Origin of the sequence: Streptomyces aculeolatus (assembly GCF_020400605.1) — a bacterium.
Lineage (GTDB): Bacteria > Actinomycetota > Actinomycetes > Streptomycetales > Streptomycetaceae > Streptomyces > Streptomyces aculeolatus.
Genome location: NZ_JAINRD010000030.1, coordinates 1 through 57,132 on the forward strand (window position 1 = coordinate 1; position 57,132 = coordinate 57,132).

Here is a 57,132-nt window from a genome sequence, read left to right on the forward strand (position 1 = left end):
CTGGCCACGGCGACTCCTCACACAACGGGGCGTTGTCAGGAGCGTCATCAAATCCCCGAGCCGGCCATCGCTTCAAACAACAATGACGCCCCGATGGACAACCCGTCGTTGTACCGGAGGACTTGCTTCGGCCCGGAGGTCGGCCTGCGGAACCGCGGCACGGGCCGCCGCGCACGATCCCGGCCCCGCTCCCCCGCCGCGACCGATGACGACGGCGCCGCACCTGCGGGACAATGGCCTTTCGTTCACGTCGCAGCCTGCTTCGACCACAGTCGCTCGGATTCGGCCACGCCCGGCGGGAAACCGAGCACCCCGTGGCCCGTTTACAGGTATTTTGTCCAGACCGTACGGGAGCGGATGCGCCGATCCCGGTGCCGGACAGGCAACGATTCGGACGCATCGGTCCCGGATGGGCCGATCCTTGCCTAGCCTCACGGGGTGGGGGCCGGCCGCGACGGGGGCCGTATCTCCGCGCCGTCCGAGGTGCAGAGCCGAACAGCGGCTGGAGTAGCGAGTAGCGCATGACCGACCGGAAGTTGCCGCATCACCGCACGCTCAATGCGCTGCCGTACGCCGTCATGGGCTGCGTCGCCGTCGTGGACGTCACCGCCGGACCCGACGTCGGGTTCCTGCCCCTGGTCTCGCTCGGGCCGGCCTTCGCCGGCCTGGTCGGCAACTGGCAGCGCACGGTGTTCGTCGGCGGCATCGCGCTGGTGCTGTGCGTACTGCTCGGCATCTCGGACGTGATGTTCGAGTCGCGGCGCGGCTATGTGGCCCTGCTGTCCGTCGTCGGCGTCACCGTCGCCGCGCTGCTCGCGGTGCGGATGCGGCATCGCCGCGAGGAGGAGCTGGCCAGCGTGCGCTCGATCGCCGAGGTGGCGCAGCGCGTGCTGCTGCGCCCGGTGCCGCGCAGCGCGGGGCGGCTGCGGGCGGCGGTCTCGTACACCTCCGCCGTGGCGGAGGCGCGGATCGGCGGCGACCTGTACGAGGTGGTGACCTCGCCGGCCGGCGTCCGGCTGATCGTCGGGGACGTACAGGGCAAGGGGCTCGAGGCGGTGGAGACGGCGGCGGTGGTGCTCAGCGCCTTCCGCGAGGCCGCGTACGACGAACCGGACCTGACGGCCGTCGGGGAGCGGCTGGAGCGGGCGCTCGACCGGCAGCTCGACGGCGAGAAGTTCGTCACCGCCATCCTCGCCGAGGTGGGCTCCGGCCAGGAGGTGACGCTGCTCAACTTCGGGCACCCGGCGCCGCTGGCCGTGCGCCAGGACGGCGACGTGCGCTATCTCGCGCCGCCGCAGCGGGCTTTACCGCTCGGTCTCGGGGAGCACGGCGTCGCCCAGCCGGAGCCGCACACGGCGGGATTCACCCCCGGAGACCAGTTGCTGTTCTACACCGACGGCGTCACCGAGGCCCGCGACCGTGCCGGGGCCTTCTACCCGCTGGAGCAGCGCGCCGGGCTGCTCAAGGACCCCGATCCGGAAGGGGCGCTGACCGCGCTGCGCCAGGACGTGATCGAGCACGTCCGGGCACCGCTGCACGACGACGCGGCGATGCTGCTGCTGCGCTACCGGGACGGCTGACGGCACGTCACCCGGTGCGGCGGACGAGCCGCAGCTCGGTCAGGTAGCGCTTGGCGATGCGCCCGCCGTGGCGTCCGTCGATCAGGCCCGCGAGGCAGGCCAGCAGCGCGTCGCGGGCCCCGGCGGGCAGCGCCCGGTGGCCGGAGTAGGTGCGCAGCAGGTTGAGGTACTCGGCGGTGGAGTACGCCGCCTCCCACTCGTAGCGGTGGAAGACCGGGGGCCCGAAGCGCTCCTCGCCGCGGAGGTCGTCGCGGTCCTCGGGGACGGCGTAGCCGGGCCGCAGGCGCAGGCCCGGCGGGGTGGCGGGGTCGAAGCGCTCGTAGCAGCCCTGCGCCGCGGCGAAGAACTCCTCGGTGCCGCCCGCCACATGGTGGGTGCGCACGGTGGCCAGCACCCCGCCGGGGCGCAGCGCGTCCGCCGACTTCGGCACCCGGACCGCGGGGTCGACCCAGGCGAACGCGGTGGCGGCGAGCACCACGTCGAACGGCTCCGGCGGCAGCGGCCACTGCTCGAACGCCGCGTTCACGACGTCCACGCCCGGGTACCCGGCGAGGTTGCGGCGCGCCACCCGCGCCATCTCCGCGCCCAGTTCCACCGCCGTCACCCGGCAGCCGCGCCCGGCCAGCGGCACGGTCGCCTGCCCGGTGCCGCAGCCGATCTCCAGCACCCGGCAGTTGGGCCCGAGTCCGGTGGGAGCGGCGGCGGCGAGGTCGTCGTACATCGCCGGCGGGTAGCCGGGACGGGCCCGGTCGTACAGCTCGGGCGCCTCGGTGAAAGTCTTGCGCAGCCGTTCGCGTTCGTCCTCTGTCACCGGCCCACCTTATGATCGGCTTCCTGCCCGGGCACCGTCATTTTCCCGGCACCCGCCACCGAGAGGAACGCCCCTTGATCCGACGCGAGAGCTACTGCGGCGGCCGGCTGGTGAAGGAGGTCGAGCAGGTGGGCGATGGCGGCGCGCCCTCCGGCTTAGCGGCGCCCGGCGCCGACGTGGCCGCGCTGTGGCTGCTGGACGGGGAGCGCGTGGAGCCCGCGGAGGCCGAGGCGTTCTGGGTGGTGTGGACGTCGGTGCGCCGGCGGCACCCGCTGGGCGAGACGGCGCGGAGCTGGCCGGTGGTCACGATCGCGTGCGCCATCGTGCTGTGGCTGGTGACGATGGTGCTGACGCAGTTCGAATGAGGAGTGCGGTCCGGGGCGCCGGCCCGTGCCGCGGGCGGGGCCGGCCCGTCCGTCCGGGCCCGGTTCAGTCGTCCTCGTCGCCTTCGTCGTCACGGTCGTCCTCCCCGTGCCGGTCGTGGTCGCCGCTGCCGGCGCCGCCCTCGCCCCGGGCGCCGTCGCCGAAGTGCTTCTCGCAGTAGGCGGCGACGGCCTTCTCGCCGCCGGCCTCGTGGACGAGGCGGTTCCAGGACCTCTCGTCACCGGGCTTCTCCTCGCCGTCGCGTACGGCGAGGAACCTCTCGCACAGCCGCTCCACCGCCTTGCCGTGCGTGCCCTGTTGCCCGTCCCGGTCGGGGCCGCCCTGGCCGGCGTCCTCGTCCCCGGTGCCGTCGGGCTGCCCGGCGCCGTCGGCTCCCCCGCCGGGCGCCGTGCCGGTGTCCGGCTCGTCGCGCCTGCCCTCGGGTCTGTCGTCCACCCGGCTGCCGCCGGCGGAGGCGGCGCCTTCGTCGGCGGTGTCGCCGGTGCGGTCCGGGTCGGTGGTGGCGGTCGGCGAGACGGCGGGTCCCGCGGACGGCTCCGGAGTTGCGGGGGACGAACGCAGCACCGCCCCGGCCGCGAGGGCGACGCCGCCGAGCACGCAGCCGGCGGCGGCGACCGCCGCGGCGGTGCGCAGGCGCCGCAGCCGCCGGGGTGTACGGCGTACGGGGGCGGGGCCCGCGGCGGCGGGCGACAGCCGCACCACGGGCTCGGCGGCCACCCGCCGCCCGGGCGGGCGCGCCTCGCGGCCGGAGCGGGCGCCTTCGGCGCCGCGGCCGTTCGCCGCCCGGCCGTTCACGGCGCGGCCGTTCACCCGGTGGCCGTTCGCGGCGTGCCCGTTCGGCGTCCGGCCGCCGACCGCATCGCCGGGCCCCGGAGCCTCCTCGGTCCCGGTGGGCTTCCCGCGCTCCGCGGCGCGGGCGGCGCGGAAGGCGGCCAGCGCCGCCTGCTCCCCCGGCAGTTCGGTGTCGAGCGCGGGGCGGCCGGCCCGGGCCGCGGTGTCGAGCAGTTCGGCCAGCCGTTCGGCGGTGTCCCGGTCGACGGGCGGCAGCGCGGCCCCGGCGTCCTCGTGCCCGCCGGCGAGCAGCCGCTCGGCCGCGCGCTGGTCGAGCCAGGTGTTCCGGTCGTCGTCGCCCATCACATACCCCTGAGCATCCACGTGGCCGAGCAGGTCGCGTCACCCGCGGGTGCGCCGGGCGGACAGTCGTCGGCCGCGGCCTCGCCGAGCTGGTCCGCCAGCAGGCGCAGGCCGCGCAGGGCGGCGGAGCGGGCCGCGGCGGGGCTCGTGCCGAGCACGTAGGCTGCTTGCTCGTCGTCCAGCCCCACGATCGCCCGCAGTGCGACGGCGTCGGCTTCCGCGCGGGGCAGCCAGGCGATCAGGGCAAGGCTACGCCCGCCGTCCGGCCGCTCCCGGCCGCCCTCGGGGTGGCGCGCGGGAGGCCGGCCCCGGCCGCGGCGGCGGGCCCTCCTGCCGGGGCGGTCGTGCAGCCGGGCCAGTGCGCGGGTGCGGGCGCTGCGGGCGCACCAGGCGCGAAAGCACATGGCGTCGCCGTCGAACGCGCGCAGGTCCCGGGCGATGTCCTGCCAGGCGCCCGCGGCGACCTCCTCCGCGTCGCCGTCTCCCGAGGCGTCGCCGACGAGCGTGCCGACGTAGCGGACGAGGCAGGGGTGCACCGTCCTGTACAGGTGCACGAACGCGGTCTCGTCGCCGGCCTGTGCGGCGCGTATCGCCTCCGGGAACCCTGCGTCAGCCTCTGCCATGCCGGGTCAGCCCGCCCGCGGCCGCTCGGCCGGGCGCATACAAAGCGGGTCCATTCGGTATGCACCCCCCAGGTGCCGGTTTATCGGGAGGCCGACCACACGCCTTCGCTGTCCGCCCGTGCGGAAGAGCACGCTACGGCCCGCCGCGGGATCGCGTCCAGTCCGCGGACACGGGCCCACACGCCTTGGGACGTAAGGGAGTTCTTGCACCGAATGGGTCGGGTCCGCGGCTGTCGCCCGGATGATCACCGATCTTCGTCCGGGCGTCCGCGGCCGGCGCCGAGGCCGTCGAGGAGCTGGCGTACGAGGGTGGGCGCGAGGCCGTCGGCGAGCGCGGCGTGGCCGAAGAGCAGCCGGTGGTAGACGGGCGCGAAGAGCTGGTCGACGGCGGCGGGTACGTCGGTGTCCGGCCGCAGCACGCCGCGCGCCACGGCGTCGTCGAGCAGCCGGGCGCAGGCGGCCCGGCGCGGGCGCACCCACCGCTCGTCGAGCGCCGCACGGACGTCGGGGTCGGCCTGGGCGGCGGCGACGATGTCGGCGACCAGAGGGCCGGCGGCCGTGTCGCGGAAGGCCCGGACGAGCGCGCCGACCTCGGCGGCGAGGTCGCCGGCGAGGCTCCCGTCGCCCGCGGGTGCGGCGAGGGCGTCGCCGGCGGCGTGCGCCAGACTGTCGAGCATCACGTGCCCGCGCGTGGGCCACCACTTGTAGACCGTCGACTTGCTGACCCGGGCACGGGCGGCGATCGCCTCCATGGTGACCGCCTGCACCCCGCCGGAGACCAGCAGCCCGGTCGCGGCGTCGAGCACCGCGGCCCTGGCCCGCTCGCTGCGCGGACGGCCCCGCGCGCGCGGCCCACCCGTTTCGCCCATGGCAGCCTCCGGCCTCCGCCTTATACTGAACGCACCGTACGATAAAGGGAAGGAGCACGTGTGACCACCGTCCCGGTCCGCAGGCTCAACGACGGTACGAAGCTCCCCGCCCTCGGCCTCGGCACGTATCCGATGGACGACGCGCAGGCCGAGCGGGCGGTCGCCACCGCCCTGGAGACCGGCTACCGGCTGGTCGACACCGCGCTCAACTACGGCAACGAGACGGGCACCGGCCGCGGCATCGTCCGCAGCGGGGTGCCGCGCCAGGACGTCGTCGTCACCACCAAGCTCCCCGGCCGCCACCACGGCTACGAACAGACGCTCGCCTCCTTCGAGGAGTCCCGCAAGCGGCTGGGCGTGGGCTATGTCGACCTGTACCTGATCCACTGGCCGCTGCCGCGCGTGGACCTGTACACCGACTCCTGGCGGGCGATGATCAGGCTGCGCGAGGAGGACCTCGTGCGCTCCATCGGGGTCTCCAACTTCACCGTCGCCCAACTGGACCGGCTGGAGCACGAGACCGGCGTGCTGCCGGCGGTCAACCAGATCGAGCTGCACCCCCACTTCCCGCAGGAGGAGCTGCGCTCGTACCACGCCGAGAAGGGCATCGCCACGGAGAGCTGGAGCCCGCTGGGCCGCGGCACCGACGTGCTGGCCGACCCGGCGATCGCCCGGGTGGCCGAGGCGCACGGTGTGACGCCTGCCCAGGCGGTGCTGCGCTGGCACACGCAGCTCGACGCCGTGCCCATCCCCAAGTCCGCGGACCCCGAACGGCAGCGCGAGAACCTCGACGTCTTCGGCTTCGAGCTGTCGGCCGCCGAGATGGCCACGGTCGCCGGCCGCCCGCAGCGGCGGGTGGGCGGCGACCCGGACGTGCACGAGGAGTTGTGAACCGCGGCGCGCCGGATGCGGCGCCGCGCTGCCGAGCGACAACAGAGGAGTCCGCAGGGTGAGAGCAGCAGTGCTGGGAACGGGCGTGATGGGCGCGGGCATGGCGCGCTCCCTGCTTCGCGGCGGCGTCGAGGTGACGGTGTGGAACCGCACGCCGGAGCGTGCGCAACCGCTCGCCGCAGACGGCGCGCGGGTCGCACCGAGCGCGGCGGAGGCCGTGCGGGACGCGGACGCGGTGCTGATCGCGCTGTACGACGCGGCGGCGGTGCTCGGCGTCCTCGGCGACGCGCTGCCGGAGTCGGCGGAGGACGCCGTATGGGTGCAGTCGGCGACGATCGGCACCGACGCGACGCGCCGGGCCGCCGAGCTGGCCGCCGTGGCGGGCCGCACGCTGGTGGAGGCCATGCTGCTGGGCACGAAGCAGCCCGCGGAGACGGGCCGGCTGACGCTGCTGACCGCGGGCGACCCGGCGGTCTTCACCCGGATCGAGCCGGTGACCGCGGCCATCTCGGTGAAGTCGGTGTGGGCCGGGCCTGAGGTCGGCGCGGGCACGGCGCTGAAGCTGGCGTGCAACGCCTGGATCACCTCGATCACGGCGGCGTCGGCACAGTCGCTGGCCCTGGCCGGGGCGCTCGGGCTGGACCCGACGCTGTTCCTCGCGGCCATCGACGGCTCGCCGTCGGACTGCCGGTACGCGCACGCGAAGGGCGCGGGGATGCTCGCGGGAGCGTTCGAGCCGCAGTTCGCGCTCGATGGCGCCCTGAAGGACATCGACCTGATCGACACGGCGGCCCGGGGCGCGGGCGTCGACGTCACCCTCCTGGGCGCGCTGCGCAGGCTGTACGGGGAGGCGTCACTTGCGGGGCACGGCGGCGACGACATGAGCGCGGTGTACACGAGCTTCGCGGACGCGGGCGGCGGTACGCCCCCGGGCGGCACGGCCTGAGACGGCGGTGGCGGCGGGCGGTACGGAGCCGGGCGGCCGGCCCCGTACCGCCGGACGGGCGTGCCGCGCTCAGTGCCTCCCGGGGGCACCGCCGCCGTAGACGGTGGCCTCCTTCGCGGTGTCGGCGACACCGTTCTCGCCGTTGAAGAAGCGCTGCCCCCAGTCCGTCAGCGCGGCCGGGTCGAAGTTCACCGTCATGTCGAGGTACTCGACCCCGCCGCCGTTGCCGCTGTACGACCAGCCCAGGTAGCCGAGGCCCAGCTCCTCGGCGAGGCGCATGACGGCGTCCTCGTCGGGGTTGCCGTCGGAGTGGTCGTGCCCGAACTCGCCGACGGCGATGGGCAGTCCGGCATCGGTGAAGGACGTCAGGTAGTCCTCGATCTCCGCGGCGGTGTCGTAGACGCCGTACATGTGGATCGAGAAGAGGGTGTCGCCCTGCGGGTCGGAGCCGGCGACTGCCTGCGCGTTGGTGCGCATCGTGTGCGTCCAGTCCTGGCCCCAGTTGGGGGCGTCCACCATCAGGGTGTGCTGGAGGCCCGCGCCGCGCAGCTTGCCGATGGCGCCCTGGGTGTCGGCGGTCCACCGCTCGTAGCCCTGGTTGCCGTGCGGCTCGTTGCCGAGGTTGACGATGACGTAGTCCTCCTGGCCGACGAGGGCGTCGCGGACGCTGATCCAGTAGTCGGCGGCGCGGTCGAGCGAGACGGCGGCGCCCTCCTCGCCGTAGCCGGTGGTGTCGTGGACCTCCAGCACGCAGATGAGGCGGTTCGCCTTGCACTGACTGACAACGTTGTCGACGTCAGCGGTCTCGCTGCGCGGCCAGCGGTCGCCCGTGGACAGCACCACGCGCACGCTGTTCGCGCCCAGTTGCTTGATCTCGCGCAGGGAGTCCAGCTCGCCGGTGTACCAGGCGTGCGGGTGGTTCACGCCGCGCAGGACGAAGTCGTTGCCGTTGCCCTCCAGGAGCCGGCCGCCCTCGGTGTGCAGCCCGGTGGCCGCGGCGGGCTCGGCCCCGGCGCCCGGGCCGAACCCGGCGACGGCGGCGGCGAGCCCGAGCAGGGCGGCGAGCAGGACGCGGCCGGCCCGCGGCCGGCCGCGCCGGCGGCGTCCGCGAGCGGTGGGGGGTGTGGTTCTCGGTGCGCTCATGTGCGGCTCCTCGCAAGTCGGTTGACGTATACATGGGAGCGCTCCCATATATCCAGTCCCGGCGGGTCCGCGTCAAGGCCCGCGGCAGGGGCGGTTGCCGGCGGCAGAACCTGTGAACCCGTACGGGCCGAACGCACGGCGCGCTGTCGGTGGCGGCCGGTAGCGTTCTCGTCGAGGTCCCCGGGGCGATCGAGGAGTCGACCATGGCGCAGCCGGAGCACACCGCGGATGCCGGGCCGGGCGCGGAGCCCGCCGGCCTGGTGATCGAGGGCTGCGCCGCGCTGGTCCACGGGCCCGGCGGCGAGGTCGCCTTCGCCGAGGACGCCGGGATCGTGATCCGCGGCGGCGCGATCGCGGAGGTGACGTCCGCCGCCGCGGCGGCGCGGGTGCCGGCCGTCGAGCGCATCGACGCCCGCGGCCAGGTCGCGATGCCCGGCCTGATCAACTGCCATACGCACGCGCCGATGGTCTTCCTGCGCGGCTTCGCCGAGGACGTGCCGGTCGAGGAGTGGTTCAACGACTGGATCTGGCCGGTGGAGAGCAACCTCACCGACCGGGACGTCGAGTTGGGCGCGCTGCTGGCCTGCGCCGAGATGATCCGCGGCGGCGTGACGACCTTCGCCGACCACTACTTCGCCATGGACCGGGTGGCCGACGCGGTCACGGACACCGGGCTGCGCGCGGTGCTGGGGCTCGCGTACTTCTCCTCCCAGGGCGCCGAGGGCCGCGAGCGGTCGCTGGAGTTCGCGCTGAGCCGCGCCGGGGACGCGGACGGGCGGATCACGACGTGCCTGGCGCCCCACGCGCCGTACACCGTGACGGACGCCGACCTCGCGGCGACGGCCCGGCTCGCACGGGAGCACGGGCTGCTGGTCCATCTGCACGCCGCGGAGAACCGGGAGCAGACCGAGACCAGCCTCGCCAGGCACGGCCGCACGCCCATCGAGGTGCTGGAGCGCTGCGGGCTGCTCGACACCGACGTGCTGATCGCCCACGGCACGGGACTGACCGGCGCCGACATCGCGCTGCTGGGCCGGGCGCCGGCCGCCGGGGTGGCGACCGCGCCGCGGGGCTATCTGAAGTTCGGCTGGGACCCCACGCCGGTGCGCGCGCTCAAGGAGGCCGGCGTGCCGGTGGGCCTGGCGACCGACGGGGCCGCGTCGAACAACACGCTGGACGTGTGGGAGAGCATGGCGCTCACCGCGCTGGTGCAGAAGTCGGCCGAGCGGGACGCCACCTGGGCCACCGCCCGCCAGGTGCTGCACCACGCGACGGCCCAGAGCGCGCGGGTCGTCGGCCTCGGCGACCGGGTGGGCTCGCTGGCACCCGGCCGCCGGGCCGACGTGATCCTGGTCGACCTGACGGGCCCGCACACGCAGCCCGTGCACGACCTCGCCGCCACCCTGGTGCACAGCGCCCGCGCGGGCGACGTGCGCACGACCGTCGTCGACGGCCGGGTCCTCATGCGCGACCGGCAGTTGCTGACCGTCGACGTGCCGGCGGTCGCCGCCGAGCTGGCCCCGCGCCTCGCGGCGCTGACCGAGCGCGGCCACGGCCGCCGGATCCAGAGCTACGACACGTAGGGGGCTCAGACCCTACGGCGCAGAAGCGTGCCGGGTCACTGGGCGGCGTCGGGCGTGGTGACGCGGACGTAGTCGACGACGAGCTGCTGCGGGAAGGTCGTGCTGCCGTCCGGGTCGCCGGGCCAGTAGCCGCCGACCGCCAGGTTGAGGATCAGGAAGAACGGCTTGTCGAAGACCCACTGCTTGCCGCCGAGGTCCGCGGGCGTCCGCGTCTGGTAGACGTTGCCGTCCACGGACCAGGTGATCTCGTTCGGCGACCAGTCGACGGCGAAGGTGTGGAAGCCGTCGGCGAACGCCTCGCCGCCCGGCAGCGAGTAGCCGGCCCCGATGCCGCCGGAGCCGGAGTAGTCCGGCCCGTGGATGGTGCCGTGCACGGTGTTCGGCTCGAAGCCGACGTTCTCCATCACGTCGATCTCGCCGCTGGCCGGCCAGCCGACCTGGCCGATGTCGTCGCCGAGCATCCAGAACGCCGGCCACATGCCCTGCCCGCGCGGCACCTTCATCCGCGCCTCCACGTGCCCGTACGTGGTGGTGAAGCGGCCGGAGGTGTTGAGCCGGGCGGAGGTGTACTCGCACCGGCCGTACCAGCACTGGTAGTCGCCGGGGTTCTCCTTGCGCGCGGTGATGACCAGGTTGCCCTCGCCGTCGAGCGCGGCGTTGGCGTTGCCCGGCGTGTAGTACTGCCGCTCGTGGTTGTTGACGTTGTCGCCGGTCTCGATCAGCCACTTGCCGCCGTCGACCGCGGAACCCGCGGGTCCGTCGAAGTTGTCTTCGAAGGTCACAGCCTGAGGGCCGTCCGGTGCGGCGCCGGCAGAGCCGGGTGTCCAGCTCAGTCCGGCGCAGACGGCCGCGAGCAGCAGGACGGCGGGCGTACGGCGGCGCCGTTTGCTCCGTGATGTCATGAAGGTGCGCCTCGATCCTCTGGTGGGGGGTTGCCGACCGGGGAACGCCCGCGGGTGGCGGACGTCCCGACTGGTCAGCCGGGTATCGAGCTTGGTCCAGACCTGTTTCGGTGCGAAAGTGAACTCCTTCGCGCGGGCACAGTCAATGGATCCGGCGGATCCCACTGCGTTCAGGTTCCGAAGCGAAGAGGGCCCGAACCCACGCCCGTTGCCCAAGCGGGCACCGAACGGTCACGCGTCCTGGCCGGGGCGGGCACGCCCGGCGGGCGGCGAAAGCGGCCTCTTGCCGCTCCCCAGCGGCGATACGGCGGTGAAAGCGGGCACAGTCGGTCACGACGTGCGGTGCAGGAAGCCTGGCCGGTGGGTTCCGCCGCCGGTAGAAATGCCTTCGGAAGCCCGAACGGGCAGGGCTTCGCGATTCCGACAACACCCCCCACAGCCAAACCGCGAAGGCAGGTGGTCGTCGTGGACGGAGAAGAACGCAGACGGGTCATCCTGGAGACCGCCAGGCGCGCCGGCAAGGTGGACGTCGCCAAGCTGGCCGCCGACCTGGGCGTGTCGAGAGAGACCGTACGGCGCGACCTGACGCTCCTGGAGGACCACGGGCTCGTCCGGCGCACGCACGGCGGCGCGTACCCGGTGGAGAGCGCGGGGTTCGAGACCACGCTCGCGTACCGCACGACCATGCACGTACCGGAGAAGTCGCGCATCGCCGCCGCGGCGGCGGAACTGCTCGGCGACGCCGAGACGGTCTTCATCGACGAGGGCTTCAACCCCCAGCTCATCGCCGAGGCGCTGCCGCGGCCCCGTCCGCTGACCGTCGTCACGGCCTCGCTCGCCACCGCGAGCGCGCTGGCCGGGGACGACCGGGTCACGGTGTTACTGCTCGGTGGCAGGGTGCGCGGCAGCACCCTGGCCACCGTGGACCACTGGACGACCAGGATGCTCGCCGGCTTCGTCATCGACCTGGCGTACGTCGGCGCCAACGGCATCTCCCGCACGTACGGGCTGACCACCCCGGACCCGGCGGTCAGCGAGGTCAAGGCGCAGGCGATGCGCGTGGCCCGGCGGAAGGTCTTCGCCGGGATCCACACCAAGTTCGGCGCGGTGAGCTTCTGCCGCTTCGCGGAGGTCTCGGAGTTCGACGTGATCATCACCGACACCGGGCTGCCCGCCGCCGAAGCCCACCGCTACTCGCTGCTGGGCCCGCAGGTCATCCGCACCTGACCGGCCCGGCTCCCGTTCCGCAAGCCCGCACACCACATCCCCCACCCGCGTACGCCACACGCCTCCCGGACCGGCAGCAGACCGGGCGGCACGGTTCCGTACGCCCCGATTCCCGCCCCCGACCCTCTTTGGGAGCATGCGATGCTCACTCCGACCCGCAGCAAGCGCACCATCCGCACCCTCGTGCCCGTGGCCACCGCCGCGGCCCTGCTCGCCGCGTGCAGCGGCGCGGGGGGCGGCGGCAGCTCCGGGGGCGACGACTCCGTCAACGTCGTCATGGTCAACAACCCGCAGATGGTGGAGCTGCAGAAGCTCACGGCCAAGCACTTCACGAAGAAGACCGGCATCGAGGTGAACTTCACCGTGCTGCCGGAGAACGAGGTCCGCGACAAGATCAGCCAGGACTTCGCCAACCAGGCGGGCCAGTACGACGTCGCCACGATCAGCAACTTCGAGGTCCCCTTCTACGCCGAGAACGACTGGCTGCTACCGCTCGACGAGTACGCGGCGGACGACGCGGAGTTCGACCAGGAGGACGTCCTCGCGCCGATGCGCGAGTCGCTGACGGCCGAGGACGGCAAGCTGTACGCCGAGCCGTTCTACGGCGAGTCGTCGTTCCTCATGTACCGCAAGGACGTCTTCGCCGAGAACGGGCTGAAGATGCCCGACAAGCCCACCTGGCAGCAGGTCGCCGACCTCGCCGCCGAGGCGGACGGCGCCGAGCCGGGCATGAAGGGCATCTGCCTGCGCGGCCTGCCCGGCTGGGGCGAGGTCATCGCACCGCTGACGACCGTGGTCAACACCATGGGCGGCACCTGGTTCGACGAGGACTGGGAGGCGCGGCTGGACTCGCCGGAGTTCACCAAGGCGGTGAAGTTCTACGTCGACCTCGTACGCGAGCACGGCGAGGCCGGCGCGGCCCAGTCGGGGTACGCGGAGTGCCTGAACAACCTCACCCAGGGCAAGACCGCCATGTGGTACGACGCCACGGCGGCCACCGGTTCGCTGGAGGCCGGGGACTCCCCCGTCCGCGGCAAGATCGGCTACGCGCCGGCACCGGTGGACAAGACCGAGTCCTCCGGCTGGCTCTATACCTGGGCGTGGGGCGTGCAGAAGGCGTCGGAACGGCCCGAGAGCGCCTGGAAGTTCATCTCCTGGGCGTCCAGCAAGGAGTACGAGGAGCTGGTCGGCAAGGAGCTGGGCTGGGCCAACGCGCCCGCCGGCAAGCGCGCGTCGACGTACGAGAACCCGGACTACCTCAAGGCCGCGGGCGCCTTCGCCGACATCACCCGTGAGGCGATCGAGGGTGCCGACCCGCGGGATCCGGGCACGCAGCCGCGGCCCGCACCCGGCATCCAGTTCGTCGGCATCCCCGAGTTCTCCGACCTGGGCACCAAGGTCTCCCAGGAGATCAGCTCGGCCATCGCGGGCAAGCAGTCCGTCGAGGACGCGCTGGCCAACTCCCAGGAACTGGCCGAGGAGGTCGGCGGGGAGTACCGGGACCGATGAGCACCCCGACCGCCGTACGCACCGAGCGCCCGGCCCCGCGCGCGGGCCGGCCGGCATCCCGCCGGCCGGGCCGCGGGGCCCGGGCCTGGGCAACCCGTGCGCCGCTCCTGCCGGCGCTGGTGTTCCTGATCGCCGTGACCCAGCTGCCGTTCGTGGCGACGCTGGTGATCTCCCTCTTCGACTGGAACTCGCTGCGCCCGGACGACCGCAGCTTCGCCGGCCTCGACAACTACAGCGAGGTCGCCAACGACGAGAGCCTGCGCGAGTCGGTGGTGACCACGGCGCTGCTGACCGCCGCGGTCGTCCTGGTCAGCGTCGTGCTCGGGCTGCTCATCGCGCTGCTGCTGGACCGGGCGTTCCCCGGCCGGGGCGTGGTGCGCACGCTGCTCATCGCGCCGTTCCTGCTGGTGCCGGTCGCGGCCGCGCTGCTGTGGAAGCACGCGCTCTACAACCCCGAGTACGGCCTGTTCAACGGCGCCATCACCTGGGTCGCGGAGCTGTTCGGCGACGACACGCCGCCGCAGCCGGACTGGGTCTCGGACATGCCGCTGATCGCCGTCGAGGCCGCGCTGATCTGGCAGTGGACCCCGTTCATGATGCTGATCCTGCTGGCCGGGCTGCAGAGCCGGCCCACCGAGATGGTGGAGGCCGCCAGGCTGGACGGCGCCACCGGCTTCCAGATCTTCCGCTACCTCACGCTGCCCCACCTGCGCCGCTATCTGGAACTCGGCGTGCTGCTGGGCTCGGTGTACATCGTCCAGAACTTCGACGCGGTGTTCACCATCACCTCGGGCGGCCTGGGCACCGCCAACCTGCCGTACACGATCTATCAGACCTTCTACCAGGCGCACGAGTACGGGCTGGCCTCCGCCGCCGGCGTGCTCGTGGTCATCGGCTCCATCGTCATCGCGACCTTCGCGCTGCGCGTCGTGTCGTCCCTGTTCCGGGAGGAGGCGTCCCGCGCATGACCACGACCACGGCGACGGCCCCGAAGCCGGCCCGCACCGGCCGCGCCGCGCTGCCGCCCGCACTGCGCCGGGCCCGGCGCCGCAGCGCCGGACTCGGGCTGCTGGCCTGGCTCGTCGGCATCGCCTTCTTCCTGCCCGTGGCGTGGATGGTGCTCACGTCGCTGCACGCGGAGACGGACGCCGCCGCCAACCCGCCGGCGGTCGCCGCCTCGCTCACGCTCGACGGCTACCGCACGTTCTTCGGCTCCGGCGGCGGCCCCAGCCCGTGGCCCGCGCTGCTCAACTCGCTGATGGCGAGCATGTTCTCGACCGTGCTGGTGCTCGCGCTGGCGCTGCCGGCCGCGTACGCGCTGTCCATCCGGCGCGTGAAGCGCTGGACCGACGTGCTGTTCTTCTTCCTGTCCACCAAGATGCTGCCGGTCGTCGCCGGGCTGCTCCCGATCTACCTGTTCGCCAAGAACACCGGGATGCTCGACAACATCTGGCTGCTCGTCCTGCTGTACACGTCGATGAACCTGCCGATCGCGGTGTGGATGCTGCAGTCGTTCCTCGCGGACATCCCCGTCTCGATCGTGGAGGCCGCGCAGATCGACGGCGCCCGGCTCACCACCGTGCTGACCCGGGTGATCGCCCCGGTCGCCGGGCCGGGCATCGCCGCCACCTCGCTGATCTGCTTCATCTTCAGCTGGAACGAGATGCTGTTCGCGCGGGTGCTCACGGGGGTGACGGCGGAGACCGCCCCCGTCTTCCTCACCCGCTTCATCACCAGTCAGGGGCTCTTCCTCGCCCAGGTCTGCGCCGCCTCCGTCGTCATCTCCCTCCCGGTGCTCGCCGCCGGGTTCGCCGCCCAGGACAAGCTGGTCCAGGGCCTGTCCCTAGGAGCCGTCAAATGAGGGCCGCCGTCATCGAAGCCCCCGGCACGGTCACCGTGACCGACGTCCCCGACCCCACCCCCGGCCCCCGCGAGGTCGTGGTGGACGTCGCGGCGTGCGGGCTGTGCGGAACGGATCTGCACATCCTGCAGGGCGAGTTCGCGCCCACGCTGCCGGTGGTGCCGGGGCACGAGTTCGCGGGCGAGGTCGTCGGCGTCGGCCGTGACGTCACGGAGGTCGCGATCGGCGACCGGGTGGCCGTGGACCCGTCGCTGTACTGCCACGAGTGCCGCAAGTGCCGTACGGGCCACGGCAACCTGTGCGACCGGTGGGGCGCCATCGGCGTCACGGTGGCGGGCGGGGCGGCGGAGTACGCGCTCGCGCCGGTCGCCAACTGCGTCCGGCTGCCCGACCACGTCCGCACCCAGGACGCGGCGCTGATCGAGCCGCTGTCGTGCGCGGTGCGCGGCTACGACGTGCTCAACAGCAAGCTGGGCGCCCATGTGTTGATCTACGGCACGGGGACGATGGGGCTGATGATGCTGGAGCTGGCCAAGCGGACCGGCGCCGCGGCGGTGGACGTGGTCGACCTCAACCCCGAACGGCTGGCCACCGCGCAGAAGGTGGGGTGCAGCCGCGCCGCGGCCTCGCCGGCGGAGTTCGGTCAGCCGGAAGGCTGGGACGTCGTCATCGACGCCACCGGGAACGCGGCGGCGATCCAGGACGGCCTGGGGCGGGTCGCCAAGGCAGGCACGTTCCTGCAGTTCGGCGTGGCGGACTACGCGACGACGGCGACCATCGAGCCGTACCGCATCTACAACCAGGAGATCACCATCACCGGCTCGATGGCCGTGCTGCACAGCTACGAGCGCGCGGCGGAGCTGTTCGCCGCGGACGTGCTCGACCCCGAACTGCTCATCAGCGACCGGCTGCCGCTGGAGCAGTACCCGGCCGCCCTGGAGCAGTTCGCCGCGGGCAGGGGCCGGAAGATCGTGGTGGTGCCGTAGCCGTTGGGAGGGGTGTGGGCGCCGTGTGAGACGAGTCTCAGGCGGCGCTCATTTATGCCGATTCAGTACGCTACGGCGGCAGTTGCCCGCTGGCAGACTGGGGCGTTGCAGGCAGAACCCCCCGCGCCCCGGAAGGACGGCGAGGTCAGGTGGCCATGATGGACTGTCCGGACTGCGGCCGGTGGCACGACCCGGCCGGCGCGGCCCGGTGCGCCGGCGCGCCCCCGGACGCCCCGTCGGGCGGCGGGCCCGCGGCGCTCCAGGAGCCGGGCCCCGCGGTGCCGGGGCCCGATCCACGGGACGTCGAGCTGTTCGCCGAGGGCCGCGCGGGCTACCCGGACACCGCGCCGCACGGGCACGGGCCGGCGGACGGCGACACGCTGCGCCGGCCCGTCGTCCCCGGCCGCGCCCGGCACGGCCGGGGACGGCAGCGGCGCCCGCCCCGCGCGCGGCTGGCCGCCCTCGCGGCGGCGGGGGTGGCGGCGATCTCCGGCGGGCTGGTCGCCGCGAACGTGCTCGGCGGGGGCGGCACGTCCGGCGCCGACCGGGCCGACGAGCGTCCCGACGCCCCGTTCGGCCCTCTGCCCACGGACTCCGCCGGCACGCCCGACCCGACCGGCGCCCGGCCGGCGGCGAGCCCGCCGGCCGAGCGGGCCGGGGCACCGGACCGCGCGCAGCGCTCCCGGCCCTCCACCGCGCCGCCGTCGGCCCCCAGCACGGACCCGGCGACACCGGAGCCCAGCCCGAGCGGCAGCTCCGCGCGGGCCGCCGGCCCGTCGTCGACCGCCTCCTCGCGGGCGACGGTGTCGGCGCCGAGCGGCACCCCGTCGGGTTCGGGGTCCTCCTCCCCCTCGCAGTCGCCCACGCCGACGCCCACCGGCACCGGGGACGAGGAGGGCGAGCAGGAGCACGGGCGGCCCGACGCGCCGGACGCCCGGCACCCGAACGGCTGAACGGCGGACCGCCGCGGCCCCGGCCGGCGGGCCCGTGCGGATGCGCGATCCCCGCGCGGGGGCGAGATTGGGGGCATGGCCCGTGCCCACGCGAGCGCGCCGCACGACGGCAGGCTCGACGCGCTGCTGCTCGGCGTGCTCTTCGCCCGGGCGCGCTCCGCGCTGATGGTCTTCGACGCCGAACTGCGCCTGCTGCGCGCCAATGCCTCCGCGCGCCGGCTCCCGGGCGTGCCGGAGGAGGCGGAGCCGGCGGAAGCCGCGGAGGCGGGTGCGGAGCAGGCGCAGGGAGCACAGGCGGCGCGGGAGGAAGGCGGCGAGGCGGATGCGGAGCGGGCAGCACCGGCCGCGCGGGACGTGGGCGCGGTCGCCGACGGGGCCGAGCTGGAGCAGTTGCTGCGGCACGTGGTCACCTCCGGCGAACCGGTGCGCGGCGTGCGGATGGCGGGCGACTGCGACCGGGTGCTGTCGGTCTCGGCGTACCCGATGGGGGACGACGAGGGCGGCGATCCCGTGGCGGTGCTCGCCCACGTCCGCGACATCACCGACCGCCGGCGCGCCCGGTCCCGGCTGGAGCTGCTGTACGCCGCGGAGGCGCGCATCGGCGCGCTGCTCGACGTCGGCCGGGTGGCGCAGGAGCTCGCCGCGGTCGTCGTGCCCGCGCTGGCGGACGCGGTGGTGGTCGACGTCGCCGATTCCGTGTGGCGGGGCGAGCAGTCGGCACCGTCCCAGGGGGTGGAGGTGCTGGCCCTGCGGCGGGCGGCGGCCGCGCCGCTGGCGTACCGGGACGAGGACGGCGTCGGCGCGCAGGTGCGCTACCCGTACGCCTCCCCGCAGTCCAGCGCGCTGACGGACCTGCGCCCGCGGCTCATCCAGGACCCGGCGCTCCCCGGGCCCGCGGTCGTCGGCGGCGACCGGCAGGCGTCCGCGCCCGAACCGGATCCCGCGAGCGGACCCGGCGTCGAGCAGACCCCGCCCGCGTCCCTGCCCGACGCCGCGGACGACGCGCACTCGCTCATCCTCGTGCCGCTGTCCGCCCGCGGCGCGCTCCTCGGCCTCGTCACCCTCTACCGCACCGAACGCCCCACGCCCTTCGACGACGCCGATCTGCGGCTGGCCACCGAGGTCGCCGAGCTGGCGGCGGTCAGCGTCGACAACGCCCGCCGCCAGACCCGCACCCACACCACCGCCTCCGCCCTGCAGCGCAGCCTGCTGCCCGCGCAGCTGCCGGAGAACAGCGCGATCGACGCGGGCCTGGCGTACGTGCCGGGCACCTTCCCCGGCACCGGCGGCGCGGGCGGCGACTGGTTCGACGTCATCGCGCTGTCCGGCGCCCGGGTGGCGCTGGTGGTGGGCGACGTCACCGGCACCGGGCTGCACGCGGCGGCGACCATGGGCCGGCTGCGCTCGGCGATCGACACCATGGCCGGCCTCGACCTGCCGCCTGACGAGCTGCTGACCCATCTGGACGCGCTCGTCTCCCGGTTGATGCAGGAGCCGCCCGACCCGTTCGCCGACCCGCAGCGCAACCGGCCGCCGCCCGCGGCGACCTGCGTCTACGCCGTCCACGACCCCATCGCCATGCGGGTGACCCTGGGCCTTGCCGGGCATCCGCCGCCCGTCGTGGTGCGGCCCGACGGCAACTCCGAGGTCGTCGAGGCCGCGAGCGGCCCGGCGCTGGGCGGCGGCTCCGGTTCGTACCGCTGCGCCGAACTCGACCTGCCCGAGGGCAGCCTGCTCGCGCTCTACACCAACGGCCTGCTGCCCGACCGGCCCGGGGAGTCGCTGACCCGGCTGCGCCGCGCCCTCTCCGAACCGGCGCGCCCGGTGCAGGACCTGTGCGACGCGGCCGTACGCGAACTGCTGCCCTCCCGGCCGAGCGACGACGCGGTGCTGCTGGCGGCGCGGCTGCGGGCGCTGCCGCCGGACCAGGTGGTGGCCGTCCAACTGCCGGTGGACCACTCCGCCCTCTCCGACGCCCGCGACCTGGTGCGCCGGCGGCTCACCGACTGGGGGCTGCGGGAACTGACGCTGCCCACCGAGCTGATCGTCAGCGAACTCCTCGCCAACGCGGTCCGGCACGCCCCCGGCCCCATCGGGCTCAAGCTCATCCTGCAGTCGGTGCTGACCTGCGAGGTCACCGACACCAGCCATGTGGCGCCGCATCTGCGGCACGCCACGAGCAACGACGAAGGCGGGCGGGGGCTGTTCCTCGTCGCCCAGCTCGCCCGGCGCTGGGGTGTGCGCTACACGCCGCGCGGCAAGGTCGTCTGGACCGAGCAGGAGATCCCGGGCAGTTGATCCCCGGTGTGAGCTGACTCACACGGCTGCTCGTCCGTGTCACATTCGCCTCCCTGTTCCTGTCATAGAAGTGAGTGCACCAGGGAGGCAGGAGCAACCGTATGTCCGTAACCCAGACGGAAGGCTCGTCGCAAGGTGCGATGGGCGCCCGTCGGCCCACCCGGGCATCCACCGGCGAGCGGTTCGCGGACTGGGCCGACAGCCGGCTCGGACTGCACGGCGGCGGACGCAAGTACACCAGAAAGGTCTTCCCGGACCACTGGTCGTTCCTGCTGGGCGAGATCGCGCTCTACAGCTTCGTCGTCGTCCTGCTCACCGGCGTCTATCTGACGCTGTGGTTCAACCCCTCGATGAACGAGGTCGTCTACGACGGCTCGTACGCGCCGATGAACGGCGTGCGGATGTCCGAGGCGTACGCCTCCACGCTGGACATCTCGTTCGACGTGCGCGGCGGTCTGCTGGTGCGCCAGATCCACCACTGGGGCGCGCTGATCTTCGTCATCGCCATGCTCGTGCACATGATGCGGCACTTCTTCACCGGCTCGTTCCGCAAGCCGCGCGAGCTGAACTGGCTGTTCGGCTGGATCATGCTGTTCACCGCCCTCTTCGAGGGCCTCCTCGGGTACTCGCTCCCCGACGACCTGCTCTCCGGTACGGGCCTGCGCTTCGTCGAGGGCGCCACGCTCTCCACGCCGCTGATCGGGACATACCTGTCGTTCTTCATCTTCGGCGACGAGTTCCCCGGGCACGAGATCATTCCACGCCTGTACGCGCTGCACATCCTGGTGCTGCCGGCGCTGATGGTCGCACTCGTGGTGGTGCACCTGATCCTGGTCTTCTACCACAAGCACACGCAGTGGGGCGGGCCCGGCAAGACGGAGAAGAACGTCGTCGGCGCGCCGTTCATGCCGGTGTACGTGGCCAAGGCCGGCGGGTTCTTCTTCCTGGTCTTCGGCGTCATCACCGTCATCGCGGCGATCGCGACCATCAACCCGATCTGGAACGTGGGGCCGTACAGACCGGACCAAGTGTCGACCGGCGCGCAACCGGACTGGTATCTGGGCTTCGCCGAAGGCATGGTGCGCGTCATGCCGGGCTGGGAGATCAACGCCTGGGGCCACACCCTCGCACTCGGGGTGTTCATCCCCATCACCCTCTTCCCGCTCATGTTCATCGCCATCGGCGCGTACCCGTTCATCGAGGCGTGGATCACAGGGGACAAACGCGAGCACCACCTGCTGCAGCGGCCGCGCAACGTGCCCGTGCGGACGGCGCTCGGCACCTCGTGGCTCTCGCTGTACGCCCTGTTCCTCATCGGCGGCGGCAACGACATCTTCGCCACGCACTTCAACGTCTCGGTCAACAACGTCACATGGGCCCTGCGGATCGGCGTGTTCGTGGTGCCGGTGCTCACGTTCATCCTCACCAAGAGGATCTGCCTCGCGCTGCAGCGGCGCGATCGCGACAAGGTGCTGCACGGCCGCGAGACCGGCATGATCAAGCGGCTGCCGCACGGCGAGTACATCGAGGTGCACGAGCCGCTGTCGCAGGCGGAGCTGCACAAGCTCACCTCGCACGAGCAGCCGCAGCCCTACGTGCTGCCGCCCGCGGTCGACGCCAACGGCGTCCGCCGGCCGCCGGTGAGCGTCGCGGACCGGGTGCGCGCCAGGCTGTCGCACAGCATGTTCGGCCCGCACACGCGGATCGACAAGCCGACGGCGGAGGAGTACCGCCGCGCGGTCGCCCACGGCCACGATCACGCGGAGCTGCCGCCCGGCAGCGGACCGCGCGAGCTGGAATCCGCGGACGAGAGCCCGGGCGGCCCCTCGTCCGGATGAGGTACGGCCCCCCGACGGCCCTCATCCGGGACTGAGGCAGGCCCCCGACCGGGTGGGGCGCGGACCCCCGACCGCGCCCCACCCGACTTTTTTGGTTAGGCTACCCTAAGTTTCTTCGAGCGAGGGGTGGCGACGGCGTGAGCATCGAGGTGTACCGGGACTCCTGGGGCATCCCCCACATCCGCGCCGCCGACCCCCGCGAACTCGCCTACGCCCAGGGGCGCAACGCCGCCTTCGACCGCGCCTGGCAACTGGAGACCGAGCGGCACCGCGCCGCCGGCACCTCCGCCGCTTTCCTCGGTGCACAGTCCCTCGGCTGGGACGTCTTCGCGCGCCGCGTCCGGCTGGACGACACCGCGCGCCGCTGTTTCCGGCAGCTGGCCGAGGAGGACCGCGAGACCGCCGGCTGGGTGTCGTCGTACGTCGACGGGGTCAACGCCGGGCTCGCCGAAGGCGCCGCGCGGGCCCCGGAGTTCGCGTCCGCCGGCCTCGCGCCCGGCCGCTGGTCGCCGTGGACGCCGCTGGCCGTGTGGCTGTCCACCCACATCCTCTTCGCCGGCTTCCCGGCCAAGCTGTGGCGCCGGATGGTCGCGGAGCGGCTGGGCGCCGGGGCGGTGGACCTGTTCGCCACCGACGGACCGGTCACCGCGGGCAGCAACGGCTGGCTGCTGTCCGGCGAGCGGACCGCCGGCGGCGGCGCGCTCATCGCCGGGGACCCACACCGGTTCATCGAACTCCCCGGCGTCTACCAGCAGATCCACCTGGCCTGCCCGGAGTACGACGTCGTCGGGTTCGCGGTCCCGGGCGTCCCCGGACTGCCGCACTTCGGCCACACCGGCGGCGTCGCCTGGGCCATCACCAACGCCATGGCCGACTACCAGGACCTCTACCGCGAGCGGCTGCGCCGCCGCGGGGACAGCGTCGAGGCGCTGGGCCCGGACGGCTGGGAGCCGGCCGCCGCGCACTCCGAGACGGTGGCGGCCGCGGGCGCGGAGCCGGCCGTGATCGAGGTGGTCGAGACCGCGCGCGGCCCGGTGGTCGCCGACGTGCCGGACGCCGCCGCGGACGGCGAGTGGGAAGGGCTGAGCCTCGCGTATCCGCCGCGGGTGTACGGGGATCTGGGCTTCCCGGCGCTGCCCGCCCTGCTGGAGGCCCGCAGCGTCGCCGACGTGGACGCGGCGCTCGACCGCTGGGCGGAGCCGGTCAACGTGGTGCTCGCCGCCGACACCGCGGGCGGGCTGCTGCACCGCGTCGCCGGGACGGTGCCCGTACGCGACGAGGCCAACCTGCGCGGCACCGTGCCGGCGTGGGAGCGGGCGTACGCCTGGCGCGGGCGGCACGCGCCGATGCCCTCGGTGCCGGTGGCCGGCGGGATCGCGGTGATGGCCAACGAGCCCGGTCCGGCGGCCCCGTTCGGCGCCGAGTTCGCCCCGCCGCACCGTGCGCAGCGCATCCGCGAACTGCTGGCCCGCGGCGGGGCCTGGCGCGCCGGTGACATGGCAGCCGTCCACACCGACACCTTCGCCGCCTCGGCCCGCCCGCTCCTCGACCTGCTCGCCGGACTGAGCGGACTGGGGCCCGCCGCCGCCGGGTTGCGCGACCGGCTGCTGCGCTGGGACCTGCGGATGGACGCGGGCAGCGCCGACGCGCTGGCGTACGCGCGGCTGCGCTCGGCCGTCGTCCGCGCCCTGGCGGCGCACCCCACGCTGGCGCCGCTGGCCGAACCGCCCCCGTACCCCGCGCTGCTGCTGCCCTGGCTGGACCTGCACGCCCGGATCGGGTACGCCCTGGGCACCCTGCTCACCACCGACCGGCTGCCGGGGATCGACCGGCCCGCGCTGGTGCGGGCCGCCGCCGAGGAGACCGCCGCGCAGCTCGCCGCCGCGGCCCCGGGCGAGCACGCGACCTGGGGCGAGGCGCACCGGCTGGCGCCCTGGCAGGCGCTGGCGGGCGAGCCCGCAGACCCGGACGGGCCCGGCGGCGACGGCGTCCGGCAGTGGCCGGGGCTGGCCGGCGACCAGGACTGCGTGCTGGCCACCGCCGCCGTCCCCGGCGTCACCGACCTGTGCGCCCGCGGCCCCGCCGCCCGCTACGTCTGGGACGTCGCCCGCCGCGAGGAGAGCCGCTGGGTGGTCCCGTTCGGCGCCTGCGGCGTCCCCGGCGCCCCGCACCACCGCGACCAGCTCGCCACGTGGCTGCGCGGCGAGCTGATCCCCGTCGTCACCGACTGGCAGGCCCTGAAGGAGTCCCATGGCGACCGCTGACACCGCGCCCCGCGACCGGACGCCGTGCTACGAGCACGACGAGCCCGGGGCCGGCGGCCTCGGCACCGTACGCGTGGTGCCCGTCGTCCCGGACGCGGACGCCGGCCTGCTGCACGGCTGGGTCACCGCGGAGCGCGCCCGCTTCTGGGGCATGGCCGCGCTGGCGCGCGACGAAGTCCGCGACATCTACGCGCACATGGACACCCTCCCCAGCCACCACGCCTACCTGCTGCTGTGCGGCGGCATGCCGGCCGCGCTGCTGCAGACGTACGACCCGGCCGCCGACCGGGTCTCGGAGTGCTACCGGGCCGAGCCCGGCGACCTCGGCCTCCACCTGCTGATCGGCCCCGCAGACGGTGGCGCGCGGCCCGGCTTCACGACCGCGCTGATGCGCGTGATCAGCGGGTTCGCCGCGGCGGAGGGGGCCCGCCGCCTGGTGGCCGAGCCCGACGCGGACAACGGGCCCGCGATCGACCGGCTGCGCCGCGAGGGCTTCGAGCTGGGCCCGGAGGTCACCCTGCCGGAAGTGGACCTGCCGGAGGTGTACCTGCCGCCGAAGCGCGCCCGGCTGGCATTCCGCCCGGTGGCCGGCGGCTGACCGGGCGGCGCCTCACCCGGCGCCGTCGCGCGGGTCCAGGCGGCTGCGGTACGGGGGCATGAACCGCATCCGCGGCATCTGGTCCGCGAGCACGCCGCCGTCCACGACGATCCGGGCCCCGGTGATGTACGCGCCGGCGTCCGAGGCGAGCAGGAGCAGCGCGCCGACGCACTCCTCGGGCCGGGCGTAGCGGCCGAGGGGGATGCGCTCGCGGTACGCGGCCTCGAACCCCTCCCGCTCCAGCGGGAAATCGCCGTCGATGGGCGTGTCGACCATGCCGGGCGCCAGGGTGTTGGCGGTGATGCCGTGCGGCGCCAGCTCCACCGCCAGCGTCTCGGTGAGGAGTTGGGCGGCGGCCTTGGCGGCGTTGTAGTGGGCCAGGCCCGCCTCGGCGACGAGCGCGTTCTTCGAGGTGACGGTGACGATCCGGCCGGGCACCGCGTCGGCGGCCATGTGCTCGGCGACCCGCTGGGAGAGGAAGAACACGGCGTCGGCGTTCACGCGCATGACGCGCGACCAGCTCTCGGGGGTGATCTCGTTGAAGCGCTCCAGGGCCGCGGTGCCGGCGTTGTTGACCAGGATGTGCACCGGCCCGGCCGCCTCGCGGATCCGGTCGGCGAGCCCGGCCAGCTCGTCGGTGCGCGCCAGGTCCTGGCCGTACGTCCACGGGCGCCGGCCGTGCGCCCGTACCGCCGCCGCCGTCCCGGCCAGCCCCGGGGCGTCCGGCAGGTCGACCAGGACGAGGTCGGCGCCCGCCTCCGCGAGCCCGGCGGCGAAGGCGCGGCCGAGGCCGCGGGCCGCGCCGGTGACGACGGCGGTGCGCCCGGTGAGGTCGAACCGGCCGGCGCCCCGGTCCCCCGCGCCGGTCACGACAGCCCCAGCAGGTCGAGGGCCGGCCGGTGGATCAGCTTCTCCACCTCGTCCCGGTCCAGCGGCGGCAGTCCGGGGATCCCGGGGATCCGGGCGATCTCGCGCAGCCCGGCGACCGAGGCGTCGACCGTGGTGAAGGGGTAGTCGCTGCCGAAGAGCAGCTTGTGCCAGACACCGTAGTCCTGCGCGAGGCGCAGGCTGTGCCAGAGCTGGAACGGCCGGTAGTGCAGGGCGCTGACGTCGGCGTAGACGTGCGGGTGCTTGCGGATGACGGCCAGGCACTCGCCCTCGAAGGGGTGGCCGAGGTGGGCGAGGACCATGCGCAGCGCGGGGTGGCGGATGGCGACGGCGTCCAGGTGCCGGGGCATCGCGTACTCCAGCGGGGCGGCCGAGACGAACGTCGTGCCGGTGTGCACCAGCAGCGGCAGGCCGTGGCGTTCGGCGTAGCCGAAGAGGTCGTCGTACGCCTCGTCGGCCGGGTCGAAGCCCGCGTACATCGGCATCAGTTTGATGCCCCGCAGCCCCAGCTCCTGGTGGCCGTGGCGCAGTTCGTCCTGCCAGCCGGGCTGGGTGGGGTCGAGGGAGAGGTAGCCGATGAGCCGGTCCGCGTGGGCCGCGGTGTACGCGGCCACCGCGGCGTCGTCGACCCACAGCCCGCTGCGCCGGGCCTTTCCCCCGACGACGACGGTGCGGGTGCCGGCGGGGGCGGCGGCCGCGTACTCCTCGAAGCGGACGGTGAGGTCCACCTCGCCCGCGTGGGCGCGGGCGGCCTCGGTCCGGAAGGACTCGTCGAAGTCCGTGCCGGGCCGGAAGAGGTGGGAGTGGACGTCGGTGATCATGCGGGTGCGCTCCTGTCCCGCTTCTCCCAGCCGTCCTCGAACATGTTCCAGAAGCGGTGGGTGGGCGGGTGCTCGGCGAAGACCTCGTCGGCCAGCTCGACGCCGAGGCCCGGTGCCGTGGGCAGGCCGATGCGGCCGTCGGCGATGGGCAGCGTGCCGCGCAGGGCCTCGAAGACGTAGGGCTCCAGCAGCCCGTCGAAGGTCTCCAGCACCTTGAGGTTGGGGATGCCGAGCGCCGCGTGTACGGAGACGGTGGTGCACAGCGGCGAGTTGGAGTTGTGCGGGGCGACGAGCATGCCGTGGGCGTCGGCGATGGCGGCGATCTTGCGTACCTCGGTGAGGCCGCCGGCCATCGACAGGTCGGGCTGGACGATGTCCACGGCGTGGGTGGCGAAAAGTTGCTTGTACTCGTAGCGGTCGTGGAAGTGCTCGCCGCCCGCGATGGGGAAGGAAGCCCGCTGCCGCAGCTCGGCGTAGCGCTCGATGTGCGTCCAGGGCAGCGGCTCCTCCAGCCAGCCGATGCCGTAAGGCGCCAGCTCGTGCAGCAGCCGCACCGCGGTGGGCATGGCGAAGCGGGCGTGGCCCTCGACGAACAGCTCGACGTCCGGGCCGATCGCCTCGCGCACGGCGGCGACGAGGCCGACGGAGCGGCGCAGCTCCGCGGGGCCCAGCTCGTGCAGCCCGGAGCCGAAGGGGTCGAACTTCAGGGCGCGGTAGCCCTTGGCGACGGTCGCGCGGGCCTTGGCGGCGAAGACCTCGGGGTCGCGCTCGCCGTCGTACCAGCCGTTGGCGTAGACGGGGACGCCGTCGCGGCAGGCGCCGCCGGTCAGGCGGTATGCGGGCACGCCGAGGGCCTTGCCCATGAGGTCGTAGAGCGCCTGGTCCAGGCCGGACACGACGATGCCGCCGACGTCGCCGCCGCGCAGGAAGTCGCCCTGGTGCAGCCGGAGCCAGATCTCCTCGACGTCGAAGGGGTCGGCGCCCAGCAGGTGGCGGCGGGACATCGCCTCGGCGAGCGCGCAGACCTCGCGGCCGCGGTACGGATGGGTGATCTCGCCGACGCCGGACAGGCCCTCGTCGGTGTGGACGCGGACGTAGCCGAAGTCGCGCCAGGCGGTGCCGAGCATCAGGGTCTCGACACGGCTGATCCGGCCGGCCGGGCCGGTGGGGCGGGTGGTGTCGACGGTGAGCATCAGCGGGCCGCCCCGTCCGCCTCGGCGGTGGCCTGCGCGGCGCCGCCCATGGTGGAGGCGTGCTCCAGGTCGCGGGCGCCGCCGTCGGCGAGCGCGGCGGCGACGGCGGCCTCGGTGGCCTCCAGCAGCCGGTCGACGTCGGCGTCGGTGTGGGCGTAGGAGATGTGGCTGCGCTTGAGGTTCAGCGGCAGCTCGAAGATCCCGTGCTCCAGCAGCCGGCGGCGGTAGCCGACGAAGAGGCCGGCGTCGTTGGCGAGCAGGTCGGTGTACGTGCGCGGGGTGCGGCCTTCGTAACCCGGCATGAAGTACGTGACGAAGACGGAGCCGTAGCCGGTGACGGCGACGGGCACGCCGAGGCGCTCGTAGACGGTGCGCAGCCCGGTGCGGACCCGCTCGCCGAGCCGGAAGACGTGGTCGTGGACGGGCTCCTCGCGCAGCTTGCGCAGGGTGGCCAGCGCGGCGGCGACGACGGAGGGGTGCCCGTTGTACGTGCCGGCGAAGAACGCGGGGGCGCCGGGGCGGGTGGAGAACAGCTCCATGAGGTCGGCCCGGCCGCCGATGGCGCCGGCGGGGGCGCCGTTGGCGATGGCCTTGCCCAGGGTGGTGAGGTCGGGGGTGACGCCGGAGATCTGCTGCCAGCCGCCGAGGCCGTGCCGGACGCCGGTGATGACCTCGTCGAAGATGAGCACGCTGCCGGCCCCGGCGGTCTCCTCGCGCAGCGTGGTGAGGAACTCCTGGTGCGGCAGGAGCGCGCCGACGTTGTGCGGTACGGGCTCGACGATGACGGCGGCGATGTCGGCGCCGTGCTCGGCGAAGCAGCGGCGCACGGCGGCGCTGTCGTTGAACGGCAGCACGAGGGTGGCTTCGAGGACCTCGGGCAGGATGCCGGCGGAGATCGGGTCGTGGCCGCCGACGCGGTCGGGAGCGGAGATCACGTTGAGGCTGACCGAGTCGTGCCAGCCGTGATAGCAGCCCTGGAACTTGACCACCAGCCGGCGGCCGGTGGCGGCCCGGGCGACGCGCAGGGCGTGGAACGTCGCCTCGCTGCCGGTGCTGGTGAGCAGCACCTTCTCCAGCGAGGGCACCAGCGCGCACAGTTCCTCGGCGAGTTCGATCTCACCCTCGGTGACGCCGACGCCCATGTGGCCGAGCGCGGCGCCCGCCTCGGCGGCGGCGCGGGCCACGTCGGGGTCGTTGTGGCCGAGGAGCGGCGGGCCGAAGGCGGCGTGGTAGTCGGTGAACTCGGCCCCGTCCGCGGTACGGAAGCGGGCGCCGCCAGTGCCGGCGACGACGAGTCCCGGCAGGCCCGGGATGCTGCGCTGGCCGCTGTTCACCCCGCCGGGCACGACCCGCTGGGCGCGCTCGGCGAGGGCTGCTCCGGCTCCGGCGGTGGTGGCGTCCGGGCCTGGGCTCATGGTGCGTGCTCCTTGCGTCGAGTGTCTCGGTTCCACGGGCCCTGCCCGGCCCGTGAACCCTGGCGCCATCCGCCCGGCAGTCGTCGCAGGAAAAAGTGCAAAAGGTGGTGCGAACGGTGAGTGGTGAACGGTGAGTTGAGTTTTTCAGAACGCCGTTCTGTCTAACCGAACAGAGCCAGACTCTACGGCCGGAAAATGCGCCGGTCAACCCCTTCGACTCGACGGAACCCCGCCTTCACCCCCTAAGCTGTTCGGTCATGACGAACAGAACGGATGCCGACGAGCCGAAGTACTGGGTCAAGAGCGTGGCGCGGGCGGCCGAGATCCTGGAGGTCCTCGCGAGCCCGCCGCCGGGCGACGGGCTGAGCGTCACGGAGATCGCGCAGCGGTGCGGTGTCTCCAAGAGCACCGCGTTCGGCACCCTGCAGACGCTGCGCGCCTTCGGCCTGGTCTCGGACGACGGCGAGGGCATGAGCCGGCGCTACCGGCTGGGCATGGGCCTGGCCCGGCTCGGCGACCGCGCGCGCTCCCAGGTCTCGCTGCGCCGGCTGGCCCACCCGGTGCTGCGCGACCTCAGCGCCCGTACCGGTATGGCCTCCCGTGTCGCCGTGCCGGAGGGCGGCCTCGCGGTCGTCGTGGACCAGGTCGAGATCGACCACCGCGTCCGGCTCGACCTGCGCATGGGCGAGCGCGAACTCCCCCACTGCACCGGCCTGGGCAAGGCCCTGCTGTCGGCGATGCCCGAGGCCGAGGCGGCGGCGGTGATCGAGCGGCACGGCCTGCCGCGGCGCACCGGCAGGACGATCACCGACCCGGACACGTTCCTGGCCCACCTGCGCGACATCGCCCGCGTCGGCTACGCCCTCGACGACGAGGAGGACGCCGAGGGCATCATCTGCATCGGCGCGCCGGTACGGGACGACCGCGGCGCCTGCGCCGGGGCCGTCAGCATCACCGGCCTCAAGCTCGGCCTGCCGGCCTGGCGCTACCAGGAGCTGGGCGGCGAGGTACGGGACGCGGCCCACCGCATCAGCCGCGAACTGGGCTGGCCCGGGGACGCCGGCGACGCGGCCGGCGGGCCGGACGGCGGCACGTCCCGCACCGCCGCCCGCTAGCGGGCCCGCAGCACCCGCACGGCCGGCGCGCGAAAATCGGCCCTTGACCGATCGGCGGGGGCGGCCGTACCTTTCCAGCCAACCGCCGAGACCTCCAGGTCACCGGCGCGACATGCACTGGACCCGTCCCCGGCGCCTGCCCTTCGCCCGGGACCGGCCACCGGCACACCGCCGGCGGCCCGCGGTCCGCAAGGCCATCCGCCGCCACGGCAGTCACCGCAGGAACGCCTCTCACGATCCGGACCTTCTCGGAAGGCGAAGTCCGCCATGAGCGTTCCACAGCACCCGAGCACCGCCCGCCGCAGCATGCTGCGCGTCACCGGTCTGGCCGGCCTGGCCGCCGCCGGTGCCGCCGCGGCCGCCACCGGCACCGCCCAGGCCGCCGCCCCCGCGCGCGGCACCGACGGCAGCAACGGCCGCCGCAAGGGCGGTGTCGCGGACTTCCGCGACTACGGCCACTCCGGCCCCGAGCGGCCGGCCGACGACGCGCTGGACGAGATGCTCGCGGACACGGGCATCCACCGCATCGAGGCCCACACCGACCTGCTCTTCACCCGCCGGCACACCACCTCCCGCTCCGACGTCGAGCTGGACTTCGGCGGCAACCGGATGCTCACCGAGGGCATCGAGGAGAACGGGCACGACAACCCCTTCGGCGCGGTGCTCTTCTTCCGCGGCGAGGTCACCGACACCGTCCACGAGCACACCCTCGGCGCCGCCCTCCCCGAGCTGTCCGACGTGTACGAGGTCGGCGACTCCGGCGCGTTCGGCGTCGGCCAGTGGTGGGCGGTCGAGTCGGACGCCGCCGGAGCCGGGAAATACGAGAAGGAGATCCAGCGGCTCGTCCAGGTCACCGAGGTCGTCGACAGCACGCACATCCGCGTCGGCTACCAGACCGGCTGGCCGCTGGCCGCCGGGCGGACGCTGACCTGGACCCGCGTCAAGCCCGTCGAGCGGGCGCACGTGCGCAACGTCGTCTTCGAGGGCACCGGCGACGACCAGTACACCGGCTCGCACCCGGTGGCGTACGAGTACGCCGTCGGCTGCGACGTCTCCGGCATCGAGGCGACCGGCACGTTCTGGCCCGTGGTGATGCGCCGCTGGTGCACCCGGTTCCGTACCGAGAACTGCACCCTGGCCAACCCCAAGTCCGTCACCTACGGCGGCGCGGGCTACCTCACGCAGCAGATCTACTGCCTCTACGGGCACGTCTCGAACTGCCGCACCTCCAACGCCCGCCACCTCAACGACTTCACGGCCTCCGCCTACTGCTACGTCACCAACTGCCACGGCGACGGCGACGACCAGGGCCCGTTCGTCACCCACGGCCAGTTCGAGCACGACCTCGTCTACACCGGCAACTCGGGCCTGATGACGTTCGCCAACTCCGGTGCCGCCTGGGGCGGCGCGGCCAAGCGGATCACCGTCCGCCGGCACGTGTGCTCCTGGTTCGTCGCCCGCGTCAAGGTCACCGACCTGACGCTGGAGGACGTCACCGTCATCGGCAAGAAGTCCCTGGACGGCTCGGGGATGCTGTGGGTGAACGCCGACGGCGTGCAGATCCGCGGCTGCACGGCCAGCGGACCGCTGATCGTCTCGCAGGCGTCCGACCGGTCGGCGCGGCCGAACGTCATCGCCGACTCGGCGTTCTCCTTCGCGCCCGGCGCCGAGGTCACCGCCCCCGGGGTCAAGGCCGCAGTGACGCTCCAGCGCACGGTCCTCGACGGCGCCGCCGGCGCCGCGTTCAACGGCACCGGGCCGCTGGTCCTCGACCACTGCCGGATCACCGGCGCCCCCGGCGCCGACCCCGTGTCGTACGCGCACGAGGACATCGCCGTCGAGGGCGGGGAGTTCACCGACACCGGGATCAGGCTCACCGGCGCGGGCGGGCAGCGGCTGCGGCTGTCCGGCGCGCGGCTGTCCGGCACCAACAAGGCGGGCGCGCTGCTGTCGCGCGGCGGCCCGGACCGCACCGTCACCTGGCAGCTGACCGGCGTCGACGCCACCGCGGGGGACGGCACCGCGCACATCGCGCTCGACGAGGGGGTCAACCGCTACCGGGCGCAGGGCTGCACGTTCACCGGCGGCCGGCTGGAGCTGAAGCCCGCCGCCTTCGCGGACGACGGCTCCCACCTGCTGCACGCCGGCTGCGTCGAGGACGGCGTGACGCGGGCGGCGCTGCCCGAGGAGGGCGACCGCGTCGTCCACACCGCGGGCAACCTGCGGCTCTGACCCTCCCCCGGCTCCGGCTCCCCCGCTCCGGCCCCTCCGACCGCCCGTACCCAGCACAGGAGTTCCCGTGTCCACGCATCCCCCGATCACCGCCAGGCCCGTCCGCGTCGCCGTCGCCGGCGCCGGGAACCGCGGGCGCACGTACGCCGACTGGGTACGGGCGCACCCGGAGCGGGCCGAGCTGGTCGCCGTCGCCGACCCGAGCCCGGCCGCCCGGGCCGCGGTGGGCGCGCCGCGCGAGTTCGACGACTGGCGCGCGCTCGCCGCGGCCGGGGTGGAGGCCGACGCGGTCGTCGTCGCCACCCAGGACCGCGACCACGTCGACCCGGTGCTCGCCTTCGCCGAGGCCGGCTACGCGGTGCTGGCGGAGAAGCCGCTCGCCCCCACCGAGGAGGAGACCCGGCGCATCGTCGAGGGCGTCGAGCGGACCGGAGTGCTCTTCGCGGTCTGCCACGTCATGCGCTACATGCCCTACACCGACCTGGTGAAGGAGGTCGTGGACTCCGGCGTGCTGGGCGAGCTGGTCTCGCTGGACCATCTGGAGCCGGTCGGCTGGTGGCACTACGCGCACAGCTACGTGCGCGGCCCGTGGCGCAGCGAGAAGCTGTCCTCGCCGATGCTGCTGGCCAAGTCCTGCCACGACCTGGACTGGATCGCCTACGTCACCGGCGCCCGCATCGAGCAGGTCACCGGCTTCGGCGGGCTCAAGCACTTCCGCCCCGAGAACGCCCCGGCCGGTGCCGGGGAGCGCTGCACGGACTGCGCCGTCGAGGCGGACTGCCCGTACAGCGCGCCGAAGCTCTACCTGCCGGTGCTGCGCGAGAAGGGCGCGGTCTGGCCCGTCACCCACGTCACCGGCTCGGCGGACCCGACCGACGAGGCGGGGCTGGTCGAGGCCCTGCGCACCGGCCCGTACGGGGTGTGCGTCTACCGCGCGGACAACGACGTCGTCGACCACCAGGTCCTGGCGATGCGGCTGTCCGGCGGGATCACCGCCACCTTCCAGATGGTCGCCTTCACCGAGCAGACCCACCGCCAGACCCGCGTCTTCGGCTCCCACGGCTGGCTGCGCGGCGACGGCGAGAGCGTCACCGTGCAGGACTTCCGCACCGGCGAGACCACGGTCCGCTCGGTGTCCGCCGCCGGCTCCAACGCGGCCGACGGCCACGGCGGCGGCGACGCCGGGCTGATGGACGCCTTCGTACGGGCCGTCGCCACCGGCGAGTCGGGCGTGCTGCGCTCCGGCACCGCCGCGTCGCTCGGCAGCCACCTCGCCGCGTTCGCCGCGGAGCGCGCCCGGCACACCGGCACCGTCCAGGCGGTGCCGGCCCGCTGACATCCGCACCGCCCCCACGACCCCTTTGTCCCGCCCCATCCCCGGAGGAAGCCATGACCCTGATCCACCACCGGCGTTCACGGACCAGAGCCGTCGCCGTACCGCTGCTCGCCACCGCGCTGGCCGGCGTCGCCCTCGCCGGCTGCGGCGGCAGCGACGGCGCGGGCGGCGGAAAGGGCTCCGTCACCATGTGGACGTACCCCGTGATCTTCGACGAGGCGAAGAACGAAGCGTACTGGGACGGCATGGTCGAGAAGTTCGAGAAGCAGAACAAGGACATCTCGGTGAAGGTGGAGACCTACCCGTGGGCCGACCGCGACACCGCGCTCGGCACCGCCATCGCCTCCGGCAAGGGCCCGGACGTGGTCTACCTGGTGCCGGACCAGCTGCCGAAGTACGCGCCGAACATCGTGCCGGCCGGCGACTACATGCCGGCCGACGCGAAGTCCGACTACACCGACTTCGCGCTCGAGTCCGTGACCGTCGGCGACGACGTGCTCGGCACGCCGATCCTCACCAGCGCCAACCCGCTGATATGCGACAAGCGGGTCTTCGAGGCGGTGGGCGAGGACTCCTACCCCGAGACCTGGGACGACCTGAAGGCGCTCGGCCCGAAGATGAAGGACGAGGGCTACTACGCCCTCAGCTACACGGGCGACACCGCGCAGACGCTGAACATGACGTTCTACCCGCTGCTGTGGCAGGCCGGCGGCGAGGTGTTCGCCGAGGACGGCGAGTCCGTGGCGTTCGACGACCCGGCGGGCGTGGAGGCGCTGACGTACCTGACGGAGTTCGTCGAGGAGGGCTGGACGCCCAAGGACCTCGTCACCACGACGCCGAACCTGGAGCAGACCCCGGTCGCCAAGGGCAAGGTCGCCTGTACGTGGACCAACGTCGCGACCGACGTCGAGCCGTTCTGGGGCCGCGAGAACATCGTCGTCCAGCCGCCGCTGACCGGCGAGGAGTCGGCGGGCTACGGCACGGTCGGCGCGCTGTCGATGCTGAAGGGCGCCGACACCGAGGCCGCCGGCAAGTGGATCAACTTCGTCGCCCGGCCGGAGAACGCCGCGGACCTGGAGAAGGGCGCCGGCTACTTCCCGGCCCGCACCTCCGCGGACGACCTCTACCCGGACGACCAGCTGCAGCAGGCCGTCGCCGCGACGCTGCCCTCGATGAACGCGGGTCCGCTGGAGGAGAAGGCCCGCGAGGTGATGGGCGTGCTCGCGCCCGAGCTGCAGGCGGCGCTGCTGGGCAAGAAGAGCCCCGAGGACGCGCTGAAGGCGGCGGCCGAGGCGGCCGACGCGCAGATCGCGCGCTGACCCCCCGGGGCCGCGGCCCCGCTCCCTCCCCGTAGCCCCGCGCGGCCCGGACCACCGACTGCTCCGGGCCGGCCGCGGGCCCACGGACCGCGCGCCCGGCCGGCGGCGCCGAACCCCTGCCGCCGGCCGGGCCGCGCACCCACCGCACCACCCCCGTACCGCAAGGAGACCCACCGTGGCAGTCGTCGCGGAACCCACCCGGAACAGGCGAAGGCGCCGCAGCGGGCCGCACGCGCGCCGCGAGGCCCGCATCGGCCTGCTGTTCGTCCTGCCCTGCTTCCTGCTCTTCCTCGCCTTCCGGTTCGGCCCCGCGGTCGCCGGGGTGCTGATGAGCTTCACCGACTACACCCTGACCGGGGGCGGCAGCTTCATCGGCGCCGACAACTTCACCCGGCTCAAGGACGACCCGCTGTTCTGGGACGCGCTGAAGGTCACCGTGGTCTACACGGTGCTGGCCGTGCCCGGCACCATCGCGGTCTCGGTGGGGCTCGCGCTGCTGACGCGGCGGGCGTTCCGCGGCTCGAAGGTCTTCCGGTCGGTGTTCTTCCTGCCGGTCGTCACCTCCCTGGTGCTGGCCGCCACCGTGTTCGTGTGGATCTTCTCCACCGGCGGCCCCTGGTCGACGGCGATGGGCTGGATCGGGCTGCCGGAGGAGTCGTGGCTCTCCCACGACACCCTGGTGGTGCCCGCGCTGGCGCTGGTCGGCATCTGGTCGCGCTTCGGCTACGGGATGCTCATCCTGCTGGCCCGGATGCAGGACATCCCGCGGGAGCTGGAGGAGGCCGCGCTCACCGACGGGGCCGGTCCGTGGCAGCGGTTCCGGTACATCGTGCTGCCGCAGCTGCGGCCGGCGCTGTTCTTCCTCGCGGTGATCGAGACGACGGCCTCGTTCCAGGTCTTCGACGCGGTCTACACGATGACCGGCGGCGGGCCCGCCAACTCCAGTTACACGCTGGTCTTCCAGCTCTACGACGCCGGCTTCAAGTACTTCGACCTGGGCTACGCGGCGGCGATCGGCGTGGCGCTCTTCGCGCTGACGCTGGTGGTCGCCCTGATCCAGCGGCTGACGATCGGGAAGGAAGACTGACCATGACCTCGGCCCCCGCGAAGACCCCGCACGACGAGATACCGGCCGGCCCGCGGAAGGCGGCCCGGCCCGGCAGGGGCGGCGCGCCCGGCCCCGCCGCCCGGCGCGCCGAGCGCCGGCTGCGGCGCGCCGCGAACCGCGACTCCGTACCGCACGCGATGCGCGGCAGCACCGGCGGCCGGATCGGCCGCGGGCTGCTCCTGGTGCTGGCCGCCGTCGTCACCGTCTTCCCGTTCTACGCGATGGTGGTGCTGTCGCTGAAGCCCGCCGCGGCGGTGGACTTCCCCGGCAGCCTCGTGCCCTGGCCGCTGGGCGGCGAGGCGTACGAGAGCGTCATGAACTCCCAGGACGTGCCGCGCTGGCTCTTCAACACCCTGCTGTACTCGCTGGCGTCGGTGGTGGGCGTGCTGCTGCTGTCGTCGCTGGCGGGCTACGCCTTCGCCAAGAAGCGCTTCCCCGGGCGGGAGGCGATGTTCTGGTCGTTCCTGTCGATGGTGATGGTCCCGTACCACGTGACGATGATCCCGACGTTCGCGATGATCGCGAAGCTCGGCGGCGTGGACACGTACTGGGGCCTGATCGTGCCGACGCTCGCCAACGCCCAGGCGGTGTTCCTCATGCGGCAGTTCATCCAGGGGCTGCCGGACGAGCTGTTCGAGGCGGCGCGCCTGGACGGCTGCAGCGAGCTGCAGATCTTCGGCCGCATCGTGCTGCCGCTGCTCAAGCCCATCCTGGCCACGCTCGGCGTCTTCGTCTTCCTGTGGCACTGGAACGACTTCCTGTGGCCGCTGGTCATCGGGCAGTCCACGGACATGCGCACGCTGACCGTCGGCATCGCGTCCCTGCAGCAGCAGAACGTGCCGCTCAACGTCGTGCTCTCCGGCTCCGTCATCGCGTTCGTGCCCATCTTCGCCGCCTACCTGGTGGGCCAGCGCTACTTCACCGAGGGCGTCACGGCGTCCGGGATCAAGGGGTGAGAACCGATCGTGTTCGCTGACGAGAAAGCGCTCGAAGAGCGCCTGGCCACCCCCTCGCCGGGGCTGGTGGAGGACATGGCGCGGCTGGAGGGCGACCTGCTGGTCCTGGGCGCCGGCGGCAAGATGGGACCGAGCCTGTGCCGGCTGGCGCGGCGCGCGCTGGACGCTGCGGGCCGTACGGACACGGCGGTCCACGCGGTGTCCCGCTGGTCGGACCCGGCCGCGGCCGAGCGGCTCCGGGCCGCGGGGGTGCGCACCGCGGCCTTCGACCTGATGGACCCGGACGCCGATCTGGCCGCGCTGCCCGACGCGGGGAACGTCGTGTTCATGGTCGGCGCCAAGTTCGGCTCCGCCGGGGCGCCTTCGCACGCCTGGGCGGTCAACGCGGGGCTGCCGGAGCGCGTCGCGCGGCGCTGGGGGCACGCGCGCGTGGCGGCGTTCTCCACCGGCAACGTCTACCCGCTGGTGTCCGTGGGGACGGGTGGCTCGGTCGAGTCGGACCCGGTCGGCCCGGTCGGCGAGTACGCCATGTCGTGCCTGGGCCGCGAGCGGCTCTTCGCGCACGCGGCGCTCACCCGCGGCACGAAGGTGGCGCTGCTGCGCCTCAACTACGCGGCCGACCTGCGCTACGGCGTCCTCGCCGACATCGCCCAGCGGGTGCAGGCCGGCGCGCCCGTGGACGTCACCACCGGGCACGTCAACGTCGTCTGGCAGGGGTACGCCAACGAAGTCGCCCTGCGCGCACTGCTGCACGCCCGCGACGAGGAGCCGTTCACCCTCAACATCACCGGCCCCGAGACCGCCGCGGTGCGCCGGCTGGCACACCTCTTCGGCGCGGAGTTCGCCGCGGATCCCGTCTTCGAGGGAACCGAGGCCCCCACGGCACTCCTCTCCGACGCCGGGGCCTGCCACGCTCTCTTCGGCTACCCGGACGTACCGCTGCGCACCCTCGTCGGCTGGCAGGCCGACTGGCTGCGCCGCGGGCTCCCGCTGTCCGGCAAGCCCACCAAGTTCCAGGTACGCGACGGAAGGTTCTGAGCCGCCCCATGCCCACCGACCGCCCCACCCCGCTGGACGTCCTCGCCGACGGCGCCGTCATCCCCGCCCACCCGCTGGCCCTGACCGCGGACCGGCGCCTGGACGAGCGCCGCCAGCGCGCCCTGACCCGCTACTACCTCGGCGCCGGCGCCGGCGGCATCGCCGTCGCCGTGCACACCACCCAGTTCGCCATCCGCGAGCCCCAGGTCGGCCTGCTGCGGCCGGTGCTCGAACTCGCCGCGGAGACCGCGGCGGAGAGCACCGCCGCCTCCGGCCGCCCGGCGGTGAAGATAGCCGGCGCCTGCGGCTACACCGCGCAGGCCGTCGCCGAGGCCGAACTCGCGGCGTCGCTGGGCTACGACGCCGTGCTGCTCAGCCCGGCCGTCCCGGGCGCCAACGAGGAGGGGCTGCTGGAACGGGCCCGCGCCGTCGGCGAGGTGCTGCCGGTCATCGGCTTCTATCTGCAGGAAGCCGTCGGCGGACGGTACTTGTCCCCCGCATTCTGGGCGGCGCTGGCCGACCAGCCCTCGACGGCCGCCATCAAGACCGCGCCCTTCGACCGCTACCGCACCGCGGACGTGGTCCGCGCGGTCGCCGGCGCCGACCGCGGCCCGGAGGTCGCGCTCTACACCGGCAACGACGACGACATCGTCGGCGACCTGCTCACCCCGTACGACACGGCCGGGGGCCGGCGCTGGTTCGCCGGCGGGCTGCTCGGGCAGTGGGCGGTGTGGACCCGGCCGGCGGCCGGGCTGCTGGACGACGTGCGCCGCGCCCGCGCCGGCGACCACGACGCGCTGCTGCGCTGCCTGACGCGCCGGCCGCAGCTCACGGACGCCAACAGCGCCGTCTTCGACGTGCGGGGCGGGTTCCGCGGCTGCATCGCCGGGGTGCACGAGGTGCTGCGGCGGCAGGGGCTGCTCGCGGGCACCTGGTGCCTCGATCCGGGCGAGTCGATGTCGCCGGGGCAGGCCGACGAGCTGACCCGGGTGGCCGCCGCGTACCCGTGGCTGACCGACGACGACTTCGTGAAGGAGCACCTGGATGACTGGCTCCGCTGACTGCGGCGCCGCCCGGGACCGGGTGGTGGTGTGCGTACCGCCGGAGCTGCGCGCGCAGTTCTTCACCGACGGCGCGTGGCGGCGGCTCGCGGACGCGGCGGAGCTGACCGTGCTGGACGAGCACGGCGACCGCGCGGCGCTGGCCGCCGCGCTGCCCGGGGCGCGGGCGCTGGTCACCGCCTGGGGCGCGCCGCGGCTCGACGCCGGGCTGCTCGCGGTGGCCGACCGCCTCGAACTCCTCGCGCACACCGGCTCCGCCGTCGCCCCGTACGTCACGGAGGACGCCTTTCTCCGCGGCGTACGGGTCACGCAGGCCGGTGACGCGATGGCCCGGCCGGTCGCCGAGGTGGCGCTCGCCTTCACCCTCGCGCTGCTGCACCGGATCCACCGCTTCGACCACGCGATGCGCCGCGGCGCGGACTGGGAGAGCGCGGGGCAGGGGCCGCCGGGGCACGAGCTGGGCGCGAGCACGGTCGGCGTCATCGGCGCCTCCCGCACCGGCCGCGCGTACATCGACCTGGCCCGCGCCTGCGGCGCCCGGGTGGCCGTGACGGACCCGTTCCTGACGGACGCGGACGCGGCGGAGCTGGGCGTACGCGTCCTGCCGCTGGACGAGCTGCTGCGCACCAGCCGTGTGGTGGCGGTGCACGCCCCGGCCACGGAGGCGACGCGGCGGCTGCTCGGCGCCCCGCAGCTGGCGCTGCTGCCGGACGGGGCCGGGCTGGTGAACACCGCGCGGTCCTGGCTGGTGGACGAGGACGCGCTGCTGGCGGAGCTGCGCACCGGCCGTATCGACGCGGCCCTCGACGTCTTCGACGCCGAGCCGCTGCCCGCGGACCACCCGTTCCGGCAGCTGCCGAACGTCCTGCTGACCCCGCACCGGGCGGCGGGCACGGTGGAGTGCCGCGAGCGGCTGGGCGAGTCCGCGGTCGCCGAGGTGCTGCGGCTGCTGGCGGGCGAGGAGCCGCTGCACCCGGTGGACGCCACGGCGCTGACCCGGCTGTTCTGATCCGCGCCGGGCGGCCCCGGGGCCCCGGGCCCGGTAATCGGTTGGCCGGGCCCCGTTCGCGGGTGGCAGGATCCGGCCATGGAACCGCAGGTGAACCCCGCGGAGCCGGACCTGCCCTGGCTCGGCCCGCCGCTCGACGTCCGTCCGCTGTTCGCCGCCGAGCAGCGCGCGCTCATGGCCACGCTGCACGGGCTGCGGCCGGAGGACTGGCAGCGCGAGGCGGTACCGGGCTGGACGGTGCACGACGTGGCCGCCCATCTGCTCGGCGACTTCTACGGGCGCCTCGCCCGCGAGCGCGACGGGCACACCGGCGGACCGGTGCCCGCGCCCGGTGAGCCGCTGGCGGCGTTCATCCACCGCATCAACCAGGAGTGGGTCGACGCCCACGCCCGGGTCGGCACCGCGTCGCTGGCCGGCGCGCTGGAGGCGGCCGGCGCCGGGATCGCCGCCCACTTCGCGGCCGACGCGCTGCGCGGCCCGTCCTTGGGGGTGTCGTGGGCGGGTGCCGAGCCGGCGCCGCGCTGGCTGGACGTGGCGCGGGACTTCACCGAGTTCTGGACGCACCGGCAGCAGATCCGGCACGCCGCCGGGCTGCCCACCGATGCCGCGCCCGGCCCGCTGGCCGCGGTGCTGGACACCTTCATGCGGGCCTTGCCGCACACCCTGCGCGATGCCGCCGCCCCGCCCGGGACCCGGGTGCGGATGGCGGTGGCCGGCCCGGCCGGCGGCGCCTGGACGGCGACGGCCACCGGTCCCGGCCCGTCGGGCGGCACCCGCTGGTCGCTGGCCGGGCCGCCCGGGGACGGCGAGCCGGACGCGCTGGTGCGGCTGGACACGGAGACCGCCTGGCGGCTGTGCGTACGGGGCGTGGAGCCGGAGACGGCCCTCGCCCGCGCCGAGGTCGCCGGCGACCGGACCCTCGCCGGGGCCGCCTGCCGCATCGTGTCGATCATCCGCTGACCCGTACCGCAGGGAGCGGCACGCCGGGTGACGACGGAGGGCACGGCTGTCCCTTTTCTCATCGAATGTTCATCTGGTTCCCAGCCGTTTCCGCATCCGGCTGGCCTAGCCTCCGGCAGCGTGTCGAGAAACCTCCCCTCGCTGCGGTCCGCGGCGGTCGCCGCGGGCACGCTCGCCGTGATCGCCGCCACCGCATCGTCCTCCGCGCCCCTGCTGGGGAACACCGCGGAGGCCGCCGCCCCCCGCACGCTCCACGTCCACTACGCCCCCGCCGCCGGCCGGGCCCCGGCCCCGTCCCCCGACGAGGCCGTGGCGAAGGCGCTCAAGGCGCTGCCGAAGGCGCCGGGCGCGTACGACGTCGCGGTGGCGGACCTCGACTCGGGCGACAGGGCCGCGTACGCCTCGGGCAAGGGGACGTTCGACACCGCGAGCATCGTCAAGGTCGACATCCTCGCCACCCTGCTGCTCCAGGCCCAGGACGACGGCGGCGAGCTGAGCGCCGCGCAGCAGAAGCTGGCAGCGGCGATGATACGCAGCAGCGACAACGACGCCACCGACGCGCTCTGGGCGGACATCGGCGGCGGCTCCGGCCTCGCGGAGGCCAACGACCGGCTCGGCCTGACCGGGACCGAGCCCGGCGACGGCGGCACCTGGGGGCTGACCCAGACCACCGCCGCCGACCAGCTGGTGCTCCTCGAAGCGGTGTACGGCGACGGGGCCTCGCCGCTCAGCGGCGACTCGCGGCACTACGTCGAGAAGCTGATGGCCTCGGTGGTCGACGACCAGCGCTGGGGTGTGTCCGCGGCGGCGGACGACGCCGGCTCCGCGGCGCTGAAGAACGGCTGGCTGCCGCGCTCGGCGACGGGCCTGTGGGACGTCAACAGCATCGGCCGCGTCGAGCACCGCGGCCACACCCTCCTCATCGCCGTCCTCTCCGACGGCCACCCCTCCTACAAGGAGGGGATCGACGCCGTCGAGAACGTCACGACGACGGCGGCGAACGCGTTGCGTCACTGAACCGCCGCCGCACGCGTCCGCGCCGCACCCGTCCCGGGCGCGGCGTGGCCCGTATGCCCGACTTACCCGGGGGACGTGCACCTGTGCTTGCGGATGAAAGTGCATCTGTACTTGCATCCGGAGGTCTATATCACTCACCATTGAACAAGAAGCACGTTCCAAGGCGACATCATGATCGGGGAATCGGCATGACGGCAGCGTCCGGGGAGCGGGCCGAGGCATCGGCTTTCGCCGCCTGCGCCCTCGATGCCCACCCGCGGTCGATAGCCGAGGCCCGCCGCACGGTCCGCACCACGCTGCGCGACTGGGATCTTGCCGAGCTGTCCGACAGCGTCGAGTGTGTCGTCTCCGAGCTGGTGACCAACGCCGTGCGCCACGGCGTACCCGGCTGCCCCCCGCTGCCCGTCGCCGAACCGCAGCCGGTGACGCTCACCCTCGTACGCCGCGGCGGCGAGGTCGTCTGCGCGGTCTTCGACCCGGGCGAGGGCGTCCCCGCACCGTGTGAGGCGGACGATGTCGACGAGTCCGGGCGGGGCCTGCAGATAGTGGCGACGCTCAGCGACGCGTGGGGCTGGAGTGCCCCGGGGCCGTTCGGCAAAGCCGTGTGGTCCCGGTTCACCGCGCCCGCCGGGACCGGCGGCCCGGCGGACGTGGACGCCGACGGGGACGGCGACAGGGACCACGAGTGGCAGTCGTTCGCCCGCTGCCTGGCTCTGCTGGAGTCGCTCGTGCCCGGGCGCGCCGTCCCCGCCCCGGCCGTCGCCTGACCCGTACGGCACCGAGCGCCGGGAGCGGAACCTCCCGGCCCCTCCGCGCGTTCCCCCGCAGTGGCGCGCGCCACGGGGACGAGGAGGCGACGATGGCGGAACTGCGGCTCGGGCCGCTGCTGCGGTACGCCGACGACACCCGCGCCACCGTCTGGGTCGAGACCGGCGGCCCGTGCGAGGCGCAGGTCCGCTGCGCGGACGGCGCCGGGGGCAGCGCCCGCACCTGGCAGGTCGGCGGCCACCACTACGCGCTGATCACCGTGACCGGCCTGACGCCGGGCACCCCCGTCCCGTACCGCGTGCTCCTCGACGGCCACGAGGTCTGGCCGCTGCCCGGCGCCCCCGCGAGCACCATCCGCACCCCCCGCCCCGGCGCCGCGCTGAACGTGGCGTTCGGCTCCTGCCGCTGGGCCGCCAAGCCCGGCGGCGGCCACGACCCCGTCGGGCCCGACGCCCTCGACACCCTCTCCCGCCGGCTGGAGGCCGACCCGGACGCCGAGCGGCCGGACGTCCTGCTCCTCCTGGGCGACCAGGTGTACGCGGACGAGACCTCCGCCGCCACCCGCGACTACCTCGCCGGGCGCCGCGACCTGGACGTGCCGCCGGGCGACCAGATCGCGGACTACGAGGAGTACACCCACCTGTACGACGAGTCCTGGCTCGACCCCGAGGTGCGCCGGCTGCTGGCCTGCGTCCCCTCCTGCATGATCTTCGACGACCACGACGTCATCGACGACTGGAACACCTCCGCCTCCTGGCTGGAGTCGATCCGCGCCGAGCCCTGGTGGCGCGAACGGATCCTCGGCGGCCTCATGTCGTACTGGGTCTACCAGCACCTCGGCAACCTCTCCCCCGACGAGCTGGCCGCCGACCCGCTGTACGCGGCCGTCCGCGCGGCCGGCGACGGCACGGAGCCGCTGCGGGAGTTCGCCGAGCGCGCCGACGCCGACCCGGCCGCCGTCCGCTGGAGCTACCGCCGCGACCTCGGGCGCACCCGGCTGCTGATGGTCGACTCGCGCGCCGCGCGGGTGCTGGCGGAGGAGAGCCGCGCGCTCGTCGACCCGGCCGAGATGGACTGGGTGCGCGGCCAGGCGCTGGCCGACCCGGGCGCGTACGACCACCTCCTCATCGGCACGTCGCTGCCGTGGCTGCTGCCGCCCGCGGTGCACGACGCCGAAGGGTGGAACGCCGCGCTGTGCGCCGGTGAGCGCGGGGCGCGCTGGGCGCGGCTGGGCGAGAAGCTGCGCCGGCGCGCGGACCTGGAGCACTGGTCGGCGTTCCCGCGGTCCTTCGCAGAACTGGCGGACCTCATCGCCGAGGTGGGCCGTGCCGACCGGGCGCCGGCCTCGGTGCTGGTGCTCTCCGGCGACGTGCACCACGCGTACGTGGCCGAGCCGAGCTGGCCGCGGGCGGGCGGGCAGGAGTCGCCTGCGGGGCAGCGGCCGGTGGTCGCGCAGCTGACCTGCTCGCCGATGCACAACAGCGTCCCCGCCCCGATCAGGGCCGGCTTCCGCTTCGGCTGGAGCCGCGCCGGCCGGCTCCTCGGCCGAATCCTCGCCCGGCACGGCCGCCTCGCGGCCCCGCCCGTCCGCTGGCGCAAGACCGGCGGGCCCTGGTTCGGCAACCAGTTGATGACGCTCACCCTGGGCGGCCGCGACACCGCCCGGCTGCGGCTGGAGCAGGCCCGCCAGGAGGACGGCGGCGGCACCCGGCTCGTCACGGCGGACGAGCGCGAACTGCTCTGAAACGCCCCGCGCGGGCGGCCGCGGGCCCGTTCCGGCACATTCGCAAGCCGACCCGCGCAACGGGCTGCGCAAGGCGTTCCCAGCCCGGGTGAACTTCGCTATCTTTCGGGGCCCGTAATCCAACTCTGCACGCCTACCGCCTCCTTGTCACCGAAATACGGAACAAAACACCATGTCACGTGCGATATCGCTGGACGGCGTCACCAAGGTCTACGAGCGCGGCATCCGGGCGGTCGACCGGTTCTCGCTCGACATCGAGCCCGGCGAGTTCGTCGTCCTGCTCGGCCCTTCCGGATGCGGCAAGTCCACCGTGCTGCGCATGATCGCCGGACTGGAGTCCGTGACCGAGGGGCAGTTGCTCCTCGACGGCGAGGACGCCGCCGAACTGGCCCCGGGGCAGCGCGGCATGGCGATGGTGTTCCAGAACTTCGCCCTCTACCCGCGGATGACCAACCGCGACAACATCGGCTTCCCGCTCAAGCTGGAGGCGCGCGGCGACGTCGGCCCGCGGGTGGACGCCACCGCCCGGCTGCTGGGCATCGAGGACCTCCTCGACCGCTACCCCGCGCAGCTCTCCGGCGGCGAGCGGCAGCGTGTCGCGATCGGCCGGGCGATCTCGCGGGAACCCACCGCGTTCCTCATGGACGAGCCGCTGTCCAACATCGACGCCAAGCTGCGCAACCACCTGCGCGCCGAAGTCGCCCGGCTCAACCGCGAACTGGCGGTCACCACCGTCTACGTGACGCACGACCAGGCCGAGGCGATGTCGCTCGGCGACCGGATCGCCGTGATGCGCGACGGCGTGCTGCAGCAGGTGGGTTCGCCGCGCGAGGCGTACGCGCTGCCGAAGAACATCTTCGTCGCCGCCTTCATCGGCACCCCGCGGATCAACCTCCTGGAAGCCGTCGTGCACGCCCCACTGCCCGGCCGGGTGACGATCGACCTCGGCCGGCAGAGCCTGACGCTGCCCGAACCCCTCTCCCCCGACCACCAGATGCTCCGCATCCAGCAGGGCCGGCCGGTGATCGTGGGCCTGCGCTCCGAGGCGGTGCGCATCGCCCGGCCGTCGCTGGCGCGCGCCCGGGAGTGCGCGATGAGCGGCATCGTCGAGCACGTGGAGTACCTGGGCCACGAGGCGCTGCTGCATCTGAACACGGGCTCGCGCGCAGCCCTCGTACCGGCGCTGGAAGGCCCCCGCACGGATACCGCGCCCGGCGGGCACCGCAAGAACAAGGAGGGCACCGTCCTCGGCCGGCTGCGCGACAGGGCGGTGGCCCGCCTGCCCGGCTTCGGCCCGGAGGAGCGCGGCGACCAGGGGGCAGTCGGCGTGCTGGAGGCGCCGCCGGTGCCGGCCGCGCCGCCGCAGAGCGCTGAGCGCGCCGCGATCGCCGGCGGCGACCTCGTCGTACGGACCGGGCCGGACGTCCAGGTCCGGCCGGGGACGCACGTGCCGCTGCTCATCGACCTGGAACACCTGTACGTCTTCGACCAGCAGGGCCGCCGCGTCTGCCCCGCGCCCGCGCACCAGCCCGGGCTGGACGGGTAGCGCCGCCCGCGGCCGGGCCCGTCGGCGTACGGCGGCAGCACGGTCGGCGCTCGTCGGCGAGCGCTCTCCGGCCACTCGGGTGAGGCTTGGGCAAATCACCCAATTGCCGCTTTTCTTCGGTAAATCTCACTGCAAGGCTGGCAAACGACCTCTGACGGCTCCGTCGCCCCTGGAGATTTCCGTGATTCTGTCGATCTCAGGCGTTGTCCTGCTGGGAGTGATCGTCTTCCTGTTCTTCCGCAAGGACGGGCTGAAGCCGTCCCATGCCATCGTCTGCGCCCTCTTCGGGTTCTACTTGGCGGGCACCGCGATCGCACCCAGCATCAAGGCCGGCGGGCAGAGCCTCGCCAGCCTCCTGGGCGGCATCAAGCTCTAGGACGCCCCGGCCCGCCGGCGTCCCGCACCAGGACACGGAGACCCGACGCATGCGACGACCGTTCGCCCGGCTGTCCGGCCGCGGGACACCCGCGGCGGCCCGCGGCCGCGAGCCGGCCAGGACGACGGCGGACGGCGCCGCGGACGTGCTGCGGCCGGCGGTGGTCCTCGCCCGCGGCACCGGCCGGCTCGCGGCCGCCGCCCGGCGGCGCTGGAGCGCGATGCCGAAGGAGCGCCGGGGGCCGACCGCCTTCCTCGCCGGCGCCTGCCTGCTCCTGGTGTACCTGATGCCGTACGGGCCGCTGGCCGCCGCCGTGGCGCTGCTGGCCGCGGCGCTGTGGGCCGGCCGCGACGGGGCCGGGGCGCGGGCGGCGGAGGACGAGGACGCGGCGGGGCGGCGGCAGGAGCGGCTCGCGGCGCTGTACGAGGCGCTGGTGCCGTACTTCTCCTCCCCCGACGACCCCCACCCCCTCTACGCGCACGAGGGCGACACCGAGCAGGTCTTCGGCGACGCGGAGTTCGACGGCGACGACCGGCTGACCGCCCTGCGGCTGCGCTACCCGCCGTACTTCCGCGACGGCGAGCCGGAGGCCCGGGCACGTATCGAGCAACTGCTGTACGCCAAGTGCGGCCGCGGGCGCGAGTACCTCTTCGACTGGCACGAGGACGACAACCGCCTGGACCTCGCCGTCCTCGACCCGCTGCCCACCGACATCGGGGCGCAGCCCTACGTCACGGCGCAGGGCGAGTCGGTGCTCGGCTTCACCGACGCCGAGGGGGTGCGGCGGACGCTGCCGGTGCGCACGGAGGACGGCGACCGCGACGAGCCGCCGGTGCTGTGGCGTACGGGACCGCGTTCCACGGAGCCGCACCTGCTCGTCCTCGGCCAGCCCGGCACGGGCACGACGACGCTGCTGCGGTCGCTGGCGGTTCAGGCGCTGCCGCACGGCCAGGTGCTGGTGGTCGACGGCGGCGCCACGGGCGAGTTCGGCTTCCTGGCGGGGCGGCCGGGGGTGCTGGCGGTGGAGTCCACGGTGGCCGGCGCGCTGGCGCTGCTGCGCTGGGCGGCGGAGGAGACGGAGCGCCGGCTGCTGCGCCCGGCCGCCGCCGGGGACGCTGCCGCCGACGGCGACCGGGCGGCGGGGCCCCGGCCGCTGTGGATCGTCGTGGACCGGCCGGCGGCGCTGAGCCATCTGGCCGCCGTGGGCGGGCTGGCGGATCCGCAGGGCCTGCTGGAGGTGCCGCTGCGGCACGGCCGGGCGGCGAACGTCACGGTCGTGGTGGCGGACCAGTTCGACTGCACGGCCCTGCTGGGTGCGGCGGTACGGGACCACACCCGCGCCCGCGTCGTGCTGGGCCCCGCCTCGGCGGCGCAGGTCGCCTCCGTGCTCGGCGCCCCGCCGCACACGACGCCGGTGTACGACGTCCCGCCGGGGCGCGGCTACGTACGCCTCGGCCAGGGGCCGGTGCACCGCCTCCAGGTGCCCGCGACGCCGGACCCGCACCACCGCGAGACGCCCGAGGCGCTGCGGCGGGCGGTGCTGGAACTGCTCCCGGAGCCGCCGGCCGGCGGCTCCGCGGCCGGGGCCGAGGCGGCACGGGCCGGCGGCTGACGAGGGCCCGCGGGCCGGGGGCTGCCGACGCGGCGGGATGGCGGCGCGGCGGCCGTCCCGGCGGGCCGACCGGGCAGCGGCACGGACCCGGCCGTCCGATCCACCGCGCGTACCCGCCGCAGCGCACACCCGAGGGCTGCTCCCCCGTGCGGCCACCGCCGCGTCAGGCGATGAACGCCCCCGCCGGCTCCGCCGCCACGGGGCCGGCGCCCTCGGCGACGGCGCGGGCCGCGGCCGCGAGGCGTCCGACCGCCTCCTCGGCGACCGCCCCGGTGACGGTGAACGGCAGGCGCACGTACCCCTCGAAGGCCCCGCCGACGCCGAACCGCGGGCCCGACGGGATCCGCACCCCCACCCGTTCACCCGCCTCGGCGATCCGCGAGCCGGACAGCCCGCCCGTCCGCACCCACAGCGTCAGCCCGCCGTGCGGCACGGTGTACTCCCAGTCGGGCAGGTGGCGCTGGAGCGCGGCCACGATCGCGTCGCGGTTGGCGCGGGCCTGGGAGCGGCGCAGGCCGGTGGCCGCGGCCCAGCCGCCGCCCTCCAGCAGCCAGGTGGTGGCCAGTTGCTCCACCACCGGCGAGCCGAGGTCGGCGTACGCGCGGGCGGAGACCAGGCTGCGGATCACCTCGGGGGCGGCGCGCACCCAGCCGATGCGCAGTCCCGCCCAGAACGCCTTGCTGGCCGAGCCGACCGTGACGACGGTGGAGCCCGCCGGGTCGTACGAGGCCATGGGGCGGGGGCGTTCGCCCGTGTCGTCCAGGCGCAGCTCGCTCATCGTCTCGTCGGCGACGACGACGGTGCCGGCCCGCCGGGCGGCGTCGACGAGCGCGCGGCGCTGGTCGTCGTCGGCCAGGGCGCCGGTGGGGTTGTGGTAGTCGGGGATGACGTACGCGAGCCGCGGGGCGGCGTCGCGCAGGGTGTGCCGCCAGGTCTCCACGTCCCAGCCGGTCAGCCCCTCGCCCATGGCCACGGGCACCAGCCGGGCGCCGTCCTCGCGCATGAGCTGCAGGATGTTGGCGTAGCTCGGCGAGTCCACGGCGATGCGCTCGCCGCGCCCGGCGAACAGCCGGCACAGGGCGATCATCGCGCCCATCGCCCCGGTCGTGATCATGATCTGCTCGGACATGGTCGGCACCCCGCGGGCGGTGTACCGCTCGGCGATGGCCGCGCGCAGGCCGGGCAGTCCCGCGGGGTAGTCGCCGTGGGTGTGGGCGTAGAGCGGCAGCTGCTCCAGGGCCCCGTGCATGGCGCGGGTGAGCCACGGCTCGGGGGCGGGCAAAGCGGCGCAGCCGAGGTCGATCATCGAGCCGGTGGCGTCCGGCGGCAGCGGCTCCAGGCCGCGGGTGGGCAGCGGATGCCCGGCCGGCACGGAGGTCCAGCTGCCGGCGCCGCGGCGGGATTCGAGGAAGCCGGCCGCGCGCAGATGCTCGTACGCGGCCGCGATGGTGGTGCGGCTGACGCCGAGGGCGGACGCCAGCTCGCGCTCGGCGGGCAGCCGGGTGGCCACCGGGATGCGGCCCTCGAGGACCAGCAGGCGCACGCCGTCGGCCAGCGAGCGGTACGCGGGCACGCGGCGGCCGGGCCGGTCGAGCGCCACGGCGCCCGCGCTCTCCTGCGAACGCAGCAGCCGGGCGAGTTGAACCGCGCCGACGGCCGATGTCCATTCCGCCATGAAAACCAGGCCACCTTTCCCCGATTGGCCATATCACTGGCACAAGTGCAGTCCACATAGTGGCACGCAGCCATCCAACAGGACCAGAGGGGAGCCAGTCTTGTCACGCTGGAGGGAAGGCTGGAGGGAAGCCCGTACGGCCCGCAGGCTCGGGCATCTGTACGTCGGCCTCACGCTGTACGGGCTGAGCTGCGCGATGATGGTGCGCGCCGGCATCGGGCTGGATCCGTGGGACACCTTCCACCAGGGGATCGGCAAGCAGACCGGCTGGTCGATGGGGATCGCGACGATCGTGGTCGGCGCGGCCGTGCTGCTGCTGTGGATACCGATCCGGCAGCGCCCGGGGCTCGGCACCGTCTCCAACGTGGTGGTGATCGGCCTCGCCATGGACGCCTCGCTCGCGGTGCTGCCCGAGGTGCACGGCCTCGGCCTGCAGATACCGCAGATGCTCGCCGGCGTCGCCCTCAACGGCGCGGCCACCGGCCTGTACATCTCCGCGCGCTACGGCCCCGGCCCCCGCGACGGGCTGATGACCGGCCTGCACCGGCGCACCGGCCTGTCCGTCCGGCTGGTCCGGACCCTGATCGAGGTCGCCGTGCTCGCCTCCGGCTGGCTGCTCGGCGGTTCTGTCGGCGCCGGCACGGTCGTCTACGCCCTGGCGATCGGCCCGCTGGCCCAGTTCTTCCTGCGCGTCTTCGCGATCCCGGAGCCCGGCGCGGCCGGGCCGGCGACGGCCGGCGCGGCGGAGCACGACGCGCCTCCCCGAGAGGTGAATTATGTGCCGCCAGGCGCGGAGCGGTAGTGTACGCCTCCGGCTCGGCAGGCGGACCGTTACAGCATGCAGCGAGATGAAATCAGTCGGTGACATCTCCGTCACATGTGACAAAGCGGACGCCTGTGGGTAGAAGCAATGGGGCGGCACGACGGGCGACGCATGTCCCGGAACGGGAATCTTCATCGCCGACCGGACGTTGACCGGATGACGACGACAGCGACACCTGTCCTGTGGGCGACAAGCCCGGGAGGCAACAATTCATGAGTGAGCGAGCTCTTCGCGGCACGCGACTCGTGGTGACCAGCTACGAGACGGACCGCGGCATCGACCTGGCCCCGCGCCAGGCGGTGGAGTACGCATGCCAGAACGGCCATCGGTTCGAGATGCCGTTCTCGGTCGAGGCGGAGATCCCGCCGGAGTGGGAGTGCAAGACGTGCGGCGCCCAGGCGCTGCTCGTCGACGGCGAGGGACCGGAGGAGAAGAAGGTCAAGCCCGCCCGGACGCACTGGGACATGCTCATGGAGCGGCGCACCCGCGACGAGCTCGAAGAGGTCCTGGCCGAGCGGCTCGCGGTGCTGCGCTCCGGTGCGATGAACATCGCCGTGCATCCGCGCGACAGCCGCAAGTCGGCCTGAGGCGCGGCGCAGCTCCGGAGGAACGGCATCGGCAAGGGCCCGTCCCGCAGTGGGACGGGCCCTTCCGGGTGCCCGAAAACGGTCGGTGAACGCCGGAGGCGCCGCTTCCGCGGCGGCCCGCCTCCCGCCCGTACGGGCGGCATGACGCGGGCCGCTCCCGCGGTCCCCTACGACGGGCCCGGCGCGGGCGGCGCGGTTCAGCGCTGCGGCGGCCGGTCCTCGTCCTCGTCCCGTATCACCTCGCCCCGGACGACCTTGCCGTCCGGGCGGTGGATGCGCGCCTGCGTGTAGACGTGCCCGAGGTCCTGCCCCGCGGCGGACCGCTCGATCATCCGGGTCAGCCTGCGGCGCACCAGCGCCCGCACCGGGGGCAGCAGCAGGAGCAGCCCCGCGGCGTCCGTGACCAGACCCGGGACCATCAGCAGCAGCCCGGCGAGCATCGTCAGCCCGTTGCCCGAGCCGCGCCCGCGGTCCGCGTCCGGCTCCGGTGCGGCACCGCTCTGCTGCCGCTGCAGTTGCTCGGCGAGCGAGCGCCAGGCACGCCGGCCGGCCCGCTTGATCACGACCGTGCCCAGGACCAGCCCGCCCACCAGGACGGCGAAGACGCCCAGGACGCCGATCTCCGAGCCGAGCACGATCAGTAGCCACAGCTCCAGCAGCGCCCAGGCGGCGACGCCCAGGGGGGCCAGGGTGCGGGCGAGCGAGCGGCGCCGGCGCGGCGGCCGGCCGCGGCCGTCACCGGGCCCGCCGGGGCGCGCCCCCGGGTCGTCGGAGCCTGCCGGGTCCTCGTACGGCTGCGGAATGCGATCGCTCATGACTCAAGTGTGCCTGCGGCCGAGAATCCGCCCCAGCCGGGACCGTACGCCCCAGGCCGGTACCCGCCACGCGGCCTCCGCGAAGATGTCCTTGCTCATCTTGGAGTCGCCGCGCTCCCGCTCGACGAAGGTGATCGGGACCTCCACGACGTGGTAGCCGCCGTCGACCACCCGGCGGGCCAGGTCCACCTGGAAGCAGTACCCCTGCGAGGCGATGTTCTCCAGCCCGATGCCCTCCAGCGTCTCCCGGCGGAACGCGCGGTAGCCGCCGGTGACGTCCCGGATGCGCAGCCCGAGCCAGATCCGCGAGTACGCGCTGCCGCCGCGGGAGATGAACTCCCGGGACCTGGGCCAGTTGACCACCCGGCCGCCGGGCACCCACCGGGAGCCGAGCACCAGGTCGGCGCCCTTGAGGGCGGTGAGCAGCCGGGGCAGTTCCTCCGGCCGGTGCGAGCCGTCGGCGTCCATCTCGACCAGCACGCCGTAGCCCCGCTCCAGGCCCCAGCCGAAGCCGGCGAGGTAGGCGGCTCCCAGGCCCTCCTTGCCGGCCCGGTGCAGCACGTGCACGTGCGCGTCGTCGGCGCTCAGCTCGTCGGCGAGCTTCCCCGTGCCGTCCGGGCTGTTGTCGTCGACGACCAGGACGTCGGCGTCCGGCACCGCGGCCCGCACCCTGGAGACGATCGAGTCGAGGTTCAGGGCCTCGTTGTACGTCGGGATGATCACCAGGATCCCGCCCAGCGGGCCGTAGCGCCCCTGAACCCCGTCTGTCACTGCCGCACCTTCCGCAATTCCCGCTTGAGCCGTCCACGCGCGCACACGGCCGCACGGGACGGGACGCCCACCTTAGCCAGAGTCCACCGGGGTCCGGCACCGAGGCGGTCCGCAACGGTACCGCGGGACGCCGTGCGCGCCACCCCCGGACGGCCCCGCTGCCGGCCCGCGGCCGGCAGCGGAGGAGCGGAGCAGGGAGAAGGAGGGGCAGAGGGCGGCGGCACCTGCCCGCCCACTCCGCGTCGCGTACGGCCTCCGCGTCCGCCCGTGCGGCCCACGCCGCTACGGGTCGGGCCCGGCGCCCTTCGGTCCGACCTGGGACCCGCTGGCTGCGGATCGACCGAGGGCCGTTGTCTACTGAGCGTCCGGGCCCCACCCGGGGTCACACCAGCCCGACGGATGCCATCCTCCCTCGCCCCCGTGCCGGAGTCCTGGACCTGGCTGCCTGCGATGGGGCGCCGGTGCGGCACACCATCCGTGGCCCAGAGCGTTCCACGACTGCGCGGAGGTGATCCGGCCGGACGTCCTGTGGTGGACTCGGCCGAAACTACCCGCCGTTGCCCGCTGCGTGTCAACAGCCGTGTCACCTGTGGCGTTTTGCCGAAGCGGCTGGTCAGTCCCGAAATCAGGCCGCGGTCCCGCGCCCGGAACGGCCTTCGTTAGGCCTATCGAAGATCGTTAACTCACCCGATCGGCCCCGCATGGACGGTGTTTCCGGCCACCACGGTCCGCAGGCACACGGGCAGTTCCGCGCCGGGCGTGAGGTCGGGCAGGCCCGGGGTGCCGGAGCGCGGGTCGGTCGACCAGTTCGCGATCCGCTCGTCGGGCACCTGTACGACGAGGTCGCCCGCCGCCCAGACGGCGTAGTCCGCGGGGGCGCCGGGCACGAGCACACCGGCGTCGTCGCGGCCGACGGCCCGCCAGCCGCCCCGGGTGTGCGCGGTGAAGGCCGCGCGGGCGGAGATGCGGTGCTCCGGCGTGCGGTGGAAGGCGGCGGCCTGGACGGTGCGCCAGGGGTCGAGCGGGGTCACCGGGGCGTCGGAGCCGAGGGCGAGCGGCACACCGGCCCGCAGGAGGGCCGCGTACGGGTTGAGGGCCCGCGCCCGCTCCGCGCCCAGCCGGTGCGCGTACATCCCCTCCTCGCCGCCCCAGGCGGCGTCGAACGCCGGCTGCACGGACGCCGTGAGGGCCAGCTCCGCGAACCCGGCGACGGTCTCGGCGGTGAGCATCTCCGCGTGCTCCACGCGGTGCCTCAGGGCCCGTACGCGGTCCAGGCCGACCCGCTCGGCCGCGGCCCGTACACCGTCGACCACGGCGGCCACGGCGGCGTCCCCGATGGCGTGGAACCCCGCCTGGAGCCCCGCCTCGGTGCAGGCGGCGACGTGTTCGGCGACGGCGGCGGCGTCGAGGTAGCCGTTGCCGCGGTGCCCCGGGCGGTCCGCGTACGGCTGCGTCAGGTGGGCGGTGCGGGAGCCGAGGGAGCCGTCGGCGCAGAAGTCGCCGGCCGCGCCGAAGGCGCCGAGCTCGCGCAGGCGCCGGGCGTCCTCGGGCCCGGCGACGGCCTCGCCCCAGTAGCCGGTCACCCGCGGCCCCGGCCGCTCGGCGGCCAGCGCGAGGAGCGCCGCGAAGTCGTCGGCGCCGCTGATGTCGGGGCCGGCGCACTCGTGCACGGAGCCGATGCCGACGGCCGCGGCGCGATCGAGCGCGGCGCCCTGCGCGGCGGCGCGCTGCGCGGGCGACATGGCGGCGTACGCGGCGCGGCGCACGGCGTGGTGGGCGTCGCGGGTCAGCGGCGCGTCGGCGGCGTAGCCGTCGCGGGCGGCGATGGCGGGGACCAGGTCGAGCAGGGCGGTGCTGACGGCGGCGGAGTGCACGTCGACGCGGGTGAGGTAGAGCGGCCGGCCGCCGGCGGCCTCGTCCAGTTCGGCGCGGCTCGGCGGGCGGCCCTCGGGCCAGCCGGTCTCGTCGTACCCCTGGCCGATGAGCACCCGGTCCGCGGGCCGCGCGGCGGCGTGCGCGCGGATCCGGGCGAGGGCGTCGGCCAGCCCTCCGGCGCCGGACAGGTCGAGGCCGGTCAGCGCCAGGCCGGTGGCGGTGAGATGGACGTGCGCGTCGGTGAACGCCGGTGTGACGAGGGCGCCTTCGAGGTCGACGGTCTCGTCGACGGTGCCGGCGTCGGCGAAGCCGTCGGCCGCGCCCTCGGAGCCGACCCAGGCCACGCGGTCGCCCTCGACGACCATGGCGGTGGCGAACGGGTCGGCGGGGCTGTGGACGGTGCCGCCGCGCAGCAGGACGGTGCGGCGGGCGGAACCGGCCTGCGGCTGCGCGGAGTTCGCGGGGCCGGCCTGTCGGGCGGCGGGGCTGTCGGCGGTCACGGTGCGGTGCCTCGGATTCGGATCGGGGGCGCCGCGCCGTCAGATGCGCGGCGGCCTGGCTTCGTACGGTGTGGAGAGCACGACCGTCGTACGGGTCGAGACCCCGGCGAGGGAGCGGATGCGGGCGAGCAGGTCCTCCAGCTCGGCCGGGGCGGCGACGCGCACCTTGAGGATGTAGTTCTCCTCCCCCGCCACGCTGTGGCACGCCTCGATCTCGGGGACTTCGGCGAGCCGGTCCGCGATGTCGTCGGGGGCGCTGGGGTCGAAGGGTTTGACCGAGATGAACGCGGTCATCGGCAGGCCTATGGCCTCCGGGTCGACGATGGCGCCGTACCCGCGGATCACCCCGCGCTGCTCCAGCCGCCGCACCCGCTGGTGCACGGCCGAGGTGGACAGGCCGGTGGCCTTGCCCAGGTCCGTATAGCTCATGCGCCCGTCCCTGACGAGCAGCTCCACGATGTGCCTGTCCAACTCCTCCACAACGCATCAACCTACTTCGTTTGCGGCGGTCAGGTACATCCGGGGCCGCGGCGGCCGCCGGGAGGGCACCTCTCGGGGCGCGTAGGGCGCACTCGGCGGCGTGTGACGAAGGCCACAGCCCATCGGGGAGCGAGGGGGACCCTGCGGACGATTATTCGGATGACAGCGAGGGAAATCCTTGCTGTGGTCGAGACCACCACGTGACCGTCCAGGTGGCCCAACCTGAGGGGGAGCAGCATGCGCCGTTCCGAGCATGTCGAGCTCGTCGATCCTGATGCCGTCTTCGACGACGAGGAGGGCGGCGGTTACGCCGAGACCTCGCTGATCTTCCGGGTGCTCTGCCCGGACTGCGTCCAGCCCATCGCCCTGCTGGAGGGCGAGGACGTGCTGCCCGAGCACGCCCGCGTCACGCCGGCGAACCCGTTCGGGCTGACCGTGTGCACGGGCTCCGGCAGCCCGCTGTCGGCCGCCGTGCCGCAGGACGCCCGGCTGGACGCGCGTGCGGAGGACGCGGCGGTGCTGCTCACGCTGCCCGAGGGCCTCGACTGGCGCCGCCAGCCCTTCTCGCACGTCGGCCCGGGGCACGAGCCGGCCCGGCGGCGGCTGCCGGGGATGCGCCGGCGCAAGTAACGCCCGTACGCCCGCTGGCGCCCGTACGCCCGTCCGCGGCACCCGCCCGCGCCCGTCCCAGGTCCCGTCCCGCGCCCCTGGCGCCGTACGGGCCGGCCGCTACCCCCGGTCCGTCTCGGCGCCCAGCAGGTGCCGCGCGACGACCACGCGCTGGATCTGGTTGGTGCCCTCCACGATCTGCAGCACCTTCGCCTCGCGCATGTAGCGCTCCGCGGGGAAGTCCGCCGTGTAGCCGTAGCCGCCGAGCACCTGGACGGCGTCGGTCGTCACCCGCATCGCCGCGTCCGTGCAGAACAGCTTGGCCATCGCGGCGTCCTGGGCGAAGGGCAGGCCCGCGTCGCGCCGCCGCGCGGCGGCGAGGTACAGCGCACGCCCGGCCGCGATCTGTGTCGCCATGTCGGCGAGCATGAAGCGCAGCCCCTGGAAGTCGGCGACGGGCCGGCCGAACTGCTGCCGCTCCAGCGCGTATCCGTGCGCCGCGTCCAGCGCCCCCTGCGCCACCCCGATCGCGCACGCGGCGATGCCGAGGCGGCCGGAGTCGAGGGCGTCGAGGGCGATGGCGAAGCCCTGCCCCTCCTCGCCGACGCGGCGCGCGTCGGGGATCCGCACCCCGTCGAAGTGCACCAGGCCGGTGGGCGAGCCCTTCATGCCCATCTTCTTCTCCGGCGGCGCGGCGTTGAGCCCGGGGGCGTCGCCGGGGACGAGGAAGGCCGTGATGCCACCCGCGCCGGGGCCGCCGGTGCGAGCGAGGACGGTGTAGAAGTCGGCGACCCCGGCGTGGGTGATCCACGCCTTGGTGCCGTCCAGGGTCCAGGTGTCGCCGTCGCGTACGGCCCGGGTGGTCAGGGCGGCGGCGTCGGAGCCCGAGGCGGGCTCGGAGAGGCAGTACGCGCCGAGCAGGCCGCCGCCGAGGATGGCCGGAAGGAACTCCTTGCGCTGCCCGTCGGTGCCGAAGCGGGCGACCGCGTGGCTGGCGAGGGTGTGCACGGAGGTGCCGAGGCCGACGGTCAGCCGGGCGGCGGCGAACTCCTCCAGCACCTGGAGATAGACGGTGTACGGCTG

50 protein-coding genes (1 of these 50 only partly in view) are annotated in these 57,132 nt (G+C 74.3%); 34 read left to right on the forward strand and 16 right to left on the reverse strand.

The genetic code is table 11. The features are described 5' to 3' along the window. Positions 1 to 521: 521 nt before the first annotated feature. Entirely contained in the window at positions 522 to 1,580 is a 1,059-nt protein-coding gene (locus LG396_RS34270; RefSeq protein ID WP_037744748.1) for a PP2C family protein-serine/threonine phosphatase, read from the forward strand. A 7-nt stretch (positions 1,581 to 1,587) separates the two neighbouring features. Here LG396_RS34270 and LG396_RS34275 read toward each other — a convergent pair whose 3' ends face one another. After that, positions 1,588 to 2,391, reverse strand: a complete 804-nt coding sequence (locus LG396_RS34275; RefSeq protein ID WP_225797724.1) for a class I SAM-dependent methyltransferase — start codon at positions 2,389 to 2,391, stop codon at positions 1,588 to 1,590. A gap of 74 nt (positions 2,392 to 2,465) precedes the next feature. Between LG396_RS34275 and LG396_RS34280 the strand changes: the two genes are divergently transcribed. Beyond that, positions 2,466 to 2,756: a hypothetical protein gene (locus tag LG396_RS34280; RefSeq protein WP_225797725.1), complete on the forward strand. Its 291-nt coding sequence runs from the start codon at positions 2,466 to 2,468 to the stop codon at positions 2,754 to 2,756. A gap of 64 nt (positions 2,757 to 2,820) precedes the next feature. Here the strand turns inward: LG396_RS34280 and LG396_RS34285 are convergent, their stop codons facing one another. From LG396_RS34285 to LG396_RS34295, 3 genes are all read right to left on the reverse strand, one after another. Next, on the reverse strand, positions 2,821 to 3,909 hold the full coding sequence (locus LG396_RS34285; RefSeq protein ID WP_225797726.1) for a hypothetical protein: 1,089 nt from the start codon (positions 3,907 to 3,909) through the stop codon (positions 2,821 to 2,823). Further along, entirely contained in the window at positions 3,909 to 4,532 is a 624-nt protein-coding gene (locus LG396_RS34290; protein WP_225797727.1) for an RNA polymerase sigma factor, read from the reverse strand. The genes LG396_RS34285 and LG396_RS34290 overlap by 1 nt, the downstream gene beginning before the upstream one ends. A 245-nt stretch (positions 4,533 to 4,777) precedes the next feature. Then, positions 4,778 to 5,401 (reverse strand): TetR/AcrR family transcriptional regulator, encoded by a 624-nt coding sequence (locus tag LG396_RS34295; RefSeq protein ID WP_225797728.1) that lies wholly within the window; start codon positions 5,399 to 5,401, stop codon positions 4,778 to 4,780. 60 nt (positions 5,402 to 5,461) lie between these two features. Between LG396_RS34295 and LG396_RS34300 the strand changes: the two genes are divergently transcribed. Then, positions 5,462 to 6,292: an aldo/keto reductase gene (locus tag LG396_RS34300; protein WP_225797729.1), complete on the forward strand. Its 831-nt coding sequence runs from the start codon at positions 5,462 to 5,464 to the stop codon at positions 6,290 to 6,292. A 58-nt stretch (positions 6,293 to 6,350) separates the two neighbouring features. After that, positions 6,351 to 7,238 (forward strand): NAD(P)-dependent oxidoreductase, encoded by an 888-nt coding sequence (locus LG396_RS34305; RefSeq protein WP_225797730.1) that lies wholly within the window; start codon positions 6,351 to 6,353, stop codon positions 7,236 to 7,238. Between the two features lie 69 nt (positions 7,239 to 7,307). Here LG396_RS34305 and LG396_RS34310 read toward each other — a convergent pair whose 3' ends face one another. Beyond that, positions 7,308 to 8,381, reverse strand: a complete 1,074-nt coding sequence (locus tag LG396_RS34310; RefSeq protein ID WP_225797731.1) for a glycoside hydrolase family 5 protein — start codon at positions 8,379 to 8,381, stop codon at positions 7,308 to 7,310. 203 nt (positions 8,382 to 8,584) lie between these two features. On the opposite strand from LG396_RS34310, the gene LG396_RS34315 reads away from it, so the two are divergent. Continuing rightward, positions 8,585 to 9,964, forward strand: a complete 1,380-nt coding sequence (locus tag LG396_RS34315; RefSeq protein ID WP_225797773.1) for an amidohydrolase — start codon at positions 8,585 to 8,587, stop codon at positions 9,962 to 9,964. 35 nt (positions 9,965 to 9,999) lie between these two features. On the opposite strand, the gene LG396_RS34320 is transcribed toward LG396_RS34315, so the two are convergent. Next, positions 10,000 to 10,866: a glycoside hydrolase family 16 protein gene (locus LG396_RS34320; RefSeq protein ID WP_225797732.1), complete on the reverse strand. Its 867-nt coding sequence runs from the start codon at positions 10,864 to 10,866 to the stop codon at positions 10,000 to 10,002. Between the two features lie 465 nt (positions 10,867 to 11,331). Here LG396_RS34320 and LG396_RS34325 point away from each other — a divergent pair, with 465 nt between their 5' ends. The 10 genes from LG396_RS34325 to LG396_RS34370 all read left to right on the forward strand — a co-directional run bounded on the left by LG396_RS34325 (position 11,332) and on the right by LG396_RS34370 (position 24,400). Further along, a complete protein-coding gene (locus tag LG396_RS34325; protein WP_225797733.1) occupies positions 11,332 to 12,093 on the forward strand; it encodes a DeoR/GlpR family DNA-binding transcription regulator in 762 nt (253 codons plus the stop codon). 141 nt (positions 12,094 to 12,234) lie between these two features. Beyond that, positions 12,235 to 13,602: an ABC transporter substrate-binding protein gene (locus tag LG396_RS34330; RefSeq protein WP_018842583.1), complete on the forward strand. Its 1,368-nt coding sequence runs from the start codon at positions 12,235 to 12,237 to the stop codon at positions 13,600 to 13,602. Next, positions 13,599 to 14,570, forward strand: coding sequence for a carbohydrate ABC transporter permease (locus LG396_RS34335; RefSeq protein ID WP_037744713.1), 972 nt, complete (start codon positions 13,599 to 13,601; stop codon positions 14,568 to 14,570). The genes LG396_RS34330 and LG396_RS34335 overlap by 4 nt, the downstream gene beginning before the upstream one ends. Then, positions 14,567 to 15,463 (forward strand): carbohydrate ABC transporter permease, encoded by an 897-nt coding sequence (locus LG396_RS34340; protein ID WP_018835512.1) that lies wholly within the window; start codon positions 14,567 to 14,569, stop codon positions 15,461 to 15,463. The genes LG396_RS34335 and LG396_RS34340 overlap by 4 nt, the downstream gene beginning before the upstream one ends. After that, a complete protein-coding gene (locus tag LG396_RS34345) occupies positions 15,460 to 16,449 on the forward strand; it encodes a zinc-dependent alcohol dehydrogenase family protein (protein ID WP_225797734.1) in 990 nt (329 codons plus the stop codon). The genes LG396_RS34340 and LG396_RS34345 overlap by 4 nt, the downstream gene beginning before the upstream one ends. Positions 16,450 to 16,604: 155 nt before the next feature. Beyond that, positions 16,605 to 17,402: a hypothetical protein gene (locus tag LG396_RS34350; protein ID WP_225797774.1), complete on the forward strand. Its 798-nt coding sequence runs from the start codon at positions 16,605 to 16,607 to the stop codon at positions 17,400 to 17,402. 75 nt (positions 17,403 to 17,477) lie between these two features. Then, entirely contained in the window at positions 17,478 to 19,700 is a 2,223-nt protein-coding gene (locus LG396_RS34355; protein WP_225797735.1) for a SpoIIE family protein phosphatase, read from the forward strand. Positions 19,701 to 19,801: 101 nt separating this feature from the next. Beyond that, positions 19,802 to 21,538: a cytochrome bc1 complex cytochrome b subunit gene (gene qcrB / locus LG396_RS34360; protein ID WP_443729185.1), complete on the forward strand. Its 1,737-nt coding sequence runs from the start codon at positions 19,802 to 19,804 to the stop codon at positions 21,536 to 21,538. Between the two features lie 137 nt (positions 21,539 to 21,675). Continuing rightward, positions 21,676 to 23,802 carry a penicillin acylase family protein gene (locus LG396_RS34365; protein ID WP_225797736.1) on the forward strand — a complete coding sequence of 709 codons (2,127 nt, stop codon included), beginning with the start codon at positions 21,676 to 21,678 and terminating at the stop codon, positions 23,800 to 23,802. Then, complete coding sequence (locus LG396_RS34370; RefSeq protein ID WP_225797737.1) at positions 23,789 to 24,400, forward strand: GNAT family N-acetyltransferase; 612 nt, start codon at positions 23,789 to 23,791, stop codon at positions 24,398 to 24,400. The genes LG396_RS34365 and LG396_RS34370 overlap by 14 nt, the downstream gene beginning before the upstream one ends. 12 nt (positions 24,401 to 24,412) lie before the next feature. Here the strand turns inward: LG396_RS34370 and LG396_RS34375 are convergent, their stop codons facing one another. Genes LG396_RS34375 through LG396_RS34390 form a run of 4 tightly spaced genes read right to left on the reverse strand, consistent with a single transcriptional unit; the run spans position 24,413 to position 28,717 of the window. Next, complete coding sequence (locus LG396_RS34375; RefSeq protein WP_225797738.1) at positions 24,413 to 25,270, reverse strand: SDR family NAD(P)-dependent oxidoreductase; 858 nt, start codon at positions 25,268 to 25,270, stop codon at positions 24,413 to 24,415. Beyond that, entirely contained in the window at positions 25,267 to 26,109 is an 843-nt protein-coding gene (locus LG396_RS34380) for an amidohydrolase family protein (RefSeq protein WP_225797739.1), read from the reverse strand. The genes LG396_RS34375 and LG396_RS34380 overlap by 4 nt, the downstream gene beginning before the upstream one ends. Next, positions 26,106 to 27,302, reverse strand: coding sequence for a mandelate racemase/muconate lactonizing enzyme family protein (locus tag LG396_RS34385; protein WP_225797740.1), 1,197 nt, complete (start codon positions 27,300 to 27,302; stop codon positions 26,106 to 26,108). Before LG396_RS34385 ends, LG396_RS34380 begins: the two co-directional genes overlap by 4 nt. Continuing rightward, positions 27,302 to 28,717, reverse strand: coding sequence for an aspartate aminotransferase family protein (locus tag LG396_RS34390; RefSeq protein WP_225797741.1), 1,416 nt, complete (start codon positions 28,715 to 28,717; stop codon positions 27,302 to 27,304). The genes LG396_RS34385 and LG396_RS34390 overlap by 1 nt, the downstream gene beginning before the upstream one ends. A 257-nt stretch (positions 28,718 to 28,974) precedes the next feature. On the opposite strand from LG396_RS34390, the gene LG396_RS34395 reads away from it, so the two are divergent. The 16 genes from LG396_RS34395 to LG396_RS34470 all read left to right on the forward strand — a co-directional run bounded on the left by LG396_RS34395 (position 28,975) and on the right by LG396_RS34470 (position 47,914). After that, positions 28,975 to 29,832 carry an IclR family transcriptional regulator gene (locus LG396_RS34395; RefSeq protein WP_225797742.1) on the forward strand — a complete coding sequence of 286 codons (858 nt, stop codon included), beginning with the start codon at positions 28,975 to 28,977 and terminating at the stop codon, positions 29,830 to 29,832. 306 nt (positions 29,833 to 30,138) lie between these two features. Then, positions 30,139 to 32,064 carry a peptidase C14 gene (locus LG396_RS34400; protein ID WP_225797776.1) on the forward strand — a complete coding sequence of 642 codons (1,926 nt, stop codon included), beginning with the start codon at positions 30,139 to 30,141 and terminating at the stop codon, positions 32,062 to 32,064. A gap of 67 nt (positions 32,065 to 32,131) precedes the next feature. Further along, on the forward strand, positions 32,132 to 33,400 hold the full coding sequence (locus tag LG396_RS34405; protein ID WP_225797743.1) for a Gfo/Idh/MocA family protein: 1,269 nt from the start codon (positions 32,132 to 32,134) through the stop codon (positions 33,398 to 33,400). A 53-nt stretch (positions 33,401 to 33,453) separates the two neighbouring features. Then, on the forward strand, positions 33,454 to 34,719 hold the full coding sequence (locus LG396_RS34410; RefSeq protein ID WP_225797744.1) for an extracellular solute-binding protein: 1,266 nt from the start codon (positions 33,454 to 33,456) through the stop codon (positions 34,717 to 34,719). Between the two features lie 175 nt (positions 34,720 to 34,894). Continuing rightward, the gene (locus tag LG396_RS34415) at positions 34,895 to 35,806 is read left to right on the forward strand and encodes a carbohydrate ABC transporter permease (RefSeq protein ID WP_018835497.1); all 912 of its coding nucleotides are present in this window, start codon (positions 34,895 to 34,897) and stop codon (positions 35,804 to 35,806) included. A 2-nt stretch (positions 35,807 to 35,808) separates the two neighbouring features. Next, positions 35,809 to 36,783: a carbohydrate ABC transporter permease gene (locus tag LG396_RS34420; protein ID WP_018835496.1), complete on the forward strand. Its 975-nt coding sequence runs from the start codon at positions 35,809 to 35,811 to the stop codon at positions 36,781 to 36,783. Between the two features lie 9 nt (positions 36,784 to 36,792). Then, positions 36,793 to 37,821 carry an NAD-dependent epimerase/dehydratase family protein gene (locus tag LG396_RS34425; RefSeq protein WP_225797745.1) on the forward strand — a complete coding sequence of 343 codons (1,029 nt, stop codon included), beginning with the start codon at positions 36,793 to 36,795 and terminating at the stop codon, positions 37,819 to 37,821. Positions 37,822 to 37,829: 8 nt separating this feature from the next. Then, positions 37,830 to 38,882 (forward strand): dihydrodipicolinate synthase family protein, encoded by a 1,053-nt coding sequence (locus LG396_RS34430; RefSeq protein ID WP_225797746.1) that lies wholly within the window; start codon positions 37,830 to 37,832, stop codon positions 38,880 to 38,882. Further along, on the forward strand, positions 38,866 to 39,891 hold the full coding sequence (locus LG396_RS34435) for a hydroxyacid dehydrogenase (protein ID WP_225797747.1): 1,026 nt from the start codon (positions 38,866 to 38,868) through the stop codon (positions 39,889 to 39,891). Before LG396_RS34430 ends, LG396_RS34435 begins: the two co-directional genes overlap by 17 nt. A 78-nt stretch (positions 39,892 to 39,969) precedes the next feature. Further along, on the forward strand, positions 39,970 to 40,851 hold the full coding sequence (locus LG396_RS34440; RefSeq protein WP_225797748.1) for a maleylpyruvate isomerase family mycothiol-dependent enzyme: 882 nt from the start codon (positions 39,970 to 39,972) through the stop codon (positions 40,849 to 40,851). A gap of 120 nt (positions 40,852 to 40,971) precedes the next feature. After that, complete coding sequence (locus LG396_RS34445) at positions 40,972 to 41,868, forward strand: serine hydrolase (protein WP_225797749.1); 897 nt, start codon at positions 40,972 to 40,974, stop codon at positions 41,866 to 41,868. 188 nt (positions 41,869 to 42,056) lie between these two features. Beyond that, a complete protein-coding gene (locus LG396_RS34450; protein WP_225797750.1) occupies positions 42,057 to 42,635 on the forward strand; it encodes an ATP-binding protein in 579 nt (192 codons plus the stop codon). A gap of 92 nt (positions 42,636 to 42,727) precedes the next feature. Next, complete coding sequence (locus tag LG396_RS34455) at positions 42,728 to 44,380, forward strand: alkaline phosphatase D family protein (protein WP_225797751.1); 1,653 nt, start codon at positions 42,728 to 42,730, stop codon at positions 44,378 to 44,380. Positions 44,381 to 44,552: 172 nt separating this feature from the next. Continuing rightward, positions 44,553 to 45,926 carry an ABC transporter ATP-binding protein gene (locus LG396_RS34460; RefSeq protein WP_018835488.1) on the forward strand — a complete coding sequence of 458 codons (1,374 nt, stop codon included), beginning with the start codon at positions 44,553 to 44,555 and terminating at the stop codon, positions 45,924 to 45,926. Positions 45,927 to 46,107: 181 nt separating this feature from the next. Continuing rightward, a complete protein-coding gene (locus LG396_RS34465; RefSeq protein ID WP_018835487.1) occupies positions 46,108 to 46,302 on the forward strand; it encodes a hypothetical protein in 195 nt (64 codons plus the stop codon). Between the two features lie 49 nt (positions 46,303 to 46,351). After that, a complete protein-coding gene (locus LG396_RS34470) occupies positions 46,352 to 47,914 on the forward strand; it encodes a P-loop NTPase family protein (protein ID WP_225797752.1) in 1,563 nt (520 codons plus the stop codon). Between the two features lie 163 nt (positions 47,915 to 48,077). Here LG396_RS34470 and LG396_RS34475 read toward each other — a convergent pair whose 3' ends face one another. After that, complete coding sequence (locus tag LG396_RS34475; RefSeq protein ID WP_018835485.1) at positions 48,078 to 49,589, reverse strand: SCO1417 family PLP biosynthesis transcription factor; 1,512 nt, start codon at positions 49,587 to 49,589, stop codon at positions 48,078 to 48,080. Here LG396_RS34475 and yczE point away from each other — a divergent pair. Further along, positions 49,588 to 50,391 (forward strand): membrane protein YczE, encoded by an 804-nt coding sequence (gene yczE / locus LG396_RS34480; RefSeq protein ID WP_225797753.1) that lies wholly within the window; start codon positions 49,588 to 49,590, stop codon positions 50,389 to 50,391. The genes LG396_RS34475 and yczE overlap by 2 nt on opposite strands. A gap of 233 nt (positions 50,392 to 50,624) precedes the next feature. Beyond that, positions 50,625 to 50,999, forward strand: coding sequence for an RNA polymerase-binding protein RbpA (locus LG396_RS34485; RefSeq protein WP_026276152.1), 375 nt, complete (start codon positions 50,625 to 50,627; stop codon positions 50,997 to 50,999). Positions 51,000 to 51,196: 197 nt separating this feature from the next. On the opposite strand, the gene fxsA is transcribed toward LG396_RS34485, so the two are convergent. The 4 genes from fxsA to LG396_RS34505 form a co-directional block, all read right to left on the reverse strand. Then, positions 51,197 to 51,814: an FxsA family membrane protein gene (gene fxsA, locus LG396_RS34490; protein WP_225797754.1), complete on the reverse strand. Its 618-nt coding sequence runs from the start codon at positions 51,812 to 51,814 to the stop codon at positions 51,197 to 51,199. Between the two features lie 3 nt (positions 51,815 to 51,817). Next, on the reverse strand, positions 51,818 to 52,585 hold the full coding sequence (locus LG396_RS34495) for a polyprenol monophosphomannose synthase (RefSeq protein ID WP_018835481.1): 768 nt from the start codon (positions 52,583 to 52,585) through the stop codon (positions 51,818 to 51,820). A gap of 683 nt (positions 52,586 to 53,268) precedes the next feature. Continuing rightward, positions 53,269 to 54,960: an amidohydrolase gene (locus LG396_RS34500; RefSeq protein WP_225797755.1), complete on the reverse strand. Its 1,692-nt coding sequence runs from the start codon at positions 54,958 to 54,960 to the stop codon at positions 53,269 to 53,271. 39 nt (positions 54,961 to 54,999) lie between these two features. Next, positions 55,000 to 55,440, reverse strand: coding sequence for an Lrp/AsnC family transcriptional regulator (locus LG396_RS34505; RefSeq protein WP_018835479.1), 441 nt, complete (start codon positions 55,438 to 55,440; stop codon positions 55,000 to 55,002). Positions 55,441 to 55,677: 237 nt separating this feature from the next. Between LG396_RS34505 and LG396_RS34510 the strand changes: the two genes are divergently transcribed. After that, a complete protein-coding gene (locus LG396_RS34510; protein ID WP_018835478.1) occupies positions 55,678 to 56,070 on the forward strand; it encodes a hypothetical protein in 393 nt (130 codons plus the stop codon). Positions 56,071 to 56,169: 99 nt separating this feature from the next. Here the strand turns inward: LG396_RS34510 and LG396_RS34515 are convergent, their stop codons facing one another. Further along, positions 56,170 to 57,132, reverse strand: the 3' portion of a protein-coding gene (locus LG396_RS34515) for an acyl-CoA dehydrogenase family protein (protein WP_225797756.1). The gene runs 216 nt beyond the window's last position; only the last 963 of its 1,179 coding nucleotides appear in the window; the start codon falls outside the window, past its right edge; it ends in the stop codon at positions 56,170 to 56,172.

Bases quoted from the DNA above. Each gene is read 5' to 3' on its own strand.
- LG396_RS34350 (WP_225797774.1), top strand. From the start codon at position 16,605: ATGATGGACTGTCCGGACTGCGGCCGGTGGCACGACCCGGCCGGCGCG.
- LG396_RS34335 (WP_037744713.1), top strand. From the start codon at position 13,599: ATGAGCACCCCGACCGCCGTACGCACCGAGCGCCCGGCCCCGCGCGCG.
- LG396_RS34320 (WP_225797732.1), bottom strand. From the start codon at position 10,866: ATGACATCACGGAGCAAACGGCGCCGCCGTACGCCCGCCGTCCTGCTG.
- LG396_RS34450 (WP_225797750.1), top strand. From the start codon at position 42,057: ATGACGGCAGCGTCCGGGGAGCGGGCCGAGGCATCGGCTTTCGCCGCC.
- LG396_RS34385 (WP_225797740.1), bottom strand. From the start codon at position 27,302: ATGCTCACCGTCGACACCACCCGCCCCACCGGCCCGGCCGGCCGGATC.
- LG396_RS34475 (WP_018835485.1), bottom strand. From the start codon at position 49,589: ATGGCGGAATGGACATCGGCCGTCGGCGCGGTTCAACTCGCCCGGCTG.
- LG396_RS34390 (WP_225797741.1), bottom strand. From the start codon at position 28,717: ATGAGCCCAGGCCCGGACGCCACCACCGCCGGAGCCGGAGCAGCCCTC.
- LG396_RS34340 (WP_018835512.1), top strand. From the start codon at position 14,567: ATGACCACGACCACGGCGACGGCCCCGAAGCCGGCCCGCACCGGCCGC.
- LG396_RS34460 (WP_018835488.1), top strand. From the start codon at position 44,553: ATGTCACGTGCGATATCGCTGGACGGCGTCACCAAGGTCTACGAGCGC.
- LG396_RS34285 (WP_225797726.1), bottom strand. From the start codon at position 3,909: ATGGGCGACGACGACCGGAACACCTGGCTCGACCAGCGCGCGGCCGAG.
- LG396_RS34430 (WP_225797746.1), top strand. From the start codon at position 37,830: ATGCCCACCGACCGCCCCACCCCGCTGGACGTCCTCGCCGACGGCGCC.
- LG396_RS34355 (WP_225797735.1), top strand. From the start codon at position 17,478: ATGGCCCGTGCCCACGCGAGCGCGCCGCACGACGGCAGGCTCGACGCG.
- LG396_RS34400 (WP_225797776.1), top strand. From the start codon at position 30,139: ATGCTGCGCGTCACCGGTCTGGCCGGCCTGGCCGCCGCCGGTGCCGCC.
- LG396_RS34295 (WP_225797728.1), bottom strand. From the start codon at position 5,401: ATGGGCGAAACGGGTGGGCCGCGCGCGCGGGGCCGTCCGCGCAGCGAG.
- LG396_RS34410 (WP_225797744.1), top strand. From the start codon at position 33,454: ATGACCCTGATCCACCACCGGCGTTCACGGACCAGAGCCGTCGCCGTA.
- LG396_RS34510 (WP_018835478.1), top strand. From the start codon at position 55,678: ATGCGCCGTTCCGAGCATGTCGAGCTCGTCGATCCTGATGCCGTCTTC.
- LG396_RS34470 (WP_225797752.1), top strand. From the start codon at position 46,352: ATGCGACGACCGTTCGCCCGGCTGTCCGGCCGCGGGACACCCGCGGCG.
- LG396_RS34270 (WP_037744748.1), top strand. From the start codon at position 522: ATGACCGACCGGAAGTTGCCGCATCACCGCACGCTCAATGCGCTGCCG.
- LG396_RS34380 (WP_225797739.1), bottom strand. From the start codon at position 26,109: ATGATCACCGACGTCCACTCCCACCTCTTCCGGCCCGGCACGGACTTC.
- LG396_RS34315 (WP_225797773.1), top strand. From the start codon at position 8,585: ATGGCGCAGCCGGAGCACACCGCGGATGCCGGGCCGGGCGCGGAGCCC.
- LG396_RS34485 (WP_026276152.1), top strand. From the start codon at position 50,625: ATGAGTGAGCGAGCTCTTCGCGGCACGCGACTCGTGGTGACCAGCTAC.
- LG396_RS34290 (WP_225797727.1), bottom strand. From the start codon at position 4,532: ATGGCAGAGGCTGACGCAGGGTTCCCGGAGGCGATACGCGCCGCACAG.
- yczE (WP_225797753.1), top strand. From the start codon at position 49,588: ATGAAAACCAGGCCACCTTTCCCCGATTGGCCATATCACTGGCACAAG.
- LG396_RS34395 (WP_225797742.1), top strand. From the start codon at position 28,975: ATGACGAACAGAACGGATGCCGACGAGCCGAAGTACTGGGTCAAGAGC.
- LG396_RS34420 (WP_018835496.1), top strand. From the start codon at position 35,809: ATGACCTCGGCCCCCGCGAAGACCCCGCACGACGAGATACCGGCCGGC.
- LG396_RS34435 (WP_225797747.1), top strand. From the start codon at position 38,866: ATGACTGGCTCCGCTGACTGCGGCGCCGCCCGGGACCGGGTGGTGGTG.
- LG396_RS34455 (WP_225797751.1), top strand. From the start codon at position 42,728: ATGGCGGAACTGCGGCTCGGGCCGCTGCTGCGGTACGCCGACGACACC.
- LG396_RS34330 (WP_018842583.1), top strand. From the start codon at position 12,235: ATGCTCACTCCGACCCGCAGCAAGCGCACCATCCGCACCCTCGTGCCC.
- LG396_RS34370 (WP_225797737.1), top strand. From the start codon at position 23,789: ATGGCGACCGCTGACACCGCGCCCCGCGACCGGACGCCGTGCTACGAG.
- qcrB (WP_443729185.1), top strand. From the start codon at position 19,802: ATGTCCGTAACCCAGACGGAAGGCTCGTCGCAAGGTGCGATGGGCGCC.
- fxsA (WP_225797754.1), bottom strand. From the start codon at position 51,814: ATGAGCGATCGCATTCCGCAGCCGTACGAGGACCCGGCAGGCTCCGAC.
- LG396_RS34310 (WP_225797731.1), bottom strand. From the start codon at position 8,381: ATGAGCGCACCGAGAACCACACCCCCCACCGCTCGCGGACGCCGCCGG.
- LG396_RS34345 (WP_225797734.1), top strand. From the start codon at position 15,460: ATGAGGGCCGCCGTCATCGAAGCCCCCGGCACGGTCACCGTGACCGAC.
- LG396_RS34440 (WP_225797748.1), top strand. From the start codon at position 39,970: ATGGAACCGCAGGTGAACCCCGCGGAGCCGGACCTGCCCTGGCTCGGC.